53 protein-coding genes and 1 other annotated feature (1 of these 54 running past the window's edge) are annotated in these 57,671 nt (G+C 51.4%); of the genes, 29 read left to right on the top strand and 24 right to left on the bottom strand.

Features of this window, described 5'->3' with window-relative positions; translation table 11 throughout:
* Nucleotides 1-178: the 5' portion of a hypothetical protein gene (locus A10D4_RS10935; protein ID WP_008489555.1), read on the bottom strand. It extends 146 nt beyond the left edge of the window; the window shows 178 of its 324 coding nt (coding positions 1-178); its start codon is at nucleotides 176-178; the stop codon falls past the left edge of the window.
* Between the two features lie 305 nt (nucleotides 179-483).
* Here A10D4_RS10935 and typA point away from each other — a divergent pair, with 305 nt between their 5' ends.
* Nucleotides 484-2,307 carry a translational GTPase TypA gene (gene typA / locus A10D4_RS10930; RefSeq protein WP_008489553.1) on the top strand — a complete coding sequence of 608 codons (1,824 nt, stop codon included), beginning with the start codon at nucleotides 484-486 and terminating at the stop codon, nucleotides 2,305-2,307.
* A 36-nt stretch (nucleotides 2,308-2,343) separates the two neighbouring features.
* Here typA and A10D4_RS10925 read toward each other — a convergent pair whose 3' ends face one another.
* The 3 genes from A10D4_RS10925 to A10D4_RS10915 are packed head-to-tail and all read right to left on the bottom strand — an operon-like array spanning nucleotide 2,344 to nucleotide 5,049.
* Nucleotides 2,344-4,101: a sensor domain-containing diguanylate cyclase gene (locus tag A10D4_RS10925; RefSeq protein ID WP_008489552.1), complete on the bottom strand. Its 1,758-nt coding sequence runs from the start codon at nucleotides 4,099-4,101 to the stop codon at nucleotides 2,344-2,346.
* Nucleotides 4,102-4,110: 9 nt separating this feature from the next.
* Entirely contained in the window at nucleotides 4,111-4,767 is a 657-nt protein-coding gene (gene trhA / locus A10D4_RS10920) for a PAQR family membrane homeostasis protein TrhA (RefSeq protein ID WP_008489551.1), read from the bottom strand.
* Nucleotides 4,768-5,049, bottom strand: a complete 282-nt coding sequence (locus A10D4_RS10915; protein ID WP_008489550.1) for a DUF3081 domain-containing protein — start codon at nucleotides 5,047-5,049, stop codon at nucleotides 4,768-4,770.
* A gap of 276 nt (nucleotides 5,050-5,325) precedes the next feature.
* Between A10D4_RS10915 and A10D4_RS10910 the strand changes: the two genes are divergently transcribed.
* Nucleotides 5,326-5,940, top strand: coding sequence for a TetR family transcriptional regulator (locus A10D4_RS10910; RefSeq protein ID WP_008489549.1), 615 nt, complete (start codon nucleotides 5,326-5,328; stop codon nucleotides 5,938-5,940).
* 45 nt (nucleotides 5,941-5,985) lie between these two features.
* On the opposite strand, the gene A10D4_RS10905 is transcribed toward A10D4_RS10910, so the two are convergent.
* The 3 genes from A10D4_RS10905 to A10D4_RS10895 are packed head-to-tail and all read right to left on the bottom strand — an operon-like array spanning nucleotide 5,986 to nucleotide 7,387.
* A complete protein-coding gene (locus A10D4_RS10905; protein ID WP_008489548.1) occupies nucleotides 5,986-6,498 on the bottom strand; it encodes an NADPH-dependent FMN reductase in 513 nt (170 codons plus the stop codon).
* A 9-nt stretch (nucleotides 6,499-6,507) separates the two neighbouring features.
* Nucleotides 6,508-7,149, bottom strand: coding sequence for a DUF2959 domain-containing protein (locus A10D4_RS10900; RefSeq protein ID WP_008489547.1), 642 nt, complete (start codon nucleotides 7,147-7,149; stop codon nucleotides 6,508-6,510).
* Between the two features lies 1 nt (nucleotide 7,150).
* Nucleotides 7,151-7,387, bottom strand: a complete 237-nt coding sequence (locus A10D4_RS10895; RefSeq protein WP_008489545.1) for a hypothetical protein — start codon at nucleotides 7,385-7,387, stop codon at nucleotides 7,151-7,153.
* A gap of 164 nt (nucleotides 7,388-7,551) precedes the next feature.
* Here A10D4_RS10895 and A10D4_RS10890 point away from each other — a divergent pair, with 164 nt between their 5' ends.
* Both A10D4_RS10890 and dtd read left to right on the top strand, forming a co-directional pair.
* On the top strand, nucleotides 7,552-8,430 hold the full coding sequence (locus A10D4_RS10890) for a virulence factor BrkB family protein (protein ID WP_051002114.1): 879 nt from the start codon (nucleotides 7,552-7,554) through the stop codon (nucleotides 8,428-8,430).
* A gap of 8 nt (nucleotides 8,431-8,438) precedes the next feature.
* Entirely contained in the window at nucleotides 8,439-8,879 is a 441-nt protein-coding gene (gene dtd, locus A10D4_RS10885; protein ID WP_008489540.1) for a D-aminoacyl-tRNA deacylase, read from the top strand.
* Here the strand turns inward: dtd and A10D4_RS10880 are convergent.
* The gene (locus A10D4_RS10880) at nucleotides 8,876-9,583 is read right to left on the bottom strand and encodes a fused MFS/spermidine synthase (protein ID WP_008489539.1); all 708 of its coding nucleotides are present in this window, start codon (nucleotides 9,581-9,583) and stop codon (nucleotides 8,876-8,878) included. The two genes, dtd and A10D4_RS10880, sit on opposite strands and share 4 nt — an antisense overlap.
* Nucleotides 9,584-9,708: 125 nt before the next feature.
* Here A10D4_RS10880 and A10D4_RS10875 point away from each other — a divergent pair, with 125 nt between their 5' ends.
* Together A10D4_RS10875 and A10D4_RS10870 are read left to right on the top strand one after the other, a co-directional pair.
* Nucleotides 9,709-10,632, top strand: a complete 924-nt coding sequence (locus tag A10D4_RS10875; protein ID WP_008489538.1) for a bifunctional GNAT family N-acetyltransferase/hotdog fold thioesterase — start codon at nucleotides 9,709-9,711, stop codon at nucleotides 10,630-10,632.
* Complete coding sequence (locus tag A10D4_RS10870; RefSeq protein ID WP_008489537.1) at nucleotides 10,629-10,883, top strand: TraR/DksA C4-type zinc finger protein; 255 nt, start codon at nucleotides 10,629-10,631, stop codon at nucleotides 10,881-10,883. The genes A10D4_RS10875 and A10D4_RS10870 overlap by 4 nt, the downstream gene beginning before the upstream one ends.
* Before the next feature lie 61 nt (nucleotides 10,884-10,944).
* On the opposite strand, the gene hutH is transcribed toward A10D4_RS10870, so the two are convergent.
* From hutH to hutC, 3 genes are read right to left on the bottom strand one after another with little or no spacing between them, the layout of a single operon-like run.
* Complete coding sequence (gene hutH / locus A10D4_RS10865) at nucleotides 10,945-12,477, bottom strand: histidine ammonia-lyase (RefSeq protein WP_008489536.1); 1,533 nt, start codon at nucleotides 12,475-12,477, stop codon at nucleotides 10,945-10,947.
* The gene (hutU, locus tag A10D4_RS10860; RefSeq protein WP_008489535.1) at nucleotides 12,474-14,156 is read right to left on the bottom strand and encodes a urocanate hydratase; all 1,683 of its coding nucleotides are present in this window, start codon (nucleotides 14,154-14,156) and stop codon (nucleotides 12,474-12,476) included. The genes hutH and hutU overlap by 4 nt, the downstream gene beginning before the upstream one ends.
* A 9-nt stretch (nucleotides 14,157-14,165) precedes the next feature.
* A complete protein-coding gene (gene hutC / locus A10D4_RS10855; protein WP_008489534.1) occupies nucleotides 14,166-14,882 on the bottom strand; it encodes a histidine utilization repressor in 717 nt (238 codons plus the stop codon).
* Nucleotides 14,883-15,090: 208 nt separating this feature from the next.
* Here hutC and hutI point away from each other — a divergent pair, with 208 nt between their 5' ends.
* A complete protein-coding gene (hutI, locus tag A10D4_RS10850) occupies nucleotides 15,091-16,311 on the top strand; it encodes an imidazolonepropionase (RefSeq protein WP_008489533.1) in 1,221 nt (406 codons plus the stop codon).
* Here the strand turns inward: hutI and A10D4_RS10845 are convergent.
* Nucleotides 16,308-17,366, bottom strand: a complete 1,059-nt coding sequence (locus tag A10D4_RS10845; RefSeq protein ID WP_008489532.1) for a formimidoylglutamase — start codon at nucleotides 17,364-17,366, stop codon at nucleotides 16,308-16,310. The genes hutI and A10D4_RS10845 overlap by 4 nt on opposite strands.
* Before the next feature lie 3 nt (nucleotides 17,367-17,369).
* Entirely contained in the window at nucleotides 17,370-17,855 is a 486-nt protein-coding gene (gene rraA, locus A10D4_RS10840) for a ribonuclease E activity regulator RraA (RefSeq protein WP_008489531.1), read from the bottom strand.
* A 224-nt stretch (nucleotides 17,856-18,079) separates the two neighbouring features.
* On the opposite strand from rraA, the gene A10D4_RS10835 reads away from it, so the two are divergent.
* Nucleotides 18,080-20,134 (top strand): putative bifunctional diguanylate cyclase/phosphodiesterase, encoded by a 2,055-nt coding sequence (locus A10D4_RS10835; RefSeq protein WP_008489530.1) that lies wholly within the window; start codon nucleotides 18,080-18,082, stop codon nucleotides 20,132-20,134.
* Here A10D4_RS10835 and hslU read toward each other — a convergent pair.
* From hslU to priA, 5 genes are all read right to left on the bottom strand, one after another.
* Nucleotides 20,124-21,464 (bottom strand): HslU--HslV peptidase ATPase subunit, encoded by a 1,341-nt coding sequence (hslU, locus tag A10D4_RS10830; protein WP_008489529.1) that lies wholly within the window; start codon nucleotides 21,462-21,464, stop codon nucleotides 20,124-20,126. The genes A10D4_RS10835 and hslU overlap by 11 nt on opposite strands.
* 1 nt (nucleotide 21,465) lies before the next feature.
* Complete coding sequence (hslV, locus tag A10D4_RS10825; protein ID WP_040502892.1) at nucleotides 21,466-22,023, bottom strand: ATP-dependent protease subunit HslV; 558 nt, start codon at nucleotides 22,021-22,023, stop codon at nucleotides 21,466-21,468.
* 99 nt (nucleotides 22,024-22,122) lie between these two features.
* The gene (locus A10D4_RS10820; protein ID WP_008489526.1) at nucleotides 22,123-22,695 is read right to left on the bottom strand and encodes an SPOR domain-containing protein; all 573 of its coding nucleotides are present in this window, start codon (nucleotides 22,693-22,695) and stop codon (nucleotides 22,123-22,125) included.
* Between the two features lie 9 nt (nucleotides 22,696-22,704).
* The gene (argS, locus tag A10D4_RS10815; RefSeq protein WP_008489525.1) at nucleotides 22,705-24,447 is read right to left on the bottom strand and encodes an arginine--tRNA ligase; all 1,743 of its coding nucleotides are present in this window, start codon (nucleotides 24,445-24,447) and stop codon (nucleotides 22,705-22,707) included.
* Between the two features lie 123 nt (nucleotides 24,448-24,570).
* Nucleotides 24,571-26,763: a primosomal protein N' gene (gene priA / locus A10D4_RS10810; protein ID WP_040502891.1), complete on the bottom strand. Its 2,193-nt coding sequence runs from the start codon at nucleotides 26,761-26,763 to the stop codon at nucleotides 24,571-24,573.
* A gap of 262 nt (nucleotides 26,764-27,025) precedes the next feature.
* Between priA and rpmE the strand changes: the two genes are divergently transcribed.
* The 7 genes from rpmE to argH all read left to right on the top strand — a co-directional run bounded on the left by rpmE (nucleotide 27,026) and on the right by argH (nucleotide 34,730).
* The gene (gene rpmE / locus A10D4_RS10805) at nucleotides 27,026-27,238 is read left to right on the top strand and encodes a 50S ribosomal protein L31 (RefSeq protein WP_008489523.1); all 213 of its coding nucleotides are present in this window, start codon (nucleotides 27,026-27,028) and stop codon (nucleotides 27,236-27,238) included.
* Nucleotides 27,239-27,530: 292 nt separating this feature from the next.
* Nucleotides 27,531-28,775 (top strand): malic enzyme-like NAD(P)-binding protein, encoded by a 1,245-nt coding sequence (locus A10D4_RS10800; RefSeq protein ID WP_008489522.1) that lies wholly within the window; start codon nucleotides 27,531-27,533, stop codon nucleotides 28,773-28,775.
* Between the two features lie 163 nt (nucleotides 28,776-28,938).
* On the top strand, nucleotides 28,939-29,943 hold the full coding sequence (gene argC / locus A10D4_RS10795; protein ID WP_040502890.1) for an N-acetyl-gamma-glutamyl-phosphate reductase: 1,005 nt from the start codon (nucleotides 28,939-28,941) through the stop codon (nucleotides 29,941-29,943).
* Nucleotides 29,940-30,710 carry an acetylglutamate kinase gene (argB, locus tag A10D4_RS10790; RefSeq protein WP_008489520.1) on the top strand — a complete coding sequence of 257 codons (771 nt, stop codon included), beginning with the start codon at nucleotides 29,940-29,942 and terminating at the stop codon, nucleotides 30,708-30,710. The genes argC and argB overlap by 4 nt, the downstream gene beginning before the upstream one ends.
* Before the next feature lie 48 nt (nucleotides 30,711-30,758).
* Entirely contained in the window at nucleotides 30,759-31,676 is a 918-nt protein-coding gene (argF, locus tag A10D4_RS10785) for an ornithine carbamoyltransferase (protein WP_008489519.1), read from the top strand.
* Nucleotides 31,669-32,889: an argininosuccinate synthase gene (locus A10D4_RS10780; RefSeq protein WP_008489518.1), complete on the top strand. Its 1,221-nt coding sequence runs from the start codon at nucleotides 31,669-31,671 to the stop codon at nucleotides 32,887-32,889. The genes argF and A10D4_RS10780 overlap by 8 nt, the downstream gene beginning before the upstream one ends.
* Complete coding sequence (gene argH / locus A10D4_RS10775) at nucleotides 32,889-34,730, top strand: argininosuccinate lyase (protein ID WP_008489517.1); 1,842 nt, start codon at nucleotides 32,889-32,891, stop codon at nucleotides 34,728-34,730. The genes A10D4_RS10780 and argH overlap by 1 nt, the downstream gene beginning before the upstream one ends.
* Before the next feature lie 2 nt (nucleotides 34,731-34,732).
* Here the strand turns inward: argH and metJ are convergent, their stop codons facing one another.
* Complete coding sequence (gene metJ, locus A10D4_RS10770) at nucleotides 34,733-35,053, bottom strand: met regulon transcriptional regulator MetJ (RefSeq protein ID WP_008489514.1); 321 nt, start codon at nucleotides 35,051-35,053, stop codon at nucleotides 34,733-34,735.
* A gap of 257 nt (nucleotides 35,054-35,310) precedes the next feature.
* Here metJ and metL point away from each other — a divergent pair, with 257 nt between their 5' ends.
* Nucleotides 35,311-37,758 (top strand): bifunctional aspartate kinase/homoserine dehydrogenase II, encoded by a 2,448-nt coding sequence (gene metL, locus A10D4_RS10765; RefSeq protein WP_008489513.1) that lies wholly within the window; start codon nucleotides 35,311-35,313, stop codon nucleotides 37,756-37,758.
* 84 nt (nucleotides 37,759-37,842) lie between these two features.
* Here metL and A10D4_RS10760 read toward each other — a convergent pair whose 3' ends face one another.
* On the bottom strand, nucleotides 37,843-40,362 hold the full coding sequence (locus tag A10D4_RS10760; protein ID WP_008489512.1) for a penicillin-binding protein 1A: 2,520 nt from the start codon (nucleotides 40,360-40,362) through the stop codon (nucleotides 37,843-37,845).
* 202 nt (nucleotides 40,363-40,564) lie between these two features.
* Here A10D4_RS10760 and A10D4_RS10755 point away from each other — a divergent pair, with 202 nt between their 5' ends.
* The 12 genes from A10D4_RS10755 (at nucleotide 40,565) to A10D4_RS10700 (ending at nucleotide 51,640) form a co-directional block, all read left to right on the top strand.
* A complete protein-coding gene (locus A10D4_RS10755) occupies nucleotides 40,565-41,509 on the top strand; it encodes a hypothetical protein (protein WP_008489511.1) in 945 nt (314 codons plus the stop codon).
* Nucleotides 41,497-42,027 carry a hypothetical protein gene (locus tag A10D4_RS10750; RefSeq protein WP_008489510.1) on the top strand — a complete coding sequence of 177 codons (531 nt, stop codon included), beginning with the start codon at nucleotides 41,497-41,499 and terminating at the stop codon, nucleotides 42,025-42,027. Before A10D4_RS10755 ends, A10D4_RS10750 begins: the two co-directional genes overlap by 13 nt.
* Nucleotides 42,014-43,009, top strand: a complete 996-nt coding sequence (locus A10D4_RS10745; RefSeq protein WP_008489509.1) for a hypothetical protein — start codon at nucleotides 42,014-42,016, stop codon at nucleotides 43,007-43,009. Before A10D4_RS10750 ends, A10D4_RS10745 begins: the two co-directional genes overlap by 14 nt.
* The gene (locus A10D4_RS10740; protein ID WP_083849656.1) at nucleotides 42,961-44,421 is read left to right on the top strand and encodes a type IV pilus secretin PilQ; all 1,461 of its coding nucleotides are present in this window, start codon (nucleotides 42,961-42,963) and stop codon (nucleotides 44,419-44,421) included. Before A10D4_RS10745 ends, A10D4_RS10740 begins: the two co-directional genes overlap by 49 nt.
* 128 nt (nucleotides 44,422-44,549) lie before the next feature.
* Nucleotides 44,550-45,068 carry a shikimate kinase AroK gene (gene aroK / locus A10D4_RS10735; RefSeq protein ID WP_008489506.1) on the top strand — a complete coding sequence of 173 codons (519 nt, stop codon included), beginning with the start codon at nucleotides 44,550-44,552 and terminating at the stop codon, nucleotides 45,066-45,068.
* 12 nt (nucleotides 45,069-45,080) lie between these two features.
* Nucleotides 45,081-46,154: a 3-dehydroquinate synthase gene (aroB, locus tag A10D4_RS10730; RefSeq protein WP_008489505.1), complete on the top strand. Its 1,074-nt coding sequence runs from the start codon at nucleotides 45,081-45,083 to the stop codon at nucleotides 46,152-46,154.
* A 95-nt stretch (nucleotides 46,155-46,249) separates the two neighbouring features.
* A complete protein-coding gene (locus A10D4_RS10725) occupies nucleotides 46,250-47,758 on the top strand; it encodes an AAA family ATPase (protein ID WP_008489504.1) in 1,509 nt (502 codons plus the stop codon).
* A 63-nt stretch (nucleotides 47,759-47,821) separates the two neighbouring features.
* Entirely contained in the window at nucleotides 47,822-48,688 is an 867-nt protein-coding gene (locus tag A10D4_RS10720) for a Dam family site-specific DNA-(adenine-N6)-methyltransferase (RefSeq protein ID WP_008489503.1), read from the top strand.
* Entirely contained in the window at nucleotides 48,685-49,143 is a 459-nt protein-coding gene (locus tag A10D4_RS10715; protein WP_008489502.1) for a GNAT family N-acetyltransferase, read from the top strand. Before A10D4_RS10720 ends, A10D4_RS10715 begins: the two co-directional genes overlap by 4 nt.
* Nucleotides 49,140-49,895, top strand: coding sequence for a class I SAM-dependent methyltransferase (locus A10D4_RS10710; protein WP_008489501.1), 756 nt, complete (start codon nucleotides 49,140-49,142; stop codon nucleotides 49,893-49,895). The genes A10D4_RS10715 and A10D4_RS10710 overlap by 4 nt, the downstream gene beginning before the upstream one ends.
* Before the next feature lie 56 nt (nucleotides 49,896-49,951).
* Nucleotides 49,952-50,434 carry a peroxiredoxin gene (locus A10D4_RS10705; protein WP_008489500.1) on the top strand — a complete coding sequence of 161 codons (483 nt, stop codon included), beginning with the start codon at nucleotides 49,952-49,954 and terminating at the stop codon, nucleotides 50,432-50,434.
* 6 nt (nucleotides 50,435-50,440) lie between these two features.
* On the top strand, nucleotides 50,441-51,640 hold the full coding sequence (locus A10D4_RS10700) for a BaiN/RdsA family NAD(P)/FAD-dependent oxidoreductase (protein ID WP_008489499.1): 1,200 nt from the start codon (nucleotides 50,441-50,443) through the stop codon (nucleotides 51,638-51,640).
* A 181-nt stretch (nucleotides 51,641-51,821) separates the two neighbouring features.
* Here the strand turns inward: A10D4_RS10700 and A10D4_RS10695 are convergent, their stop codons facing one another.
* From A10D4_RS10695 to A10D4_RS10685, 4 genes are all read right to left on the bottom strand, one after another.
* On the bottom strand, nucleotides 51,822-52,880 hold the full coding sequence (locus A10D4_RS10695; RefSeq protein ID WP_202801440.1) for a hypothetical protein: 1,059 nt from the start codon (nucleotides 52,878-52,880) through the stop codon (nucleotides 51,822-51,824).
* Between the two features lie 354 nt (nucleotides 52,881-53,234).
* Nucleotides 53,235-53,477 (bottom strand): abortive infection family protein, encoded by a 243-nt coding sequence (locus A10D4_RS14560; RefSeq protein ID WP_420196198.1) that lies wholly within the window; start codon nucleotides 53,475-53,477, stop codon nucleotides 53,235-53,237.
* A gap of 78 nt (nucleotides 53,478-53,555) precedes the next feature.
* Complete coding sequence (locus A10D4_RS14265) at nucleotides 53,556-54,050, bottom strand: hypothetical protein (protein WP_008489497.1); 495 nt, start codon at nucleotides 54,048-54,050, stop codon at nucleotides 53,556-53,558.
* Between the two features lie 165 nt (nucleotides 54,051-54,215).
* Nucleotides 54,216-55,438, bottom strand: a protein-coding gene (locus A10D4_RS10685; protein ID WP_420196196.1) for an IS3 family transposase whose coding sequence is annotated in 2 segments (ribosomal slippage) — nucleotides 54,216-55,156 and nucleotides 55,156-55,438 — 1,224 coding nt in all. Because the reading frame shifts where the segments join, the coding sequence is not laid out codon by codon here.
* Nucleotides 55,038-55,160, bottom strand: a sequence feature (AL1L pseudoknot). Its footprint overlaps the gene before it by 123 nt.
* A 282-nt stretch (nucleotides 55,439-55,720) precedes the next feature.
* Here A10D4_RS10685 and A10D4_RS10675 point away from each other — a divergent pair.
* The coding region (locus A10D4_RS10675; RefSeq protein WP_008489494.1) for an AAA family ATPase at nucleotides 55,721-57,671 on the top strand (1,951 nt) is incomplete at its 3' end.

Below are 57,671 nucleotides of genomic sequence, written 5' to 3'. Positions count from 1 at the left end.
GCGGCGGATTTACCCATATCACACGGTTTGGCCCACCCCAATCGGCCGTTTTCTCGATATGGCGCATCAACTTCACGTCGTTAACCATACGTTCACCGTCCTCTTCTTGCATACCACTACAACCAGACATTAATCCGGTTGCTGCTAAAAGGCCTGCTGCTGTGATCATCGTTTTCATGGTGATTTCCTTCTTATTTTTTTCATGTTCACATCAAACATATGACCTATATCATATAAGCGCAAGCTGAATTGCATAAAAAATACGACAAACTGCATACCTAGACACCGCTATTGTGGCGGCAAACGCACGCACACATCAGTTCCTTTAAAAACTGTCGTAAAACTGTACAAGTTTTAATACCAGCGCAACGATGCTACGTGTATAATGCCGTCCCTTTCGTTCGGTGGCGTCTAAAAACTCATCTTTTTATTTCGGCCAATTCATCCTGCGGACGGTCATTCAAGTTAAGCGGAATTTAGTCAATGTCTAAAGATATCAGTAAGTTAAGAAACGTAGCCATCATCGCGCACGTTGACCATGGTAAAACCACGCTGGTCGACAAACTGCTACAGCAGTCGGGCACCTTAGAAAGCCGTGGTGAAATCGACGAGCGCATCATGGATTCTAACGATCTGGAAAAAGAGCGCGGCATCACCATTTTGGCAAAAAACACCGCCATCAATTGGCAGGACTACCACATTAACATTCTGGATACCCCAGGACACGCCGACTTCGGTGGTGAAGTTGAGCGCGTATTGTCGATGGCCGATTCGGTATTGCTGTTGGTTGATGCGGTTGATGGCCCGATGCCACAGACACGCTTTGTCACGCAAAAAGCCTTCGCGCACGGTCTTAATCCAATTCTGGTGGTTAACAAAATCGACCGCCCTGGCGCACGTCCTGATTGGGTTATCGACCAAGTTTTTGATTTGTTCGACAACTTAGGCGCAACCGACGAACAATTAGATTTCCCTATCGTTTACGCATCAGCCTTACAAGGTTGGGCGACCTTAGACGCCGAACAAACTGGCGACGATATGACGCCATTGTTCGAAACCATCGTCAATCAAGTCAGCGCGCCTGATGCCGATCCAGACGGCGAACTGCAAATGCAGATTTCACAGCTTGACTACTCAAGCTATGTAGGCGTTATTGGTATTGGTCGTGTTACTCGCGGCAGTATCAAAGTTAACCAGTCGGTTAGCATCATCGGTGCCGACGGCAAAACCCGTAATGGTAAAGTCGGTCAAATCTTCAGCTATTTAGGCCTTGAGCGCTTCGAAACCGACAGCGTTAGCGCTGGCGACATCTGCGCCATCACCGGTTTGGGTGAGCTAAAAATCTCTGACACCGTGTGTGCGGCCGGTAAAGCCGAAGCCTTGCCAGCATTGACCGTCGACGAACCCACGGTAACCATGACGTTCCAGGTCAACACCTCACCGTTCGCCGGTAAAGAAGGTAAGTTTGTGACCTCGCGCCAAATTTTGGAGCGTTTGCAACAAGAGTTGGTACACAACGTCGCGTTGCGCGTTGCCGAAACCGATAACCCTGACCGTTTCCGTGTCTCGGGTCGTGGTGAATTGCACTTGGGCGTATTGATCGAGAACATGCGTCGCGAGGGCTACGAGCTAGCGGTTTCACGTCCAGAGGTTATTTTACGTGAAGAAGACGGCGTCAAAATGGAGCCTATCGAAAACCTGACCGTTGATATTCAAGAAGAACATCAAGGTTCGGTGATGGAACAGCTCGGTTTGCGTAAAGCCGAAATGACCAACATGTCGCCTGACGGTAAAGGTCGCGTGCGTATTGACTTCCAAATCCCTAGCCGTGGTTTAATCGGCTTCCAAACCGATTTTATGACGCTAACCTCGGGTACCGGTTTGATGTATCACAGCTTCGACCATTATGGTCCGCACAAAGGTGGTCGCATCGGTCAGCGTATCAACGGCGTATTGATTTCTAACGCGCAAGGTAAAGCACTGGCGTACGCGCTGTATAATTTGCAAGAGCGCGGCAAGCTGATGGCGTCACACGGTGACGAAGTTTACGAAGGCCAAATCATCGGTGTTCATAACCGTTCTAACGACTTAACCGTTAACTGCTTGAAAGGTAAGCAATTGACTAACGTTCGTGCGGCCGGTACCGACGAAGCCTTAACGCTGTCACCGCCGATCAAGCTGACACTGGAGCAGGCGTTAGAGTTTATCGATGACGACGAACTGGTCGAAATCACGCCGAAGTCGATTCGTATCCGTAAACGCTTACTGACCGAGAACGAACGTAAGCGCGCTAGTCGTGGTGCATAACCCCGACAGATAAATTACGATAGTAAAACGGCTACCTCAGGTAGCCGTTTTTGTTTGGTCACGCCCTTGTTGCTTGGCGTCGTACAAGGCCTTATCTGAACGCGCCAGCAGATGGTCAAGACTTTCACCAACTTGCCACTGCGCAATACCAATACTCACCGTGACTTGCACATCGGTCATGCCCTGCTCGTTAAATAACTGCTCACTTAAACGTTGGTGAATACGCTCCGCTAATATTTTTGCACCAGCTTGGTCGGTATGCTCCAGCAGTAACACAAATTCCTCACCGCCGGTCCGCGCAACAATATCAATATCACGCGTCAGTTCACGTAATAGCTGAGCAAATACGGCCAAAATAGCGTCCCCGGCGGCATGTCCATAAGTGTCGTTAACCGCTTTAAAGTGGTCGATATCGATGGTCAGCAAATTAACCGCTACCGGATTGCGCTCGGCACGTTTGATGACCCGCTCGGCACGTTGAAAAAAGCGACGGCGGTTGGACAGCTTGGTCAGCGGATCAGTATTCGCTTGCAACTCCAGTTGCTCGATCAAGGTTTCACGCTCTTGTTGCACCAGCTTACGCTCGGCAATCTCGTTTTGCAGTGCTTTATTGAGTTGCTGTAATTCCTCGGTACGTAACCGCACTTTATGATCAAGCTCGCGATTTAATTGCGTCAGTTGCTCGCTTTTTGTCTGCAAGCGCATCACCATATGCTGTAAGGTCGCAGACAGGTCTCGCACTTCGGGATAATCGTCCTGCAACGGAATTTCGATATCTTTCGAGTCCTGCTGCTGTAACGCCCGCGCGGCAGCCGTCAAACGTAATAGTGGACGGCTAATGCGGCCAGCGTTTAACCATGCCAAAACAGTAATAAAAAAGGTAATTAACAGACCGATGATGAGCGCATCGCGACGAAACTGTTGTACCCCCGCTAAGGCTTCATTGACCGGTTGCCGGGCCAACACCACCCAAGGCAATCCCGGATAATCGCGATAACTGCCATGGCGCGCATAACCAACCACATAATCACGCCCATCCGGCCAACTTTCGATGACATAACCGCTGCGCGTTACACTGGCTAAGTCAGTACTGGGCGTGTTCAATGATTTACCGATTAATAGCGGCGGCCCACCAATCACTTGATTTTTAGCCGACACCAACACCAGATCTTGCGGTTGTAACAACCACTGGCCGGTGGTTAACGACTCGGCTAATTCGTCTACCCAGCGCCAATTTAAGTGTGCCGCCACAACCCCCACCACCCGCTGACTATCGGCATCACGAACCGGCGCCGAGATGTCGACAAAGCGCAGCGACTGACCGCTTGTCGGTGCTAGCAATTGTTTTAATAATTGAGCGTCATGCACGTCGCTAATATAAGGTTTTTGCAAACCTTGCTGAAACCAGGCTTGACGATCGACTCGGTTGCCCTCTAACAGGCCACCGGTGGCAGCAACAACGCGTCCCTCAATATCGGCATAACCAATCCAGGCATAGTCGCTATAAGTTTGCTGCAAACGCTGTATGGTTTCGCGCAGAACGTCATCTTGCTGATAAAGCTCGGTACGGCCAATCAGACTCGCCGCAACTTGCACGTCGCGGTAGCGTTCATACAGCCCACGCTCCAGCTTGTCCGCCATTTGCTCGGCAATGCGCTGCGTGGTTAAACCGACCTGACGACGTAATTGCTCACTGGCGCTATCGACTAACCACCAACCGATGGACGCCACTAAAACAACGGCGAGCCCCGCGAACGAGGCAAAAAAACGCAGCTTTAGATTTATCGATAACACAGGTTTCGCCTATAACAAGTCGGGCTGTGGTAACACGTAATAGAAGATGGAAAAGAAATGTAAGATACTGCCCGCGAGGACAAACAAATGCCAAATGGCATGATGGTAAGGCAACGATTTCCAGACATAGAACACCACGCCCAAGGTGTAGGCTAGGCCACCCGCCAGCAGCAGCCACAAGCCACCGCTATCGACGTTATCCAGCATCGGCTTAATGACCACCAAAGCCAACCATCCCAAGCCCAAATAAAGGCTCAAACTTAATACTTTCTTGCGGTCTTTGATGGCGAGTTCTAAGATCACACCGGTGATGGCAATCCCCCATACCGTGCCCAGCAAAGCCCACCCCCATGCGCCGCGCAAATTGATCAGGGCAAACGGGGTATAAGTACCGGCAATCAAGATAAAGATAGCGGCGTGATCCATCTGTTGAAAGAAGTGCTTGATACGCGGCCATGGAAAAGCGTGATAAAGCGTCGAGGCGGTATACAACAGAATCAAACTAGCGCCATAAATAGCTGCCGCTACGACGTGCCATGCGTCACCATAAGCCACCGACCAGACCAACATAACCACTAGACCGGCAATGCTTAAAGCCGCACCAACACCATGTGTTAATGCGTGCGCGACTTCCTCCATGACGGTGTACGCCGTACGCTTTGTCATCTATTTTCGCTCCAGACCCGGGGTCTCATAGTCTTTACTAATTTGTTTTAGTTTGCGAATAAAGGTATCAAATTCGCGTTCACTGTCGTAATCAAGCCGATATTTGTTATGGAATTCCAATGTCATCTTCACATTGTGTCCCTCTAAAAACACCGTATAGCCGTCATGGTCGGTGTAGGCTTGAATACCATCTAACTCATGTCGTCCCTGTTTGGCTTCGCCATGACGATGAATCTTCTCGTAAGCATCCAACACTAGCCGCTGATCGATTTCATTCTTCATACTGCCCTCCTAGCGATTTTACATCGGCCACCGAGTGGCCCAGCTAACATCTTGATTATACAGTTTAGTCTGTTCCGTTGATTAGCGACAATCCGATAAAATCGATACCTTATTGGCCGCCATCCATCCACCAATTGCACACAGCTGCCAAGCAATGTAAAGCACAATTATACATACAGCAGTGCATGTTTATAAAATATCCCGTATAATAACCCTATAGACAGTAAGCCAACGAGCAAAGTTGCAGCTTTGTTTGGGCTAATAGGAGTTTATCACTTGGTACGTAGAACCAAAGAAGACGCATTAGAAACGCGGTCAGAACTACTCGATGCCGCCGAGCGTTTATTCAGTGAAAAAGGCGTCACCAATACGTCGATGATGCAGGTTGCCGAAGCCGCCGGCGTTACCCGTGGTGCCATTTATCACCACTTTAAAAACAAACTGGACTTAATTGAATCATTAATGGAGCGGGTGCGCTTGCCGGTTGACGAAATGCGCGGCTGCGGCGAACAGGTAGACGATAACCCGTTACATGAAATTGTTTGCCGCAGTAAACAGTTTATCCATCAGGTCGAAAACGATCCAAACACGCAAGCGTTAGTCAGTATTTTGTTTCACAAGTGCGAATACATCGACGACGTACTGCCGATTAAAGTGCATCACTTACGCGGCCGTAACGAATGTATCGAAGAGGTACAGCAATTATTTGTCAAGGCCATTAAACAAGGTCGTTTACCCGACAGCGTCGATCCACGTAGTGCGGTTTTAGGCTTATTCGGACTCATCGATGGCTTAATGTATAACTGGCTGCTAGATCCCAGCTTTTTTTCACTCACCGGCGAAGCGAATATTGCCATTAAGCGCTATTTAACTGGTCTAGAGCAGGGCTAACCACGGCATGCAGGGGCCGGCGTTTGCCGACCCCGCTGTTAAGTATTAATCGCCTTGCTTTAAAAACTTCTGTAAGTAGTCGTCATCCATCGCCGCGATGGTTTCATCATTGGCGTTTTTGCAGCTTGCCATCAACGGCGCAATCCACGCCAGCACATTGGTTAAAATATCGCGCAAGTGACTTAAGCCGCGCATCCCACCCAGTGCCCCGGGCGAGGCCGCACCTAACAGCACCGTTTTACCCGCCCAAACACTGCCATCAACACGTGAACTCCAATCAATCGCGTTCTTTAATAGCGGCGGCACCGAGGCGTTATACTCGGGGCTAATGACCACCACTTTACTGGCGCCAGCTACCGCCTCAGCAAACCGCTGCATCGACGGAGGCACACCTTTTTCTTGTTCTAGGTCACCGTGATACAAGGGCGCATCTAATTCACTCGGTTCATATAAGCGATATGCGATGCCCAGTTGTTCCGCTACCTCGGCGATGCGGTGTTGTAACTTACGGTTGACTGAATCCTGACGGGCACTACCTGCAATAATCAATATGCTCATGCAAAGCTCCTACTGAGCGCGACGAATTTGGTCGATAAACTGTTGCGAGTCACTGATGGCTTTTTCCATATTGGCCATCAACGCATCAACATCGGCACGTAACTGCTGATACTCACCACGAATCGCATCGACCGCCGCAGCGTTTAAATTATGTTTTAAATACAATACGTTATCTTGTAACCGATCCAGCACTGGTTGCATCGTATCAGCCGCCCGCTGCATGGTCTGCAGCATCGAGGCGTAACGACGTTCAGTCTCACGTAAGCGGCGCTCGCTGTCACGTCTTAAATTATCGTTGCTGTACTCGCCTAACTCGTCATTCCATTCGTCAAACAAATCCTGTGCCACATCATCAATCGCGGCGATGCGGTCACGCACATCTTGTGCTGCGGCTTTGCTATCCTGATAGTCTTCATTTAGTGCATTATAACGCGCTTCCAGCTCGCCACCGTCAAAATCGAGTAACTCATCTAAGCGTTCCAACGCCGAACGAAACTGCTCTTGGGCCTCGGTTTGCGATTCGCGCGCGGCATCGACACGGTCGACTAAAATATCGCGCTTTTCAAAACCAAACTTCTCCATGGTGCTGTAATAGGCGCTCGAGCACGCCGTTAATGCACAGGCAAGTAACGCCATAGCCATTAATCGCATATTAATCTCCGCGTAAATGTTTAATGATGCGCTTGTCACGCTGATCTTGATGATAACTATGCACCGCAAATAATGCGTGAATGATGCAAATCAAATACAAGCCACCCAAACCACCTAGCGTAAAAATGGCTAAAATCAGCACGATGGCACACAAGATCAGGTTAAAAATTGCCTGAAATACCTTGCCGGTCGAAAGAATGGCAAGCGGCGGTAATAAAATTGCGAATAAATATCTCATCTGTCGAATTCCTTATCGGCAACGCTAGCTGAACAGCTATTTTATACGTTATGACCGAGCTCTTAAGATCAAAAGCTTAGATCTAAACGTCGCGCAAAAAGCTATGTATACTTAACGCTTAGGCTATTTAGGTAGACCGATAAGGACGTCGTATGTTCGATCGTATGCTCGATAACAATTGGCGACAGCTCGCCACCACTTCGTTGCAGTTTGGCAAGTACTTTGCCAAGCGCTGCCTGCAAGACCGCATTAATATTACCGCCGGTCATTTGGCTTATGTATCGATGCTTAGCTTGGTGCCTTTATTAGCGGTGGTTTTTGCCATTTTTGCGGCGTTCCCAATGTTCACCGACTTACGCGAGCAAATCGAGGGCTTACTATTTTCCAACCTGTTACCCACGTCGGGCGAAGTGATTCAAGAACATATCAATAACTTTGTCAGTAACGCCTCGCAAATGACCACCGTGGGCGTGATATTCTTGTTCGTTGTTGCGATTATGCTGGTATCTGCCATCGATAATGCCTTAAATCGGATTTGGCGTAACTACAAGCCAAGGCGCCTAACGGTGTCGATCGCTATTTATTGGATGGTGTTGACCTTGGGTCCAATTCTCATCGGTGGTGGTCTAGCCATTACCTCTTATATTTTGTCGTTAACGCGTTTTACCGACGATTATATTAGCGGTAGTCATACCGTACTACTGAGCTTGGTGCCCTTTGCGCTATCGGTGCTTACCTTCTTATTGCTGTATATGATGATCCCCAATCGGGTAGTTAAAGCACGCTTTGCCATTTGGGGTGCGTTGCTGGCAGCAAGCTTATTTGAGCTTTGTAAATCGCTATTTTCGCTCTACTTGGCTAACTTCCCCTCCTATCAAGCGATTTACGGTGCGTTAGCGACCATTCCGATTTTAATTGTCTGGATTTACTTATCTTGGAACGTGGTGTTACTCGGCGCCGAACTGACCGTCAGCTTAGAAGAGTTTACGCAACGTCAGCATAGCCGCTTACCACAACCCGATAACAGCACGGAATCATCTTAAGGATCTACATGAAAGCGTTACTACAGCGCGTTAGCCGCGCCAGTGTGCATGTCGCTGACCAACAAATTGCCGCCATTGAGCATGGCTTACTGATTTTACTCGGCGTCAGTCAAACCGATACTGAGGCTAGCAGTGCGCGGCTGGCAAAACGCGTCGCCAGTTACCGTTTATTTGCCGACGACGACGATAAAATGAATCTCGACGTCAGCGAGGTTGGCGGTAAAGTTATTGTGGTATCTCAGTTTACCCTAGCCGCGGACACACGTAGTGGTCGGCGACCAAGCTTTTCCAGTGCCGCAGCACCAGCGCAGGCCGAGCCTTTGTACCAGCATTTTTGTCAACAACTGCGACAGCAGGGCGTCGATGTGCAACAGGGCCAATTTGGCGCCGATATGCAGGTGGCGTTGGTCAATGATGGTCCGGTGACTTTTAGCTTAGAAGTCGATTAATGTTCATTATCGTCGACAAACGGCGCTAATGCTGAGGCTTCGGCACTGACCAATAACTGGCAGTTACGGTAACCGGGATTGCGCTTGCACAGCCAGTGCCAGCTACTGGGTAATAGCTTAAGCAAACGCTGGCTAGTGTCATCAGCGCTAGCAGTAGTTTCAATCAGGTTAAAGGCCAGCACACCGCCGACGCATAAGCGCTGAACAATGGCGTTGGTAAATTGGGGTAATAAAAGCCAGGCTGGCACCTCGGCCGCGGTAAACACATCGACATGAATAAAGTCATAACGTTGCTGCACAGGTTGCAGTAACCAAACCGCGGCATCGGTTTGCATAACGGTCAGTTGTTGCGGACAAGCAAAGTAATCTAATGCCGCTATAATTTGTGATTCGTTCTCGATACTCAACCACTTTAGCTGCGCCTGATGATGGCAGCCGTAGCGCGCCAGACTGGCGCCGCCAAGCCCCAGCTCAAGCACTTGCGCGGTCGCGCCTAATTGCCGTAAAAAGCGTTGGTAAAGCTGTTGATGAGGAAACAATAAACGTTGCGGATGGTGTCGGTCGAGTATGCTCTGCAGGGCACCATCCATGAGTAAAAAGCGATAGTCTTGATTTTCCAGTACGACTGCTCTAGCGTCTGGAGATTGTGTCAGTGGCAGCGCATAGGCGCGTGCGAGTTCGGTAAGCAGTTGCTGTTCGGTCATCAGGTCGTGCTATGGTAAAGGTTATTAAGATAGCGGCAAAAGGCTGCATCAGCTTAGCATGACGTTACCCACTGTGCTATCTAACCCGGCCTCGTTAGCCTGTCCGCAAACAAATAAAGGTCCCTATGTATCAAGTCATTACACCCAAAACAGACGCCGAGTTAGCAGCTTATTTTCATCTGCGCTGGCGGGTATTGCGTGAACCCTTCCAGCGACCGCTAGGCTCTGAGCAGGATGAGTACGATCAAGTCAGCGAACATCGCATGGTGGTGAATGATGCTGGCGACGCCATCGCCATTGGCCGCTTACATTTTAATAGTCCAGAAGAAGGACAAATTCGCTATATGGCAAGCGCCCCAGAATATCGTGGCGAGGGTCACGGTATCGCTATTATTTATGCGCTGGAACAAGAAGCACGGCGGCAGGGTGCACAGCATATCGTGATTAATTCGCGTGATAACACCTTGGGCTTTTATCAAAAGTGTGGGTACGAACTGGCCGAAGAGGGTGATACCGTTAAAAACCCGATGGCCGAACATCAATTGCGGAAAACGCTGACCGATATTAACCGTATTATTTATCGACCCAATTGGTGCGCCGAACTGCAAGCCACTTGGCAAGACGATATTCCGATTTCTGATGCCATGGGCATTCGCATTCATCAATATACCGGCCGTACTTTTGAGGCGCGCGCGCAATTAAACCGCAACATCAATGTACACGGCACCATGTTCGCGGGCAGCATTTATTCGTTGGCGACATTGACCTGCTGGGGGCTCTTGCATTTACAATTACGCGAGCGCCAATTGCCCGGTAGCATTGTCTTGGCCGACGCCAGCATGCAGTACCAACGTCCAGTTACCGATGAACCTCGTGCCGTTGCGCAATTAAGCGATGTCACCGGTGATTTATCGGCGCTACAACAACAACGCAACGCGCGTTTGACCATGAAAGCTCAGGTGTACAGTAACGATAAAGCCGTCGCCGAGTTTACTGGTCGTTTCGCGGTATTAGCCCCACGCAGCAAGAAGGACCCCGAATCATCATGAGTAGTTCACTGTCTGCGCAACAGTTAGCGCGGTTTCGGCAAAAGCTGGAAAGCCATATGGCAACAGCGGAAGCCGCCGGTGATAAACAGCAACAGCAACAGCTTCAGGCGGCGATGACGCGTCTGCGCGCCGGCGAATATGGTTGTTGCTTAAGCTGTGGAGAAGAAATTTCTGCGGCCAAATTAGCGCATAGCCCCGCCGCCGAACTCTGTAACGACTGCCAGTCGCTGGCCGACGATAGCGACGGTTAGCCCAGCAACATGCGTAGCACGATAGCGCCTTAAGCGACTATCGTGCCCAAGTGCACTATCGCTATTGACTCAACAGCTCAATATCGTTCATAACCGGGGCAAAAGCAGCCCCTTTGATCAATTGGCTGACTGCGGCAATATCCGGCGAAAAGTAGCGATCTTGATCATAAAACGCCACTTTCTCACGAATAATGCTCATGCTCTGCTCGACTCGTGGCGACGACTGCAACGGCCGTCTAAAGTCGATGCCTTGTGCCGCTTCCAACATCTCAATAGCGATAATATCGGCGACGTTATTGGCCATTTCGGTCAAACGGCGGGCGGCAAAGGTAGCCATCGACACATGATCTTCTTGGTTAGCCGAGGTCGGTAAGCTATCCACCGACGCCGGATGCGCCAGACTCTTGTTTTCCGACGCCAACGCCGCAGCGGTCACCTGCGCCAGCATAAAGCCCGAGTTCACCCCACCATCGTTAACCAAAAACGGCGGCAAACCACTTAAATGACTATCGATTAACAACGCCGAACGACGCTCAGATAAAGCGCCAATTTCGCTGACCGCAATAGCCAGGTTATCGGCCACCATCGCCACCGGTTCGGCGTGAAAGTTACCACCCGATAGAATGTCGTTGTGCTCGCTGAAGACTAATGGGTTGTCGGTAACACCGTTAGCTTCACGTACCAAAATAGTCGCCGCATGAGCGATTTGGTCAAATACCGCGCCCATGACCTGCGGCTGGCAACGCAACGAGTAAGGGTCCTGCACTTTTTCGCAGTTTTCATGCGAGTCGCCCAGTTCAGAGCGGTCGCCCAACAGCTCGCGTAAGGCCGCCGCAACCACGGTTTGCCCATGCTGCCCGCGAATGGCATGAATGCGTTGGTCAAACGGCACGCGCGAACCCAGTGCCGCTTCCACCGACATAGCGCCAGCGATCAGTCCCGCCGCGAATACCCGTTCGATGGCAAACAAACCGTGTAGCGCTAACGCCGTCGACGCCTGCGTCCCATTGAGCAGCGCCAAGCCTTCTTTTGGCGCCAGCGATAACGGCTCTAGGCCAGCGATGGCTAGACCTTCAGCGGCTTCCATGATTTGTCCTTGATGACGCACCTGCCCTTCGCCTAACAGCGGTAGTACCAAATGCGCCAACGGTGCCAAGTCGCCGGAAGCACCGACCGAACCTTTGGCCGGTACACAGGGATAAACTTGGTGATTTAACAGCGCTTGCAAGGCTTCTACCACCTGCAACCGTACACCGGAAAATCCTCGCGCCAACGAATTGATTTTTAGCAGTAGCATTAACCGCACCACCGCATCGTCCATTAACTCACCGGTACCAGCGGCATGCGACAACACGATACGACGTTGCAAGTCAGTCAGTTTTTCACGTGGAATGCGGGTGTTTGCCAGCAAACCAAAACCGGTGTTAATGCCATACACCACACGGCCTTCATCTAACACTCGCGCCACCGTCGCAGCGGCGGCTTCGACGTTCGCTTTGCTAGCTTCATCAAGCTGCAATTGGTGGGCTTGTTGCCAGTGACGTAGATCGTCTAAATCCAATTGTCCCGGCTGCAAAATAAAATGCTCGCTCATGCCTCATCTCCTTCTAACATCGGCAGATCCAGCTGCTGCGCTTTAGCGCAACGTTTGGCAATATCGTAACCAGCATCGGCATGACGCATCACACCGCTACCCGGATCGTTCCACAACACCCGCGCCAAGCGCTTATCGGCGGCCTCGCTGCCGTCGGCAACAATGACCACACCGGCATGCTGCGAATAACCCATACCCACGCCACCGCCATGATGCAGACTCACCCAAGTAGCCCCGCCAGCGGTATTCAACAAGGCGTTCAATAACGGCCAATCGGAAACCGCATCAGAACCATCTAGCATGCTTTCGGTTTCGCGGTTAGGGCTGGCAACCGAACCGGAATCCAAATGATCGCGGCCAATCACCACCGGCGCTTTCAGTTCGCCGTTTTTCACCATGTCGTTGAAGGCACGGGCAATGCGCGCCCGATCTTTCAGGCCGATCCAGCAAATGCGGGCAGGCAGACCTTGAAAACTAATGCGCTCGCGGGCCATGTCCAACCAATTGTGTAAGTGCTTATCGTCGGGAATCAGCTCTTTGACTTTGGCGTCGGTTTTATAAATATCCTCAGGGTCTCCGGATAGCGCTACCCAACGGAACGGACCCACTCCCTCGCAAAATAGCGGGCGAATATAAGCCGGCACAAAGCCAGGGAAATCAAACGCGTTATCGACCCCGACGTCTTGCGCCATCTGGCGAATATTATTGCCATAATCAAACACTTTGGCGCCGCGCTGCTGCATGGTTAACATTGCCTGCACCTGCTGTGCCATCGACTGTTTAGCCGCACTAACGGTCGCCTCGGCATTGCGCTCACGCTCACTGGCATAGCGCGCCAAGTCCCAACCCACCGGTAAATAACCGTGTAGCGGGTCGTGCGCCGAGGTTTGGTCGGTGACCACGTCGGGGGTAATATCGCGCTTAATCAATTCGGCATAAACCTCAGCGGCGTTGGCTAATAAGCCTACCGACACCGGCTGCCCTTGCTGCTCGGCCTCGGCCAGCATGGCTAATGCCTCGTCTAAGTTGGCCGCCTTTTTATCTAAATAACGGGTGCGCAAACGAAAATCGATACGTGATTCATCCACATCAACCGCTAGCATGGAAAAGCCAGCCATGGTCGCCGCCAGCGGCTGCGCGCCACCCATGCCACCAAGACCACCAGTAAGTACCCACTTACCACTCGCGTCGCCGTTAAAGTGTTGCTTGGCAACGGCACCAAAGGTTTCATAGGTGCCTTGTACAATGCCCTGCGAACCGATGTAAATCCACGACCCGGCAGTCATTTGCCCGTACATCATCAAACCGGCTTTATCGAGTTCGTTAAAGTGTTCCCAGTTGGCCCATTTAGGCACCAAATTGGAGTTAGCAATCAATACCCGCGGGGCGTCTTCGTGGGTCGGAAATACCCCCACCGGTTTACCCGACTGGATCAACAACGATTGGTCCGGCTGCAACCGCTCTAAGGTTTCGATGATCTTGTCATAACAAGCCCAGTTGCGTGCCGCGCGACCAATACCGCCGTACACCACCAAGGCTTGTGGATGTTCCGCCACTTCCTCATCTAAGTTATTCATTAACATCCGCTTGGCCGCTTCTACTTGCCAGTTGCAAGTCGTCAGCTGGCTACCTCGTGGGGCGCGGATCTGGCGTGATTTGTCTAAACGAGCATCAGACATAGGGTCTCCTTATACGGCTGTTGTTGGCGAACTAAAGGTTAAATGTCCGCCTAAACGAAAGCGTGAACCGGGGTGCGTCAGCGTGGCAAATGTCACTACGCCTTCGCCACACCAGGTGCGTCGAATAATACGTAAACAGGGTTCGGGTTTTTCTAGCTGTAACCATTGGCACACCGCTTGTTGCGGCGCTATCGCTTCGATTTGATGGCTCGCGGCGGTCAACGGTTGCACCGCACACAAATATTCATGCGGCGTGATCTGGGTGTAATCTTGGCGCAAATAGTCGGGCACCAAACGCGGATTGACGTAACGCTCTTCGGCCTGCACCGCCAGCGAATTTTCGTAATGCACCACCAACGAATGAAACACGCTGTCGCCCGCAATTAATTCAAGCGGCTCAGCCACCAGACCGGTCGCCGGCTCTTCACGTAAGACATGCACGCGCGCCTGATACTGGTGACCACGACTACGGATCTCATCGGCGATATTGCGGATCGCCATAAACGACGTTTGCGATTTAATCGGAGCCACGAAAGTGCCTGAGCCTTGGCTGCGGATCACCAAGCCTTCGTCGGTTAACTCTTGCAGCGCGCGACGTGCAGTCATACGACTGACACTGAATTGTTGCGCTAAGGCGTTTTCAGAACTAACCGGATGATTTTCCGGCCACTCTCCCGAGGCAATCTTTTTGTAAATGTGTTGTTTGATTTGCGCAAACTTAGCCATAAAATTGCCCGCATAATTAGTGTTAATTTTATGATTTTTATAAAATTAACGGATGTTTAGCGATAGTCTTTGAGGCTTCAATTCGATTCTCAATCGCTATTGTATATACAAGCATAACCGAGGATTGTTAGACTGTACACCAGTAACCCACGGCGACTATGCTGAGTTGCTGTAAACCCATTCATGCAAGCTGACGAGGCCAACCACCATGTCGAACACCACACCAACCTTCGCCACCCGTATTGAAAATGTGCACTTAGCGACCATGCGTAACGAAGGCTACGGCAGCGTCGAGAACGCTGTGGTGTTAATCGACGCGGACGGCGTCATTGGCTACGCCGGAGCTAGCCAGCAAGCGCCCACACATCAAGCGGAGCAGGTTATTGATGGCGCACAGGGCTGGCTAACGCCGGGCTTGATCGACTGCCATACCCACTTAGTTTGGGCCGGTTCACGCGCAAATGAATTTGCGCAACGCTTGCATGGCGTCAGCTATCAGCAAATCGCCGAACAGGGGGGTGGCATTAACGCCACCGTACAAGCCACTCGCGCCGCCACTCGCGAACAATTACTAACGTTAGCGCGTCAGCGCGCTCAAGCCTTGATGGCCGAGGGTGTCACCACTATCGAAATCAAATCCGGGTACGGTTTAGATTTAGCGAATGAGCGCAAACAACTGCAAGTGGCACGACAGTTGGGCGAAGAGCTAGCGTTGACGGTAACAACCACCTTGCTTGCCGCCCATGCGCTACCACAAGAGTATCAGCACGATGCCGATGCCTATATTGAGTTAATTTGCGACACCATCATACCCACGTTAAACGACGAGGGGCTGGTGGATGCGGTCGATGCATTCTGCGAGTCTATCGGCTTTGATTTAGCACAAACCGAGCGAGTTTTTGCGGCGGCGGCGGCGCACCAGCTACCGATCAAGTTGCATGCCGAACAAATCACCAACATGCGCGGTGCCGAGCTAGCGGCCAAACATCGGGCGCTGTCGGCCGACCATTTGGAGCAACTGGACGAGAGTGGTGTCAAAGCCATGGCTGCCAGCGGTACGGTTGCGGTGTTGCTACCCGGTGCTTTTTATTTTCTACGCGACACTCAACAGCCACCGATCGCGTTGTTACGACAACATGGCGTGCCAATCGCATTAGCCACCGATGCCAACCCCGGCTCGTCACCCATTCATAGCTTGTTATTGATGTTGCAGATGGCTGCTACGCTGTTTCGTTTAACACCCGAGGAGTGCTTACGCGGGGTCACCTGCCATGCGGCGCAAGCGCTGGGCTTTAGCGATCGCGGTGAAATCGCCGCCGGTAAACGCGCCGATTTAGTGCTGTGGGACATTCAAGATCCGGCCGAACTGACCTATCAATATGGGGTCAACCCACTACGCCGAGTTTGGGTAGCGGGTCAACAACGTTAAGCGCGGCGGTTACGGCCGCGTAAATAGGCGATAATCAACTCACTCAACAACTGACCGACCGCGCGCTGGCCCTCGGCCAATCCGGCCGGGTGCAGACCCGGCGCAGCTTCGGCCAAGTGCAAATAGCGACTGTGGCTCAACTCGGCCAATTGCGACACATAGCGATAGGCTTGCGCCACGGTCACACCGACATGGTTGATGGCGCTAGCAGGAGCATGCTGAATAGCATCGACATCGACCTCAATGGCCAGCGGTAACTGCCAACTCTCGGCCTTAGCAGCAACATCGGTTAAGGCCTCGGTAAAGGTCATATCATACAAACGGTGAATACTGTGATAACGCATCTGGGCATCAGCAAGTTGCTTTAAACTCAACGCCGAGTTTTTACCCTCATGCAAGCCCATCACATGATACTGCTGCAACGCGCCTTCGACATACGCATAACTGAAACCATTGCCGCTGTGGCGTCCTTCGCGTGGCCTAAAATCGGCGTGCGGATCAAGGTTAACAGCACCACAAGGGCTAGCGCTGGCCTGCGCCAAACTACGTAATAAGGGTAACGCGTTATTATGCCCGCCACCGACCGCTATGACGTCAAAACCGGCGGCAAATAACGGCGTGACGATTTGCGTCACGCGCTGGTCGAGCATTTCACAAAGCTCGCGCACACGTTGCAGTTGATGCGCTTGTTTAACGTCCAGCGAGTCGGCTTGCTGCTGTAAATCATCGCAGTCGACACTGCCAACCAACAGCAGCTCGTTGGCACCAATATGCGGTGTCGCTTGTAGATTGAGTAAAGCGGGTAACAGCGCCGACCAAGCTAACTCGGCGCCCGGACGTCCTAAATTACCTTTAACGCCGATGCTTTCCGGAATACCAATCAGGGCAACTCGTTGACCGGCCTGATAAGCCGCTTGTAGGGCATCAGCGTAGCTCTCGCCATCACGCAACGCCTCAGCACTCAACGTCGCCACCGCTTGGCCCAAGCGGGTTTCTTGCGGACGCGGTTGTAACCAACGCTGTGGATCAACCGCTTGCAGGTAATGCACTGCCATCAATTATTCGATATCAAGCGGTTCAGCTGACAGCACAATACCGGTGCTATCGGCATAGACATGATCTTCGGGTAAAAAGGTAACACCGGCAAAGTTAACCGCAATGTCAGCCTCGCCCACACCCGCGTTATCAGCACCGACCGGAATCGCCGCTAACGCCATGATGCCTAGGTCAAGCTCATCCAAGGCGTCGACGTCACGTACGGCGCCATAACAAATGATGCCTTCCCAGTCGTTATCTAAGGCTTGCTCAGCAATGCCAATGTCGATCAACGCGCGACGACTAGAGCCGCCACCGTCGATCAACAGGACTTTACCCGTGCCGGCTTGCTGCACCAGCTCTTCGATCAGGCCTTTATCTTCAAAGCACTTAATAGTGACCAACTGGCCGCCGAACGACGAGCGACCGCCGTAGTGAACGAACATCGGTTCCACCACATCAACCATATCGGGATATAAGTCACAAAGTTCAGAGGTATTGTATTCCATAAGTGCACATCCTAATCAGCTACCAGCCGCTAAAGAGCTTAACAGAGTTTGGTAGTATAACCCTTGGCTAGTCAAGTCAACAGCGCAAACATCGACACAAATCAAATTAAACGTAAATGTCGCTTGAAGTTCCCCGCAAAAACTCGTTTAATCGAAGCAGTTCTGCTCACAAGTAACTATAATAATAATCTTAACCAGACCATCGTCAGAATAGAGTCGGCCGCATGCCCTTTGTAGATATTCAGACAATCAGTTTTACCCTAGTCGCTGAGAGCATCTTATCGCTTGGGTTAGCGTTGCTGCTGTTTCATTATTATCGCGTCTATGATCGACCCTATTTACGTTACTGGGCGTTAACAACTGCCTTTTTTGGCATTTCGCAAGCGTTGCGCTTCTCACTACCCGACTTATTACTCGCTGAATTTCCCCTATCGCTGCATCATCAACTGGGTTACACCGTACTCATTACGGCGCAATATTTTGCGCTGTCATGCCTAGTTATCGGCGCCTTTGATGCGATTCGAGTCGAATTACCACCGCTACCGATCCGGCGCCTGATCTACCTAGGTTCAATCATGGCCGGTTTATGCACCTATGCGGTGTTTGTGATGCCGCTGCCGCCGCAATGGGTCGTTTTACTCGGCATTTTATTACAGTACTTTGTCAGCGGTGTGGCGTTGCTGGGTTTCACCTTAATGTTATATCGGCAAGCGCGCACCGGTATGGGGCCGCGCCTAATCGTTATGTCATTAACCTTTTTAGCGCTTAAAAACATCGCTTTCGTCGGCCTATATTTACTCCACCCCGCGGCCACGGTGATACAAATTGCATTAGAGTTAGATACGCTATTTAACCTGATCACGCTGGCCATGTCGGCCATCGGCGTGGTCATTTGGTTATTAGAATCGGAACGTGGGCATGCCATTAGCGCTATTCAAAAAGCCGAGTACTTGCACTCGCATGATGTGTTAACCGGCGTACTCAACCGCGAGTCGTTAGTGTCGCGTATTCCGATGATGTTGGAACACTGCCGCAGTAATAATCGTCATCTGACGCTAATGCTGGTGGGTATGAATCGCTTTAAGGCCATTAACGATAACATCGGTATTCGCGGCGGTGACCAGGTACTGATGGCCGTCGCCGAGCGGTTACAAAACCTGCCGTCACAACCGTTAGCGGTATCACGTATTAGCGGTGATGTGTTTGCGGTGGTGTTTAATCATCTCAAACGACGTAGCTTTTTACTGGATCTAGCCAATGACATTAAACAAGCGGTAGAGCGTCCGTTAGCACTAGAAAAAGTGACCATTAACTTAAGTTGTAGCATCGGTATCGCACGCTACCCCCAACATGGTAACTGTGCTGAAGTGCTGCTCAATAAGTCAACCATTGCGCTAGCCAACACGAAACAGCTCGATGCCGAAGCGGTGGTCTTTTATGTCCGCGGTATGGATGAGCCATACAGCCAATTGGTGCATATGGAGCCGGATTTACGTCGTGCCTTGGCTAACGACGAATTTGTGCTGTATTTGCAGCCACAATGGCGAACTGCCGACCAACAGTTAATCAGCTTCGAAGCATTGATCCGCTGGCAACATCCACAACGCGGCTTGCTCGGTCCGGGTGAGTTTTTACCCTTCATCGAACAGCTCGGCATGGCCAGCGAACTAGACGATTGGGTTATCCGTCACGCCGCTAAATGTATTCATGACTGGCGCCAACAATTAGGTTTCAGTGTCCCCTTAGCGGTTAACTTATCGGCTAAGCATTTCCAACAACCGCAGCTGGCCGATAAGCTGCGTCAGCTATTAGATAGTTATCAGCTCGACAGCAACGATTTGGAATTAGAAATCACCGAAAACGTTGCCATGTCCGACTTAAAAACCGGCACCAATGTCATTAGCTCGTTAAAGCAACAAGGTATTAAAGTCGCTATCGATGATTTTGGTACGGGTTATTCGTCGCTCACTTATTTGCGTCGCCTACCCATCGATAAAATCAAAATTGATCGCAGCTTTATTGCCGAATTACAAGAAAGCCAAGCCGACATTACCATTGTGCGAGCCTTGATTCGTTTAGCACACGGCCTCGGTAAGCAGGTTGTGGCCGAGGGTGTAGAGACCCCGCAACAGCTGAAATTACTGCAAGAACTGGATTGCGATGTGATACAGGGTTACCTGTTGTCGCCGCCGTTGGCAGAACGCCACGCCAGCCAACTACTAGCAGAAAGAGGTCAGCGTCCGCAAGCGAACGCCGACCAAAACAGTTTTACAGGATAAAGCGGCTCAAATCCTCGTCGGCCGCTAACTCACCTAAGTACTTATCAACATAAGCGGCATCGATAGTAATGGCCTCGCCATCACGCTCGCTAGCGTCAAACGACAACTCTTCCATCAAACGTTCTAATACCGTATGCAAACGGCGTGCGCCGATGTTTTCGGTACTTTCGTTGACCTGAAAAGCGGTTTCGGCGATACGCTGAATACCATCGTCGGTAAAGCTGATATCGACGCCTTCGGTTTTCATCAGGGCGATATATTGCGCTGTTAAAGAGGCCTTGGGCTCGGTCAAAATGCGCACAAAGTCAGCGGTCGTTAACGCATCTAATTCCACCCGAATCGGCAAACGCCCCTGTAATTCCGGGATCAAGTCCGACGGCTTGCTCATCTGAAACGCACCCGATGCAATAAACAAAATATGGTCGGTTTTTACCATACCGTGTTTGGTATTAACGGTAGTGCCCTCAACCAATGGCAGTAAGTCACGTTGCACGCCTTCACGCGAGACATCGGGGCCGCTGCTATCGCCGCGCTTACAAATTTTATCGACTTCATCTAAAAACACGATGCCGTTTTGCTCGACCGACTCAATCGCCGCTTCTTTGACTTCTTCGGGGTTCAGCAACTTGGCCGCTTCTTCTTCAATCAACAGCTTCATCGCGTCTTTAATTTTCAATTTACGCGACTTGGTTTTATCGCTGCCGAGATTCTGGAACATACTCTGCAGCTGATTCGTCATTTCTTCCATGCCCGGCGGCGCCATGATCTCCACCCCCATTTGCGGCATGGCGACGTCGATTTCGATTTCTTTTTCGTTTAACTGACCTTCACGCAGTTTTTTTCGAAACACTTGGCGGCTATGCTTCTGCTCGTCGCTATCCGACTCGCTGTCGCCGTTGCCCCAACCGCGTTTTGCCGGTGGTAACAGCACATCTAAAATGCGCTCTTCGGCAGCTTCTTCGGCGCGAAAGCGAACTTTCTCCATCATTTGCTCGCGGGTTTGTTTAACCGCCGCGTCCATCAAATCACGAATGATCGACTCAACTTCCTTACCGACATAACCCACTTCGGTAAACTTAGTCGCTTCCACCTTAATAAACGGCGCGCGCGCCAGTTTTGCTAAACGTCGCGCGATCTCGGTTTTACCGACACCGGTAGGGCCGATCATCAAAATATTCTTAGGCGTAACTTCCGGTCTGAGTTCATCATCTAACTGCATCCGCCGCCAGCGGTTACGCAACGCCACCGCGACCGAACGCTTAGCCTTATCTTGGCCAACAATGTGACGATTTAGTTCGTGAACAATTTCTTTTGGGGTCATGTTCGACATCTTAGGACTCCCGTTTACTGAGCGGATCGGCGGCAACCGACTCGGTCGTTTCAATGGTTTGATAGCCGTTGGTGTATACGCAAATATCACCAGCGATGGTCAGCGCTTTTTGGGTAATTTCGGCGGCACCCAAATCGGTGTTTTCTAACAGCGCACGTGCGGCGGATTGCGCATACGGACCGCCGGAACCAATGGCAATTAAGTCCATTTCCGGCTGTACCACATCGCCGTTACCGGTAATGATCAGTGAGGTGTGTTTGTCGGCAACTGCAAGCAGCGCTTCTAGACGCCGTAATGCGCGGTCGGTACGCCAATCTTTAGCCAGCTCCACCGCCGCCTTCATCAGATGGCCTTGGTGCTGTTCCAGTTTGGCTTCAAAACGTTCAAACAACGTGAATGCGTCGGCAGTGCCACCGGCAAATCCAGCTAGCACACGGTCGCCATATAAACGACGCACCTTGCGCGCATTGCCTTTCATCACGGTGTTACCGAGCGAGACTTGACCGTCACCGCCAATGGCAACGGTATCGCCGCGGCGTACAGATACTATCGTAGTCAAAATGCTATCCTCACCGCCAAAGGCGGCTGCTTTACTCTCAACATGAGGATGCGTTAGTGCTTTTTCAACGGTCAATCACGTTAACCGCCGTAAAAGCGCTTAATCCAGATTCCAGTTCCAGATAGCACAACCGAAGACTTGCGAGCGCTGTAGCTTATGCCGGTCACGCTCGGCCGCACGTTTAGTCTCGTAGGGGCCTAAAATCACCCGATACCAACGGCCATTGCTGCCCTCCGAGGCGCGCACCTGTGACTCTAGCCCGACCATAGCAATGCGCGCACGCAAAGACTCAGCGTCAGATTGACTACGAAACGAGCCACATTGCATCAGTTTCGGTGGCCCCGCTTGCAACTCAGGAACATCAACCTGTACTTCTTTATTTTCCAGCTCTTCAATGTACTGCCAACGTTCTTCTGGCAGCTCGGGCAACTGGTCAATCGCTTGTTTGCTGGTATCCAGCTTTTGCGCAGCGGCTTTTTCTTCACCCTTACCGTTAATCTGATACAGCAGGTAGGCAAACCCTCCGATCAACACCAACGCTAAGATAACAATCAGCCAAGGCACCGGCTTAGCGACTTTCTGCGTGTTCGCTTTTGCGGCAGCACCGCGTTTGCCTTTGCCCTTGCCAGCTCCCTTTTTCGGTTGCGGCCGCTTGCGATTGACGTAATCCATAAACTTCCTTTACATCTTCTCTAGCGTATCGATACCCAGCAACGCTAAGCCCTGCTGCAACGTACGGGCGGTCAACGCCGACAATTTTAAGCGGCTATTACGCAACGCCGCGTCATCTTGGTTCAGGATCGGGCAATGCTCGTAAAAGCTAGAAAAGGCGCCGGCTAAGTCAAATAAGTAGCCGCATAAAAAGTGCGGCATACACTTATTAGCGACGCTTTGCAGCGTCTCATTAAACTTCACCAACTGGTTAGCCAACGCCTGTTCTTTTTCATGCTCAAGGATGATTTCACCCGGCACTTCAGCCATATCAATACCCGCTTTTTCGAACACACTGCGTACCCGGGTAAAGGCGTACAGCAAATACGGTGCAGTATTACCCTCAAAACTGAGCATGGTGTCCCAATCAAACATGTAGTCGCTGGTGCGGTTTTTTGATAAATCGGCGTACTTCACCGAGCTAATACCCACCACTTCGGCCACATGTTGCTGCTGCGCGGGGCTGAGCTCGTTGTCTTTTTGCTGCAACAGAGTTAACGCGCGGCGCTGCGCTTCGTCCAACAAGTCGGCTAACTTGGTGACGCCGCCATCACGGCTTTTGAATGGCTTGCCATCTTTGCCCAACACCATGCCAAAGGCTAAATGTTCAATATCCAGTTCGCCCTCAACAAAGCCAGCTTTACGCGCTAAGGTGAAAATTTGCTGGAAATGCAAACTTTGGCGTTGGTCGACAAAATACAATAGACGCGTACCGCCCAATTGTTTTTGACGATATTCGATGGCCGCTAAGTCGGTGGTGGCATACAAGTAACCACCGCCCTTTTTCTGCACGATAACCGGCAGCGGCTCGCCGTCTTTACCTTTGAACTCGTCTAAAAATACACATTGCGCGCCTTGGTCTTCGACCAATAAGCCGCGCTCGCGTAAATGTTCAATCACCCCCGCCAGCTTATCGTTATAAGCGCTTTCCGCCATCACGTCGGCGCGAGTCAGCTTAACGCCCAGACGGTCATAGACCTCTTGGCAGTGACTCAGCGAGATGTCGATAAACTGCTGCCATAGCTGATTGCAATATTGGTCGCCGGATTGCAACGATACCACCAACTGCCGCGCACGGTCGGCAAAGGTTTCGCTTTCATCAAAACGCTTTTTCGCTGCTTTGTAAAAGGTCTCTAGGTTACTTAACTGCCACTGGCTATCGCTGGCATCTAATTCCTCCATATGCGCCAGCAACATGCCAAACTGGGTGCCCCAATCGCCAACGTGATTCTGGCGAATGACCTGATGGCCCAGAAACTCCAACGTACGCGACACCGCATCGCCGATGATGGTCGAGCGCAAATGACCAACGTGCATTTCTTTAGCTAAGTTTGGTGACGAGTAATCAATCACCACGCAATCCGGTTCAGCGCTCAATTCGACGTTCAAGCGTTGACTGGCATAGGCCGCCTGCAATTGCCCCAATAGCTGTTGTTGACTAATGGTGAAGTTAATAAAACCGGGACCGGCAATGTCGGCTTTAGCGATCAAGTCATTGGCCGGTAAGGCGGCGATCAATTGCTCGGCTAACGCGCGCGGATTCATTTTCGCCGTTTTTGCCAACATCAACGCTAAATTGCTGGCAAAATCGCCGTGGCTTTTGTCGCGTGGTCGGTCTAGCTGGATCCGCGGTTGACTATCGGCGGGGATCACTTGCGAGACTTTTAACTGCTCAACGGCTTGAGTCAGCAACTGTTGTAATGCTTCTTTCATGGACGCGACTACCTAATTAAAAACGATGAATAACGTTAACAACGGCGAAAAAACACTGCGGGCGCAGTCAATTTGGGTAAGGCTATAGTGTAATCGCTCGGCTCAATAAAAAAAACCGTGACGTTAACTGAAATCTTGCGGGTCAATATCCAGTGACCAGCGCACTTTGCGTAATTCCGGTAAACGCGCCAACGTGGGTAGTACGTGTTGCAGTAACTGTTGTCGAATCGCGCGCTGCTCGCATTGCAATAATAGTTGATAACGGTAACGTCCGGCTTTCCGTTCCATCAATGCCGGTAACGGCCCCAGCACTTGCACTTGCGGGTGCGTGGGTAACTGCGCACTGAGCGCGTCTAACGCCGCAATCACTTGTTCGCGCTGCATGCCTTCGGCGCGAAACAAGGCCAAATGACTGCAGGGCGGCAACGCCGCTTGCTGACGCTCTTGCAGGCTAGTCAGGGCAAAATGGCCATAACCGTTATTAATCAGATCTTGAATTAAATCGTGTTCTGGATGGTGGGTTTGCAACACCACCATACCGGCTTTCTCAGCACGCCCGGCGCGCCCCGCAACCTGGGTATATAATTGTCCGAGCCGCTCCGGTGCGCGGAAGTCGGCGCTGTATAAGGCAGCATCAACATCCAACAAGGCCACCAAGGTGACTTGTGGAAAATGGTGTCCCTTCGCTAGCATCTGTGTACCCAGCAAGATCGGGTAGCGAGCCTCGGTGGCGGCTTGTAAATGTTTGTCTAACTCGCCTTTGCGGCGAGTGCTGTCGCGGTCAATGCGTAACACCGGATGGTCGGGAAAGCGTTTGCTCAACACCTGTTCTAATTGCTCGGTGCCAACACCGCGGCCGACCAATTGCGTCGAACCACAATCATGGCACTGGCGCGGTAACGGTCGTTGGGTGCCGCAATGGTGGCATTGCAACAGGCCCAGTTGTTGGTGCACGGTAAAGTAGGCATCACAACGTGGGCATTGCGCCAACCAACCACATTCGTGACACATCAACGCCGGTGCATAGCCACGACGATTTAAGAACAGCAGTACTTGCTCGCCCTTATCAAGGGTGGTTTGCATCAGCGTTAATAGTGGCGTCGACAAACCCGCCTCTAACGGTTGCTGCTTTAGATCGATAACACGGTGCTTAACCGCCTTGGCACCACCAGCGCGTTGCTTCAATTGCAACCAGTGATAGCGCTGCTGACGCGCGTTTTCTAAACTTTCTAGCGACGGCGTGGCCGACCCCAACAGCAACGGCACTTGCTCTAATTGAGCGCGTTTTACGGCTAAATCGCGGGCGTTGTAGCGAAAACCATCTTGCTGTTTAAACGACGCATCGTGTTCTTCGTCGATGATGATCATGCCCAAGCGCTGACACGGCGTAAAAATCGCCGAACGAGTACCAACCACGATGGCCGCACCACCATCGCGAGCGTCCAACCAAGCATCTAAGCGCTCACGGTCGGTTAGCCCCGAATGCAACATCACGATCGGTACCGCAAAGCGTGCTTGCATGCGCGCCAAAGTTTGTGGCGTTAAGCCGATTTCGGGCACCAACAACAGCACCTGCTGACCGCGCGCCAAAACCTCGGCCATGGCTTGCAAGTACACTTCAGTTTTACCGCTACCGGTCACACCCTCAAGCAAATAGGTGGCGGCGCCGCTAGCACGATTGATCGCCGCCACCGCAATCGCCTGTTCTTTATTGAGTGGTAACGGCGCTTCGGCCTGCTGCAGCTGCCAGCTCGGCGCACGTCGGCTGCGTTGCTCGGCATGCACCCAGCCTTTTTCTTGTAACGCGCGCAGAGCCGCGGCACTAAAGCCCTCGTCAGTAGCATTGATTTGCGCGCTACTCAATGGCCCTTGACGTAGCGCATTGAGCAAACGCTGTTGCTGTGGCGCGCGCTTAAGCGCATTAATGTCAATGTCTTCACCGGCTTCGCTCAAACGGTAATAACGCTGACTTTGATAGGCGGCGGCTTCGCCCTTACGCAGCAGCACCGGCATGGCGTGCGCCAAGGCATCGCCCAACGCATGACAATAGTAGCCCGCGGCCCAATTGAGCAACTGCCAAATCGGTTGCGGCCACAAGGGCTGGTCGTCGATGACCGCCAACGCGGGCTTACGCTGAAACTCGCCCTCGGCATCGACCTGGTCGGCCATACAGATGCCAACCAGCTGTCGCTGCCCGAAAGGCACACGCAGCCGTGCACCGACCACGATATCCTGCGCCAGTGGCAAGTCGTAGTCATACAGTTGTGCAAGTGGGACGGGCAACGCCACCCGTATAATGCGAGTATCAGCAGTCATAGCGGCTATTTTGCGGTGCATTAGCGCTGCGTGCAAGCAAACAGCGTCAAGCGGTGAACACGGCACCACATCGGCGACAGCAAGGCGCTTGATCATTAGCGCTTGATCGAGTATGATGCGCCGCTCTTAAATGCCGCTGCTTTTTTAAGCTGATACTGTCATGCTTAGTCATTTAGCCCGGTGTTTGTTATTGATACTTTTACGTATGGTGTCTGGCGTTCAGCGACCAGATAGCGATGCGGCCTAACTTGAGGTTACCCCTATGAAACAAGGTATTCATCCTAAGTACGAAGCCATCCAAGTGACCTGCTCTTGTGGCCACAGCTTCGAAACACGTTCAACGCGTACCGAAGACCTGCACGTCGACGTATGCTCTGAGTGTCACCCATTCTACACCGGTAAACAGCGTGTTATGGACACCGGCGGTCGTGTGGACAAATTTAAGAAACGTTTCGGCGCTATCAAATCAAAATAAGTTAGCTCCGCAGCGAGCAGCAAAATATGCTGTTGCTCAGTTTTCTGTAAAAAAGGCGCCAAAAGGCGCCTTTTTTATTGCCTCTTATTAGTCTAACCCCTATGGTTTAAGCATCTTGTCATGGTGTTATTTTACACACCCTAACAATTTATTCGATCTCGCGAGGCCTTTTTAAGGCAGGTAAGATGTGTTAAATCAAATCAAACAGTTACAATTACGGGTTAAGTAACAAATATCGTTGTCAGTGACTAACATTTAAGCACTGCCGACCCGCAGTGAAGGTGAACCTATTATGACCGACTTCCGCCAGCAGGCACTGGATTACCACGCTCACCCCAAACCTGGAAAAATTACCGTCGAAATCAGTAAGCCAGCCGAAACCAGTAAAGATCTGGCCTTGGCTTACAGCCCCGGGGTTGCTGAACCCGTCCGTGCTATCGCCCAAAACGCCGACGATGTTTATAAATATACCGCCAAGGGCAATTTGGTCGCGGTGATCAGCAATGGCACCGCCATTTTGGGCTTGGGTAACCTAGGTCCGATGCCGTCTAAGCCGGTTATGGAGGGTAAAGCGCTACTGTTTAAACGTTTTGCCGGGCTCGACGCCATTGATATTGAGGTTAGCCACCGCACCACTCAGGACTTTATTAATACCGTCAGCAACATCGCCGACACCTTTGGCGGCATCAATTTGGAAGACATCAAAGCACCGGAATGCTTCGAAATCGAAAAAGCGCTGATTGAACGTTGTGACATTCCGGTGTTTCACGATGACCAACATGGCACCGCCATTGTCACCGCTGCCGGCATGCTCAACGCGTTAGAGATTCAGGGTAAAGACCTAAATAGCGCAAAAATTGTCTGTATGGGTGCTGGCGCAGCGGCAATTGCCTGTATGGAGTTACTCATAAAGTGTGGGGCGCAGCGCGAAAATATTTACATGCTGGATTCTAAAGGCGTTATTCACACCCGTCGCGACGACTTGAACGAATACAAAGCCTTGTTTGCCAATAACACCGACAAACGCACCTTAGAAGAAGTCATTCAGGGTGCCGATGTGTTTGTTGGCGTCTCAGGCCCAGACTTACTGCCGCCGTCGGCGTTAAAACTGATGGCCGACAAGCCGGTGGTGTTTGCCTGCTCTAACCCTGACCCCGAGATCAAACCCGAATTGGCGGCCGCCACGCGTGACGATTTGATCATGGCGACTGGCCGCTCGGACTATCCCAATCAGGTCAATAACGTACTGTGCTTTCCGTTTATTTTCCGTGGCGCTCTCGACGTGCGGGCGAAGGCCATCAACGACGAAATGAAAATAGCAGCGGTGGAAGCGATTCGCGAATTAGCCAAAGAGTCGGTTCCCGACAGTGTTTTGAAAGCCGCTGGCGTCGAACAACTGAACTTTGGTAAAGACTACATTATTCCAAAACCGTTAGACCCGCGCCTATGTCAACGGGTTGCTAAAGCGGTCGCGGTGGCGGCGGTTGAATCGGGTGCCGCACGCATCGATTTGCCGAAAAACTACATGGCCGACTAGAAAAAAGAATACTTATCTACATTTTTTGCATTTTTATTGTTGAATTATGCAAAAGCATCACGCACAATAGCAGCATCTTTAGCTGTTATTGTGCGATTTCATGGTGTTTTCTTCGACTCAAACTGCGTTAAACCAAGCCAAATCAAGCGCTACTGACGTTACCATTAGAGCTGCGGTATTCGGTGCGGCCGGCTATGCCGGTGCCGAGCTATTACAGATATTGCATAAAAACCCATATTTTCGCACTTCTCATGCGTTTGTTTCTGAACGTACCGAAGCTAGCCATCTCGGTCAGCTTTACCCTCGTCTACAGCCATTATCACAACCGTTAACGGTATGGCAGGACGAACAACTCTCTGCGGTAGCAAAAGACACGGATGTCGCTTTTCTCGCGCTGCCGCACGAGGTCAGCCTGACGCTGGCCCCAAAATTACTTGCCGCAGGTCTGAAGGTATTTGATTTATCCGGTGCCTTCCGTTTACAGGATGCTTCGCAGTACCCGTCTTACTATGGTTTTGCGCACCAGCATCCTGATTTATTAACGCAAGCGCTGTACGCGTTAAGCGAGTGGACCACCATCACCACCGAGCAGCGTTTGTTTGCCATTCCCGGTTGTTATCCGACCGCCTCGGCACTGGCCTTACTGCCACTAACCCGGGCGGACTATTTGGCGCCCCAGAGCACACCCGTGATCAACGCCGTTAGCGGTGTTTCCGGCGCCGGTCGGAAAGCCAGCGCAGACACCAGTTTTTGCGAAGTGAGTTTAAAGCCCTATGGCATTTTTACCCATCGCCACCGTCCCGAAATCGAGCAAACCCTAGCCCATGAAGTGGTTTTTACCCCACATTTGGGCGCCTTTAAACGCGGCATTCTAACTACCGTCAGTGTCAGCCTGCGTGCAGGCGTGAGTGCCGACCAGGTTGCGCAAGCATTCCAGCAGGCCTATGCCGACAAACCGCTGATCCGCCTGTTTCAACACCCGCCGTGTATCGACGACGTAGCCGGTACCCCTTATGCCGATGTGTTTTGGCAACAACAAGGCCAACAACTGATCGTGGTTGTCGCCATCGACAACTTGCTCAAAGGTGCTGCCGCGCAGGCCATGCAAATCGCTAATCGTAGCTACGCTTTAGCAGAAACCGCCGGTTTACTGGAGCCGTTGTTATGACCTCGTCCGTGTTAGTACTAAAAGTCGGTGGCCGGCTGTTGCAGCAAAGCGAGGCTCTATCGGCATTGCTACAGGTATGCCAACGCATTCAACAGCAACGGCCTCTGCTATTGGTGCATGGTGGTGGTGAACAGATCGAACACTGGCTGCAACAATTTCAGTTCAGTAGCACTAAAGTCGACGGACAACGGGTGACACCAGCGGCACATATACCGGTGATTGCCGGGGCGCTGGCAGGCGACCTGAATAGTCAGTTAGTCGCGGTTGCGCAACAAGCCGGCCTTAATGCGGTTGGCCTGACGCTCGCTGCCGGCGCCAGTATTCGCTGCCAAATCGACCACAGCCGTGGTTGTGTCGGCATTCCCGAGGCTGCTGATAAGCACCTACTTGAAACCTTATTAGCACAGGGCTTTACCCCCATTATGGCGTCGTTGGCGCAAGCCGCCGATGGTCAGCGCCTGAACGTTAACGCCGATTTAGCCGCGGCGGCGGTGGCACGCTTGGTCGACGGTGATTTGGTGCTGTTAACCGACGTTGACGGCATTCTCGATAAACAAGGTCGGCTCATCGACACCATCAATAGCCAACAAGCGCAACAACTGATTGCCGATGGCACCGTCGTTGGCGGCATGCGGGTAAAACTCGATGCCGCGCTCAGTGCTGCGCAACATTCGCGACGAAGTATCGCGGTAGCCGGCTGGCAGCACGCCAGCAACCTGCTGCGTTTGGCAAACGGCGAGCAGTCCGGCACCCGCATCCAGTTTTAATAACCTGCCTTTTTATTAATGACATTCTTGTTTGCAGTTAGGTGACTTATGAACGATTTATTGGCCATCGCCGATTTGTCAGCGCCGCAGTTACAACAGTTGTTGCAGCTTGCCGGCACCATTAAAAATAACCCTAAGGCTTATCAACAGGCGCTGCAGGGTAAAAGTATTGCGTTACTGTTCGAAAAGCCGTCGCTACGCACCCGCGCCAGTTTTGCCGCCGGTATTAATCGGCTTGGCGGCCACAGTATTTACTTGGACGCAGCCAGCTTGATTGGCGAGCGCGAGAGCGCCGCCGATGTTGGCGCTAACTTAGCCTGCTGGCACGACGCCATCGTCGCCCGCGTGTTTTCGCAACAGACCTTAACGGAACTGGCCGAAGCCGCCGACAAGCCGGTTATCAATGCCTTGAGCGACCTTTGTCACCCTTGTCAGGCACTCGCCGATTTACTCACGCTAGAAGAAAACCTAGGGCCTTTAGCACAACTAAACGTGGTTTGGATCGGAGACGGCAACAATGTCTGCCATGCCTTAATGGGCGCAGCAGCCTTAGCCGGGATGACCCTGCAAATCGCCACACCCGATGGTTATGCACCCGACCCAGAGTTACTTGCCGCGGCGCAACAACAAGCCGCTGCTCATGGTGGCAGCATTAGCGTGGTGCATAGTTTAGCGCAGCTACAACCCTGCGATGCCATTTATACCGATACGTGGTTCTCGATGGGGCAACAACGCGATGCCAACCAAGTGATGCAAGATTTTGCACCGTTCCAAGTTAACACCGCATTAATGCAACAATTATCGGCTAAAGCTTTTTTACATTGCCTGCCGGCACAGCGCGGCCGCGAAGTGACCGCCAACGTACTGGATGGCGAACAATCGCTGGTACTGAAGCAAGCTGAGAATCGTTTACACGCACAAAACGCCATTTTAGTCACCTTATTAGGAGCCAACGCCGATGACTAACTCTGTAAACCATGTGGTTTTAGCCTATTCTGGCGGGCTGGATACCTCGGCCATCATTCCATGGCTAAAAGAGCACTATCGGTGCAAAGTCACCGCTTTTGTCGCCGATGTCGGTCAAGGTGAAGACGAATTAATCGGTGTCGAAGAAAAAGCCTTGGCCTCAGGCGCGAGCGATTGTTACGTGGTGGATTTAAAAGACCAACTGGTCGATCAGGTGATCAAGCCTTATTTAAAAACCGCCGCCGTTTACGAAGGCCAATACTTGTTGGGCACCGCCTTAGCACGTCCGGTTATTGCGCAAGCGCAGGTAGAGCTGGCGCTGAAACTGGGCGCCGATGCCGTCGCCCACGGTTGCACCGGTAAGGGCAACGATCAGGTGCGGTTTGAATCGACCTATGCGGCGTTAGCACCGCAACTGAGTGTGATTGCGCCATGGCGCGAATGGCAACTGCGTTCACGGCAAGAGTTATTAGATTATCTAGCCGAGCGCAACATTCCCTGTAGTGCCTCGGCGACTAAAATTTATAGCCGCGACGCCAACTTGTGGCACATTTCACACGAAGGTGGCGAGCTAGAAGATCCGTGGTGCGAACCCAGCGAGCAAGTGTGGACGTGGAGTCAATCGCCAGAGCAAGCCCCCGATAAAGCCGCCTATGTCAGCTTAAGCTTTAACGCCGGCGAGGTTAGCGCGCTGGATGGTCAGCCGTGCGATACCCTCAGCGCCATTACCACGCTCAACTCACTCGCCGCCGAACACAGTGTCGGCCGTATCGACATCGTTGAAAATCGCTTAGTCGGCATGAAATCACGCGGTTGTTACGAAACCCCTGCTGGCACCGTGTTAGTGAAAGCGCTCCAAGGGCTGGAGTCACTGGTATTGGATCGCACTTCGCTACGCTATCGCGAACAAATCGGCCAAGACTTTGCCCAGTTACTGTATGACGGACGCTGGTTCACACCGCTACGTGAGGCCTTAGTCGCCGCCGCCGACAGCTTGGCTAAGAACATGACCGGTGAGGTAGTGGTTAAACTGTACAAGGGTCAGGCCACGGTGACTCAACGGCGTTCGCCGCACAGTCTGTATTCCAATGCCTTTGCCACGTTTGACGAGGATAACGTCTATCAGCAAAGCGATGCCGCCGGCTTTATTCGCCTATACAGCTTATCGAGCCGTATTCGGGCATTGCACCAGCAACAAGCCGGGGGTAACTGATGAGTTTATGGGGTGGACGTTTTAGCAGCGCTAACGCTGACGCTTTTCGTCAATTCAACGACTCGCTGGCGTTCGACTATGTGTTAGCGCCCTATGACATTCAAGCTTCACGCGCGTGGACAGCGGCGTTGGCTGAAGCCGGCTTGATCAGCGCCAACGAAGCGGCGCAATTGCAACAGGCGCTGGCTGAGTTAGGCGATGCCGTAGCGGCCGAGCCACGCTTACCGTTAGCCACGCCAGCCGAAGATATCCATAGCTGGGTGGAAAGCCAGCTGATCGAGAAAATCGGCGATGTCGCTAAAAAGCTACATACTGGCCGCAGCCGTAATGATTTGATTGCCACCGACTTAAGGTTATGGGGTAAACAGCGCATTCACGAGCTACAAGAAGCTTGCTTACAGGCTATTCAGGCCTTGTTAGCTTTTGCCGAACGCTACGCCGACGCCATCATTCCCGGCTATACCCATTTACAGCGGGCACAACCGATTGTCGCCGGTCACTGGGCTGGCGCTTACGTGCAAATGCTACAACGCGACGTTACCCGTCTGCGCGAGGCGGCTAAGCGTATCGACAGTTGCCCATTGGGCAGTGGTGCGCTAGCGGGCACCACCGCCGCTATTGATCGCCATTGGCTAGCGCAACAATTGGGTTTCCGCCAAGCCTGCGAAAACAGCCTAGATGCCGTCTCCGACCGTGACTTCGTATTGGACTTATTAAACACCGCCAGCAACGGCATGATGCATCTATCGCGCTTAGCCGAGGATGTGATTTTTTACTGCTCGGGTGAGTCGGCGTGTTTTGCCATGAGCGACGCCATCAGTACCGGCTCGTCACTGATGCCACAAAAGAAAAATCCCGATTTGTTCGAGTTGTTACGGGGCAAATGTGGACGCGTTTTTGGTCATCAACAAGCGTTGCTGGTCACCCTGAAAGGCTTACCGCTGGCTTATAACAAAGACATGCAAGAAGACAAAGAGGGTGTGTTCGAGGCGTTAGCACAGTGGCAGCAATGTTTGGCCATGTTAGCGTTGGCCATGCCCGAGCTGAGCGTCAACGTCGAGCACGCTCAACAGCAGGCACAGTTAGGCTATAGCAATGCCACCGAAATGGCAGATTATTTGGTCAGCAAAGGCGTGCCCTTCCGCGACGCTCACCACCTGACCGGTAGCTTGGTGGTACTGGCGCAACAGCAAGGTAAGGCGTTGGAACAACTCGACCTGAGCGATATGCAACAAATCAGTGCTCTGATCGACGACGATGTCTATCCGGCACTCGCATTAACTTACGGTTTGCACAAACGCCAAGCATTGGGTGGCACCGCGCCAGCACAAGTGCACTATGCCATTAAACGCGCGCAAGACTGGCTACATGCGGCACAAGCGGCGACTCGTCATGTCCGTCAAGCGCGTCTAGACGACGTCAATAAAATCTGCGAGTTGATCGGTTACTGGGCACAGCAAGGTGAGAATTTACCGCGTTCAAAAACCGACGTGATGCAGGCCATTCACACCTTTGCGGTGGCCGAATTAAACGATCAAGTGGTCGGCTGTGCAGCCTTATATGTGTACGGCACTGGGCTGGCAGAAATTCGTTCGCTGGGGCTTTTTGAGCAAGCGCAAGGGCATGGTTTGGGTGCAGAACTGGTCGCTTGGTTAATGGGTAAGGCGCGTGAGTTGGGTATTCAGCGCGTGATCGTATTAACCCGGGTGCCTGAGTTTTTTAAACGCATGAACTTTAGCCTAACGCACAAAGACAAGTTGCCAGAAAAAGTCATGAAAGATTGCGAACTGTGCCCGCGGCGCGAGCACTGTGACGAAACCGCGCTGGAATATTGGCTGTAACGTTATTCTAGCTCGTCATCGCTGGGGATCGGCAGGCCACGCGCCTGCAGTTCCTCACGCACCGCTAACGGGATCTTTTGTTCGTTGTCTTTGCGCAAGTCGTCATCGGTGGGTAACGGCTGCCCGGTAAAGGCGTGCAAAAAAGCTTCGCAAAGCAATTCGCTGTTAGTTGCATGACGCAGATTTTTGACCTGCCGCCGGGTACGTTCGTCGGTCAGCACTTTTAATACACGGGTGGGGATCGAAACGGTAATTTTTTTTACCTGCTCGCTCTTTTTACCATGTTCCGCATACGGGTATATATACTCACCATTCCACTTCATATAGCACCTGCTTATAACCTATAACCCCACGAGCTTTGTTGAATTGTACCTGAGCCACGATAGCAGTCAACTTACACGCATAGATGGCTAAATCAATTTGTCGGTTTTTGCTATTTATCGGTCCGGAACCTTTGCGCTATGCCGTTGCCAACGTATAATCTAGTAACATCAGTCAGAGGCGCGGTCAGCGCCTTTTGCGTTCGCGCCTGAGCCCGCGAAACGCGCTAACACGTTGCAACAAGGACAGCTCACATATCATGACCGCAGTCAGTTCTGTAAGTGCCACGCAGGCACAGGCCGTAGCCGACAACGTACAAGTACATAAATTTGGTGGTAGCAGCTTAGCCGACGCCTTTTGTTACCGGCGGGTTGCCCGAATTGTTACCGAATACGCCGGTGCCAGCGATTTGGTGGTGGTGTCTGCCGCTGGCGACACCACCAACCGTATCTTGGCGATCATCGCCGCACGCCAACAACCGGGCGATGCCGCCGCCATCTTGTTGCAGCAATTACGCCAGTATCAGCAAGGGCTGATTGAAGAATTGCTCAGCGGTGACTTATTAGCACAGTTAATGGCGCTATCGGAGCAAGATTTTAATCGCTGGCAACGTTGGCTGGACGGCGAAGAAGAAATTTCACGTAACGCCGAGTTGTTGGCTTACGGCGAATTATGGTCGGCGCGATTATTGGCCTGTTTGCTTAAAAAACAAGGTATCCGTGCCGATTGGATCGACGCTCGTACTTTCTTGACCGCCGACGATGCCCCTGAGCCCTTAATTCGGGTAGAAATGTCACGCCAAGCATTATTACAGCGTGTAGCGCCGCATACCGGCACGCGCTTTATTGTGACCGGTTTTATTGCCCGCGACGCCGAGGGTAACTCACTGATTTTGGGCCGTAACGGTAGCGATTATTCAGCCACGTTAGTGGGCAGTTTATTAGATGTGCGCCAAGTCACTATCTGGAAAGATGTAGCCGGCGTCTATTCAGCCGATCCACGCAAAGTGGAACGCGTGGTTAGCCTGCCAACACTAGATTGGCGCGAAGCCGAAGAACTGGCGCGTTTAGGTAGCCCGGTGCTCCACCCGCGCACATTCCAGCCGGTCGACCGTGAACGCATGGTGATCTCGGTGCGCTCCAGCTTGAAAGTCGAAAACCAACAAACACGCATCGGCATGTATCAACATACCGAACCGCGTGGCAAGGTACTGACCTCGTTAGCTGATATCGCCTTATATCGCGTTGAGTTAAGCGATAAAGCCTTAGTCGATGCCTTTGAATCCCTAGATTTAACGCCGCTGGTAAGCTGGACCGAAGCCGATAAACAGCAAAGCTACTATGCTTTTCACCAAAACCACCAAGACTATGTGCAAAGCTGGTTAGATCGCGTCGATAAACAACATCATGTGACGCAGATTAACGGCTATAGCATGGTCGCGTTGGTCGGTAACCGTATTCAAGAAAGCGATGAATATGCCGAGTTTAAACGTCAGCTAGGTGAGCAACAGTTACGTAAGCTAGTGGTCAGCGAGCGCGGTGATTCGGTATTGGGTTTATTAGAGCAAAAACTCGATAACCGTACGCTCAACCGCCTGCATAGCCAATTATTTAGTTATCGCCGTAGCCTCGGCGTGTTGGTGGTCGGTCGCGGTAACATCGGTAGTGCTTGGCTGCAGTTGTTTAATCAGCAACGCGAACGCATCAGTCAGATGATGGACGTGCGTATTATCGGTATCACCAACTCGAAACGCTTGTGGTTGGACTATAACGGTATTGAACTACACGATTGGCAGCAAGACTTTGACCGACTGGCACGGCCTTATGTGTTAAGCGAGCTTATTCGCGAATTACCCAACGCCCCTTATGACGAACTGGTGATGATGGATATGACCGATGCTACTGCGGTGGCGCAACTGTATCCGAGCTTTTTCGCCAACGGTTTACATATCATCGCCGCCAATAAACGGGCTGGCGCATCTAGCGAAGCCCAGTATCGCGAGATTCGCACCATTCAGCGCGAGTACAAACGCGAATGGCTGTACAACACCACGGTCGGTGCGGGCTTGCCGCTAAATTACGCAATTAACGATTTACGCAACGCTGGCGATGAAATTCGCAGCATTTCGGGCATTTTTTCCGGCACGATGTCGTGGCTGTTCGAAAACTTTAATCACGATGTTAAATTCAGTGATTTAGTGCTGGAAGCCAAGCAGCGTGGCTATACCGAGCCCGATCCGCGAGAAGACTTATCGTGCCAAGACATCGTTCGTAAGTTGCTGATTCTAGCCCGAGAAATCGGCTTACGTTTGGACTGGCAAGACATTGACGTCACCAGTTTAGTGCCAGAAGCATTACGCGATGTGCCGCTTCAGGAGTTTATGCAACGCTTACCCGAAATGGATGATGCGATGCTGCAAATGTATAAAAAAGCTCGCTTAGATTCGCGTGTGCCGCGCTTAATGGCCAGCTTTACCGTGGACAAACAGGATCATGTTAAAGCGCAAGTGGGTATTGAATACATTCGCGACGACGATATGTTGTCGAACCTGATCCCAGGCGAGAACATTTTTGTTATTTACACCGATTGGTACTCAGAAATGCCATTAGTGATCAGCGGCCCCGGCGCCGGAAAACATGTCACAGCCGGTGGTGTGCAATCCGACTTGAATCAACTGTTGGGTAAGTTGGCAGCCAGTAACCAATAACGCCGACAGAGTCTTCTCTGCGCCAATAAAAAACTCAGCCAGTTGGCTGAGTTTTTTTGTCTAAGCTGCTAGTGGTCAAGCCGACTAAAAGATAGAGCCATCTTCTTCGTCGTCAAACACCACCGGTGCGCTGTTGCTTTCGGCAAACTCTTTCGGCTCGGTGCCGATCAAAAAGTACTCAAAACGACTGCTGTAATCGTTATTTTTGCTCAGTTTGCCGGTGTCTAAATCGATTCGCACCGACGACACTCCCGGCGGTACATCAAAGCCGTTGTTTTCAGTATAAGCAGTGGCCTCAGCCATAAAGTCTATCCACGCTGGTAAAGCGGTTTTTGCACCCGCCTCGCCGCCGCTGATGGGTTGTTCGTCACGGTCTAAATCAGGATGCATCGAACTGTGACCTAACTGTCGTTCGACGTTATCAAAACCCACCCATACCGAGGTTACGATACCGGTGGTAAAGCCCGAGAACCAAGTATCTTTGACGTCATTGGTGGTACCGGTTTTACCGGCGATATTACGCCCGACATTATTGATCAGTGGCTTAGAACGCTGGATGCGCCACGCGGTGCCGTTCCAACCGGTTTTATGAGCCCAACTACCGCCGCCCCAAACCGCCGAATTCATGGCCTGCTTCACCAAGAACGCGTTTTGCTCGGAAATCACCTGAGGTGCTTGCGTGACCCGGCTAGGGTCGTCGGCACAGCTGGCACAAGCGACCGCTGGCTGAGCCTCATAAATGACCTCACCATCACTATTTTCGACCCGTTCAATAAAGTAAGGGTTAACTAAGTGACCACCGTTAGCCAATACCGCGTAACCGCGCGCCACTTGCATCGGCGTCATCGACATCGAACCCAACGATAACGATTCGTTGTGCGGGATCGCATCAGGCGATAACCCGAACTTTTGCAAATGTTCGGCGACCGTATCCACCCCCACGGCACGGATCAAACGCACCGACACCACGTTCTTTGATTTCGCTAAGGCTTTGCGCAAACGCATCGGCCCTTCGTACACATCGGGCGAGTTCTTTGGACGCCAAGCAACACCGGTGCCGGGATTCCATTGGTTTATCGGCGCATCGTTGACCAACGAGGCCAAGGTAAAGCCGTTATCGAAGGCGGCCGAATATAAAAACGGTTTAATGTTAGAGCCGACCTGTCGTTCAGCTTGTACAGCGCGGTTATATTGGCTCAAAGCAAAACTATAACCACCGACAATGGCATCCACGGCACCGTCTTTCGGGTTCAGCGACACCAGCGCCGAACTCGGTTCGGGCACTTGTGCTAAGCGCCAGCCGTTATCGGTTTTACGCACCAAAATGTGCTGACCAGCCTGTAATACATCAGCAATGGTTTGCGGCGCGGCACCCTGCCGATCTTCATTTAAGTATTCCCGCGCCCATCTGACGTTGGCAAAACTCAACGCGGCTTGTTCACCGCCCTTGATGATCAGTTGCGCGGAGTCTTCACCCAGCTTGGTCACCACCGCCGGTACGGTCATACCGATGACCGGTTGATTGGCTAGATAGTCATTGATTTGTTGAGGCTGCCAAGCTTGATTCTCGCTGGTTAAGGCCAGTGTAGCAGGTTGCTGCTGCGGTTTTTTGCCATCTTTCGGCTTACCCCATAACCACGCCACCGGGCCTCGATAACCGTGCCGTTCGTCGTACAAGTGCAAGTTGTTCATCACCGCTTGTTGCGCGGCAATCTGCATGTGTGCGTTGACGGTGGTGTAAACGCGATAACCACCATTATAGGCTTCGTCTTCGCCAAAACGATCGACCATTTCTTGGCGTACCATTTCGGCCAAATACGGCGCACTCATAGCAATTTGAGCGCCGTGGTAGCGCGCCGTTACCGGTGCGTTGGCTGCCTCTTCAAACTGCTCGCGACTGATTTTCTTCTCGTCTAACATGCGCAATAACACCACCCGACGGCGTTCTTTTGAGCGTGCAGGGTTACTGATCGGGTTCAAGGTGGACGGCGCTTTGGGTAAGCCAGCAATGGTGGCAATTTGCGCCAGTGTCAGATCTTTTAATGGTTTGCCATAATAGACTTGCGCCGCGGCACCAACCCCGTAAGCGCGCTGGCCGAAGGCGATTTTGTTGAGGTACAGCTCAAGGATCTCATCTTTGCTTAACTCTTGCTCGATACGCAACGTAATAAAGGCTTCTTTAACTTTACGAATAAAGCGCTGCTCAAAGCTTAGGTAAACGTTGCGTGCGAGCTGCATGGTAATGGTACTACCACCACCTTGGATTTCACCGGTCGTGACCAAGCCAAAAAACGCTCGCGCAACACCAATGGGGTCAATACCAAAGTGCTCGTAAAAACGGTTATCCTCGGTAGCCAGAATGGCATCGATCATTTGTTGCGGCATTTCGTCCAGAGTCAACGGGATACGCCGCATTTCGCCAAACTGAGAAATCAACTCGCCGCTTTTTGCATAGACCTGCATGGGGGTTTGTAACCGCACGTCGCGAATATCGGCAACGCTGGGTAAATCGTCTTTAACAGCCCAATAAAATCCTGCAATAACCAGAATCCCTACTAGTCCTAGCGCTAATATCGCCAGCAGAATACGCTTAAAAATCCTCAACGACCGACCCCATTACTGATTTGATTTTAGATTACATTGATAACTTACAGAACAATACGTTCCATAGAATACCCTATATTATGGCTGATTTTTGTACTTTACACTACGCTTGCATGACCGTCGTCACAAGGATCTGTGATCGACCCTGATTGGCGTCTTGAGCGCCAGCTTACATTTGCTCATGTTGTCGAAGGATCGACTTATGACCGCTCTCGCTCGAGTTTTATCAACGTCGGTGGCGCAGCCGCTGGCCTCTAGTCAACCGCTGTCCGGCAAGCACCCGGCACTGGCATTGCTGTATCAACAGCAGCACTTGTACGCACTGTGGTTAAGTGCCGCGAAGCAAGGCTATAGCTGTCGCTTTTATCAACACCTCAGTGCCGACGCCGGGCAAGGCGAGCAACCGTTCGCCTCTTTATTGCTACGTATGGCAAGCTTGTTAAAACGTCAGTTTGGCCGCTTACCACCGGCCATGATTGGCTTAGACGAACAACATTACCAGCAACAACAACTGGCCCTGCAAACTCGTCCGGCGCTGGCACAGCAAGTGCAAGAACATCTGCAGCAACAACTGACTGCGCCAGCCAACGCAGCAATAGGCTCGGCAGCCATGCCACCAGCGGCGCAACACTACCGTGTCGACTTTCAAGCACAGCAGCAGCAATGTCGGTTAGCGGTGGCGCACGAGCAACCGCTACAGCAATTAGAGCAGCAGTTTCGCCAGTTACATTGGCCGTTGGCGGTGATTGAACCTCGCCAACAAAGTCGCTTGCGCGGGCTATGTCACTATTTGCCGCAGTGCTGGGCACAACTCGCCGAGCAACAACTACCGGCTGACTGGTGTTTACTCTGTAATGCGGGCTTTGGATTACTACAGTGTTATCGCGGTAAGGCGGCGCAATGGCAACAGCAGCAGATACTGCCAGTTGCCGATGTGATTGCCGAGTTACATGCGCAGCCTGCGAGTCTTTGTCTGCTGGATGTGGGCGTTGACGAGCGCGAGCAGCTACAGCAGGCGCTGACCGCTAAGCTGCCGTTGATTGCCTTAGACGAGGTACAGGTAGCCGACATCTGCGGCCTACCCGCCGCCATCGACTGCCAGTTGCTGGGCCTAGCATTACGAGGCTTTTATTCGTGTCATATCTAAACTTTATTGATTGGCGACCACGTCGTCGTTGGCGCCGAGCGCGTGCTTGTGTACTGAGCGCGCTGCTGTTGGTGGCGCTGACCACCGTAGTGTCGTTGCTCTGGCACTGGCACACCCTGCAAGCGTGGCAACAGCAACAGCCACTCTGGCAGGCCTATCAACGACAACAGCAGCAACTGGCGACGGCACGATTAAAACAGCAACAACGACAACAACAGCGGCAATTGCAACAGCATTGGCGCCAGCAACAATTGTCGTTACTACGGCTATTAGCCAGCGTTAATCGCGCTGCCGGTGACAGCGGCGCTAAACTGGTAAAGTTAGCGTGGCAACAGCAATTAAGCGTGACTGCGCAGGTCGATAGCCCGGCGCGCGGCGCCGCCATGCAACAACAACTGCAACGCTTGCCGTTAAGCGTCACCCTGCAACATAGCCAACGACAAGCAAACGCCGCCGGTAACGCCGACTACCGCTTACACTTTCAACTCGATAAACCGTTGGCACATGGCGCTGGGTAGATTGAGTGGTCATTTACCCGCGGGCTTGTTCAGCGGTTTAGCGCTAAAGTTTGCCGTCTTCTGGTTACTCGGGGCTCTGCTGTGGCTAAACCTGCAGCGCGTACAACAGCATTGGCTTGATGAGTTAGTTCGGCGCCAACAACTACTCACCCATGCACGGCCGACCAGCGCCCATGACATTGTTGAGCCAACGACTGTTAACAGCGACCAGACAACGCCTCAACAAAGCCTACAACAGCCGGTCGAAGACGGTCGCTGGCTACTTGAGCGCTGGCAATTTAGCGCCGACGAACAACTAGAGCTGCAGGCGCTGGCTGATTGGCCGGGGTTGTTGCAATGGCTACAGCAATGGGCTCAGCAACAACCGCTATGGCCGGTCGCCGACGCGCAAATCAGCGTTGCTGCGGCAACCGCCGAAGCACCACTGAAGGTACGCTTGCGTTTGCAGCAGCAGAGGCCAATCGCGGACGCTAACGCGACGTTGACGAGCAAGCCAACACGTCAACTGCCACTGATCACGGCAACCGCTGGCACACTGACCGCTCCTGGCTATTTCGTCGCGGCGTCGGTAGCGCCGTCATTCGTTGCCGACAACGAGCCGGCTGTGACAGCGAGTACGTATAACGAGCAGCAACCAACACGGCCGTTACCGCAGCTACTAGCGATTATCGGTAACCCACAAGAACGGCGCGCGCGACTACTGCTTGAGTCACCTAGCGGCGCGGTACAGTTATTTACAGTGAGCGCGCAGCAGCCGTTTGCGGGCGGTCGCTTACGTTTAAGCGAGATTGGTCCACGTCACGTGCAGCTAGTTTGCATAAAAGGCTGTGCGTCCTTTTTTGCATCTGCGACACCCGCGCAAAGCCTTCGTTTACCGTTGCGGCCCCCCCTGCCGCAACACCACAACCACCAACTGAGTGATGGGTTTACTTTATGCGCCACCTTGTTAGCCACGCGACTCGCATCACCCTACTGCTGGTAATTGTCTTATGCGGCCAAACGCTAGTCAGCCCAACCCTATTCAAACGGGCAATGGCTGAGCAAACTCTGGTTATGCCCGAGTGGCTTCCCAGCAGTCATTGGCAGCGCGCACAACAACGGCTTGATCTGCAAACCCGCGAACTGCCGCTGGCCGAATTATTAACGCTATTGGCCGAGCATATTGGTCTTAATCTCATGTTAGCCGACGGCCTCACCGCACCGGCTCGCATTAGCCTGCAACACGTCAGTTGGTTAGCGGCAATGCAAGGCTTGCTCGACACTTATCAGCTCCAAGCTCGGCAGCAGCAGGGGCTGGTAGTGATCAGCCGAGCAGCCAACACCAGCGCTAATCAAGCTAATGACAACAACGCGCCGGTTTTGCCGCTGCAAAATCGTGTGTTAGCGATAAACTTTGCTAACGCCTCGGCACTTGCCGAACTGATCCGCGATAACGATCAGCATTGGCTATCGGCACAGGGTTCGGTGAGCGTTGACCAACGCAGCAATAGTTTATTGTTACGCGATCATGCGCAGGCCTTGCAGGATATCGTCGAGTTGATTAAGCAGCTCGATAAGCCGGTACGCCAAGTCACCATTACCGCACGTATGGTGACCATTCGCGATAATGTCGCCGAAGAACTTGGTATTCGTTGGGGCAGCCCACACTTGACTGGCGCTAACTCGAGCCAGTCGCAACAAGACAGTAGCGACACCAGCGATGACGGCCAAGTAGCCTCCCGACAACACCTCAACATCAACCTGCCAGTTAGTCAGCCAGCAGCTAGCCTCGGCTTGCGCGTTGCTAAATTCGGTCAGGGTCGCTTGCTCGATTTAGAATTAACCGCGTTAGAGCGCGAGAGCAAGGGCGAGATCATCGCCAGTCCACGTATCACCACCGCCAATCAACAAGCAGCTTATATCGAACAGGGCACCGAAATTCCCTACGTTGAGAGCGCGGCCTCGGGTGCCACCTCGGTGCAGTTTAAAAAAGCGGTGATGGGTCTTACGGTGACACCGCACATTACCCCCGACGATCATGTGATTCTTGATCTGGTTATTACCCAAAACACCCGCGGCGATACCGTCAGTACCCCGACCGGTCCAGCGGTCGCCATCGAGACACAAGAAATGGGCACGCAGGTGCTGGTAAAAAACGGCGAAACATTGGTACTCGGCGGTATTTATCAGCAACAACAGTTGGATGACCGCAGCCAAGTGCCGATTTTGGCCGATTTACCGCTGATCGGGCGCTTTTTTCGGCATACCAATCAGATTGTCGAAAAACGTGAGTTGCTGATTTTTGTCACGCCTCAATTAGTGGATAAAGCCACTAAAGATCAGCAACCTATGAACATAAAAACGTCGTCGAATGAGCTTGATCAGGGTCATTTTGAGCGGCTTTTGACGCAATAAATCTGACATCTATTGCCTCGACGGGCTTAAATTGCGATAATCCTGCCTCTTTTTCGTAGGGTTGAGGAAGGTCTCTAGACACTCCGGATTCGTGAGTCACAGCTATCAAACGGTGATGTAACAGGAATATGGCTGAAAAACGTAATATTTTCCTTGTTGGCCCCATGGGGGCAGGCAAAAGCACTATCGGTCGCCAAATCGCAAGACAACTCCACCTGGAATTTTTTGATTCTGATACCGAAATCGAACGCCGTACCGGCGCCGAGATCAGTTGGGTATTTGAACTTGAGGGTGAAGAAGGTTTTCGTGCCCGTGAAGAGAAAGTGATAGAAGAACTCACTGAAAAAACGGGTATCGTGCTGGCTACCGGTGGCGGCTCTATTTTAAGTAAAGAAAGCCGCAATCGCTTATCGGCGCGCGGTATCGTGGTTTATTTGCAAACCACGATCGACAAACAACTGGCACGCACCCAACGCGACAAGCGTCGGCCGTTAATTGCCGAGGCCGATGACCCGCGTCAAGTATTAGAAGACTTGGCCGATGAACGCGAAGCGCTGTACGAAGAAATTGCGGATATTACCGTACGTACCGATGAACAAAGCGCAAAAATCGTCGTTAACGAAATCATCGACCAACTCGGCGTGTAGACAGGTACGCTCATGCAGACACTAACGGTGCAACTGGATGAGCGTAGCTATCCCATCTTTATCGGTCCACAACTGTTGGACCAAGCGGCTGAGTTATTACCCGAGCTTGCCCAGCGACAATTGCTCATCGTCACTAATCACACCGTCGGCGACTTATATTTAGTACGTCTACAACAGCAATTTAGTGCTGCTCGGGTGTTGGTGCATTACATTGGTGACGGCGAACAATTCAAATCGCTAGACAGTTACGCCGCGATCATGAGCGACTTGATCGGCGCCGGTTTTAATCGCGACTGCGCAGTGCTGGCCTTGGGTGGCGGTGTGGTCGGTGATATCGCGGGCTTTGTCGCGGCCACCTACCAACGCGGCGTCGACTTTTATCAAATTCCCACCACCTTATTGGCTCAGGTCGATTCATCGGTCGGTGGCAAAACCGCGGTTAACCATCCTGGTGGCAAAAACCTGATCGGTGCGTTTTATCAACCGCGAGCGGTCCTGATCGATTGCGACGTGCTCAATAGCTTGGCGCCACGAGATTTTTATTGCGGTCTAGCCGAAGTGGTGAAATACGGCATCATCCACGACGCCGACTTTTTCGGCTGGTTAGAGCAACAACAGCAAGCCCTGTTAGCGCGTGATAGCGCCACCTTACAATACGCCATCGCTAGCAGTTGTCGCATTAAAGCCGACATCGTCGCCGCCGACGAGCGCGAGCAAGACGTCCGCGCGTTGCTAAATTTAGGCCACACCTTTGGCCATGCCATCGAAGCCGCCAACGACTATAACCAATGGCGTCATGGCGAGGCCGTTGCTGCTGGCACTGTTATTGCATCACGCTTAGCCGTGGCAATGCAGTTGCTATCAGCGTCAGATTTCCGTCGCATTGTCGCGCTATTACAGGCACTCCAGCTTCCCGTTAAGGCGCCCGCCATGCCTTGGGAAACTTGGTTGCAGTATATGCAGCGTGACAAAAAGGTAAAGGCAGGCAAATTGCGGTTTGTCCTACCCACAGCGATAGGCAAATCAAAACTTCTGACTGACTGTGACGAGGAACTGGTAGCAGCTGCTATTGCCGACGCGAGTTAACAAGCCTTTTGTTAACCACGTAGCCAGGCTGATTTAGTCCTGCCGTATAGATGCGGTGCTAAATCAACGTTAACAGTTAAGTCGGACATACAGCTATGCAAGCGGTGACAGAACAGACCGCGTTATTGGCCGCCCCGGTGAAAAACACCGCCAGCCAGCAACGTGTATTAGAACGCCTACATTATCTCAGTAACTTCAGCCAACAGCTGTTGATTTTGCACGGCCCACAAGGTGCCGGAAAATCGACGTTGCTAGAATTGTATTTAGAACAAGCGTCTGAATATGCCGAAGTCGCTTACGTCATCGCCAATGCCCGTAGCAAAGTCAGCCATTTACGCACCCAACTGTTAACCCAACTGTATGGCACCGTGGCGGTATCCGACGCGCCACTGGCGACACAGTTACAGCGGCAGCGTAGCCTTAACCATGCTGCCATTGTCATCGACGATGCCGAGTTATTACCGACTAACTTTATCGCCGAACTGCAACAAGCGTTGCAGACCATGCGTGTACAGCGTCAGCAAAAATTCACCATTATCATCGCCGCCAGTAGTCAGTGGGCACGTCAGCAGCGCGCGCCTAACGGTAACGCCAGCAGCGCCGAACTGGTGCAAGTGGAACCCTTTGATCGGCAAGAACAGGTACTATTCGCCAACTCGCTGCTACCGGATAAATTACGACGCCGATTTAACGCCGAACGCATTCTGCAACAACTGCAAGGTAGCGACGGTTATCCCGGCGACATTCAACAGCGCATGGCCTACGCCATCGTCGCCGCACAAGCGCGTGCCAGCCGTGATGAGGCTGAGCAGCCTAGCGCCGAGTCCACCACCGCTAGCGCTAGTAGCGCTGCGAGCGAGGCAGCGCCAGCACGCCGCATCGCGCTGCGTTGGGTGTTGCTGAGCGCGGCGCTGTTAGCACTCGCCATGGCCGCTTATGTAACCCGTGACTTGTGGGGTATGGCCAGTACGTCGACCACTACGTTAAAAAATACTCGCAACGAGACACCCAGCGCAGCAACCACGGCGGCTGAAAACCACAGCAACGACGCTAACGCCGCCGATACCGAGAGCAACCGCGTAGCCAGTTTGGCCGAACCGTTATTGACCGAGCAGCAACTAGAACTATTGCCGGAAGATCTTAGCATCAGCTATAACAGCGCCTTGGGCGACCTGCAAAGTGCGGCCGAACGTTACCAAAATGACGGTAAATTCGCGCTAAGCTGGGTTAAGCAACGCGACGCCAGCAACGCCGATAGCGCACAAACGACCACGCACAACGATGATTTTGCCGACTTACCGCTGTTACCCAGCGCGATCGTGGACAACGCTTGGGTGGCCGCCCAAGCGCCCCAGCACTATGCGGTACAGCTAATGATCACCAGCGACCAGGCCAGCGCCGAAGCCTTTGTCGGCGACAGCCAGCTAGCGCCGTTCACGCGTATTTATCGCAAAGGCCAAGGCCCACATCAGTACGTGATCATTTATGGTCGCTACGATAATGTCGATGCCGCTCGCCAAGCCGCCAACGCCTTACCCGCGGCGATACAACGATTATCGCCGTGGCCAAAATCGTTTGCCGCCATGCAGGCCGAAATGCACTGATGTGTTTAGCCTTGAATCAGGTTACAATCGTGACAACGATTCAACGGTAACGCGTCGGGGCGCATGAAAAAGAACCGGGCATTTTTAAAATGGGCTGGCGGCAAATACGGCCTCATCGACCCTATCGCGGACTTATTACCCGAGGGTAACAAGCTAATCGAGCCGTTTGTGGGTGCCGGATCGGTGTTTTTGAACACCGATTACGACAAATACCTGCTAAACGACATCAACGCCGACTTGATCACCCTATACAAGTTCTTAAAGCGCCGTCCGAAAACCTTTATCGACGATGCGCGACGACTATTCGTGCCGCGCAACAATCATAACGACGCCTACTACGCGCTGCGCAAACGCTTTAATCGCAGCAGCGACGCCTACGAACGTTCCTTACTGTTTTTGTATATGAACCGTCACGGCTACAACGGCTTATGTCGTTACAACGGCTCGGGACAATTTAATGTCCCGTTCGGACAGTACGCAAAACCCTATTTTCCGCAAGCGGAGCTGGAATTTTTTGCCGAAAAAGCCAAGCGCGCGACCTTTATTTGCAGCTCATTTGAAAGCGTATTTCGCCGCGCCCGCAGCGGCAATGTGATTTACTGCGACCCGCCTTATGCGCCACTAACCAAAACCGCTAACTTTACCGGTTACGCCACCGGCGGCTTTAGTTTGGCCCATCAACACGAGCTGGCACGGCGTGCGGTACACACCGCGTTAAAACGAAAAATTCCAGTACTGATCAGCAACCACGACACCGACCTGACCCGTTTGCTTTATCAACAAGCACAAATCACGTCGTTGTCGGTCGCACGCAGTATCAGCCAAAAGGGGGACGCTCGCCATCGTGTCGCCGAGTTGTTGGCGCTGTATCTACATGAACACAGTAATGTGATCGATTTGTCACGAAAATTCGGTAAAGTTGCCACATGATCTGGGAAATAAAGTCATTTTCTGAACTGGATACCGACACCCTATACGCCATTTTGCAACTGCGGGTGGCGGTTTTTGTGGTCGAGCAAAACTGTCCATATCAAGAGGCTGACGGCGCCGACCGCGACGCCCTACACTTATATGCTCGCAACGAGCACGGTGATATTTGCGCTTACGCACGCTTGTTTTTGGCATCGGCGCAACAGCCTCAACAGCGCATTGGCCGGGTGATTTGTGCGCCACAAGCACGCGGCAGCGGCTTAGGCCGCGAACTCATGCGCCGCGCTATCGACTGGTTAGCCGCGCAGCAAGCCGGGCAGGCTATTATTATCGGGGCGCAAGTCTATCTGCACGACTTTTATCGCTCGTTAGGATTTGTCGATGTCAGCGCTGAGTATTTAGAAGACGGCATTCCGCACATCGATATGCAATTGCCGGCGGATGGCGCTGCATGACGCCAACGGTTGCTCTGTTAGCGGCTACGCCCGCTTTTGCCGACGCCGCCAAGCGCTTAGCCGAGCAGTATCAGCTGGCCGACAGCCCGCAGCCGGATGCCGAGTTTGTGCTGTATCTGGATGACGACGGCTTGGCGCTACATTGGCTCAGCATGCCCAAAATGACACCACTACGGATTAATTTGGGTGAGGGAAAAAGCGGCTTTCGCGCCCGCCAAGCCAGCATTAAAGACGAAGCCATTGCCCGTGCGGTCGGTTTAGGCAAGGGCCAACGCCCACGCGTTTTAGACGCCACCGCCGGTTTAGGCCGCGACGCCTTTTTACTCGCCAGCATGGGCTGTCAGGTGGCGTTAAGCGAGCGCCATGCGGTGGTCGCGGCATTGCTACAAGACGGCTTAGCACGTGCCGCCCGCCGTGTAGACTGGTTACCGGAAAGACTGTATTTTGCCGCCAGCGATAGCCTGTTTAGCGGCGCCGGATTGCGTAGCGACATTGATGTGGTGTATTTAGACCCCATGTATCCTAAAGCGGCGGGCAACAAACAGCGCGCAGCGGTTAAGAAAGACATGCAAATGTTTCAGCAATTGGTGGGCGCCGACAGCGACGCCGATGCCTTGCTGGAACCGGCGTTAGCAATGGCGCAACAGCGCGTGGTGGTAAAACGTCCGCAGCATGCGGATTGGCTGGCTGGGCTCAAACCCAACAGCCAAATCATCAGCAAAAAACACCGTTTTGATGTATATCAGCGCTAATTTATCGCGCGTTAACAAGCCCTCGTGCTTGCCAACTGACTCAATAAGGAACTCACATGATTGCAGAAAACCAACCCCTACCCAGCGGCACCGTGACCGAAAAAGGCGTGTTAGGTGTTCAATCGTATAATCCGGCCGAGCTGTTTGCCAGTGGCACCCATGTGCTGTTTGCCGTACCCGGCGCGTTTACGCCGACTTGTTCCGAGCAACACCTGCCCGGTTATGTCAATTTGGCCGATAAACTGGCCGCTGCCGGTGTCGATTCGATTAACTGCTTAGCGGTCAACGACGCCTTTGTCATGCGCGCTTGGGCAGAGCAATTACAAGTCGGCGATGCGGTACGCATGTTGTCAGACGGCGACGCCAGCTACAGCGAAAAGCTGGGTTTAGCAAAAGACATGGGCAGCTTTGGCGGTGTGCGGTCACAACGCTATGCCATGGTCATCAAAGACGGCGTGGTCAGCCACCTGTTTGTTGAGGGCGAGAAGCAATTCGAGCTAAGCAAAGCCGAGCATGTATTAGCCGCCTTACAGGGCTAAGCGTGGATGGCTGACTACGATGTAGTGATCATCGGTGCCGGTGCCGCCGGTCTGCATTGTGCCGCGCACGCGGCACGCCGTGGGCGGCGAGTGCTGGTGCTGGATCATGCCAAGCAAGCGGGCAAGAAGATCCTGATTTCTGGCGGTGGCCGCTGTAATTTTACTAATCTGTACGCCAGCCCGGAAAATTATCTGTCAGCCAACCCACACTTTTGTAAGTCGGCACTGAGCCGCTACAGCCAGTGGGATTTCATTGGTTTAGTCAGCGACTACGGCATTGCCTATCACGAGAAAACTCTCGGCCAGTTGTTTTGTGACGACTCGGCCAAGGATATCGTGCGTATGCTATTAGCCGAGTGCGACAAATATGGCGCCCGAGTACAACTGCGCACCGAGGTGACAGCGGTGACGCACGACGCCACTAACGGTTATACCATCGAGACTCAGCGCGGCGACACCAGACAAACGCTTTATAGCGACAAACTGGTGGTCGCTTGCGGCGGCTTGTCGATGCCAAAACTGGGCGCCACCCCGCTCGGCTATCAACTGGCCGAACAGTTTGGCCATCGCATTCAGCCGGTATCGGCGGCGTTGGTGCCGCTCACCTTGCAGCCCCACGATAAGCAAGCATTAGAAGAACTGAGCGGGGTATCACTACCGATCACCGCCAGTGCCAACGACGGCTTTTTCCGCGAAGCCATGTTGTTTACCCATCGTGGCGTTAGCGGACCGGCGATTTTGCAGATTTCATCCTATTGGCGACCGGGCGAGAGCGTCGAACTGAATCTGTGCCCCGATACCGATGTAGCCGAATGGCTTAAACAGCAACAGCAGCAATCGCCCAAAGCACAGTTAGCTACCGTCTTACAGCAGTTGCTACCCAAGCGCGTCGCGCAGCGACTACAAGCCTGGCAAGGCTGGCCGCAACAAGGCAACCTGGCCGACCTATCCCACAGCCAGATAGAACGCATCGCCAGCTTCTTAAACCGCTGGCCGCTCAAACCCAACGGCAGCGAAGGCTACCGCACCGCCGAAGTCACCCTCGGCGGCGTCGACGTTAACCAAATCAGCTCAAAAACCATGGAAAGCCAACTACAACCCGGCCTCTACTTTATCGGCGAAGTGCTCGACGTCACCGGCTGGCTCGGCGGCTACAACTTCCAATGGGCCTGGAGCTCTGGGTATGCTTGTGGGGAAGGGGTTTAGGAGCAGCAAATCGAATATCAAAGCGCTTAGCGACTTCTGGACTTTCCCAGTGTCACCGACGATTAATGTCGGTTATGTGCCAACAGCGGACGTTAACGGCTTGCCTGCCAGTGAATTATGAGCGCAGCAATTGACGTATCGGCGCGCAGCAACTTGTTAATCCGCAGCGATTTGGCAGATATTATTTTGCCGCTCCTCTATCATGTATCAAGTATTTGTAATAAAAGAGACTTTTTATCACATGATGGAGACTATGCATCTCACGAAAAGCGACAAGTAGCAGGCGCATGAACTCGAGTAATGTCATGGCTTTATCCGTGCCTAGCTCAAGGCGCCCACCGCCTGGGGTATAGGTGATAACCTGATCCACCCCGCTGTAGTTCACGTTATTGTGGGCAATCGCATTTCGCATATCTAGGTTGTAGGCGTCCATATCTACTTTAAACCAGCAGTCGTCAAGATACTTAAACTTTTCTGATAGAGCCTTTTCGGAGTATTTTATCAGTCCGCGTAGCGTGCCTCCATCAATTGCTTTAAAGCTATTTGCATCGCCTCTATGCAGTAGATTGTTTACGCCGGCTACAAGCACAAGTTGTCGGCTTAGTATTTCAACCACATCTTTGTACAAGTCTTTAAGACTCAAAAAGTCCTTCGCAGATACACGGGTTGCTGCCTTTTCAGCTTCGGTGTTGCCAATAAGATCAAGAAATAGTGCTGGCCTTAAAGGCAGTTCAGCGTCAAAAATCCTAGGGTAAATTTTTAGACAGTCACGCTGGAGCCCGCTCAGAAATTCTGATGAGTCGAGATCGTTTATGAATTCTCTCAATTTTTCTCGATTCATGACCTGCATCAGCTTTGGCATCCCCTCTGAAATCTCTTCGTTGTGAGCAAATACAGTGAACGGGAAAAATGCCTTTGCAATAACACAATAGAGCGTTGCATTGACGTCCTGAGGAAGCAGAGATTTTTCTACAGGCCTTTCTAGAGAGGCGGCCGCTCGTTTCTGAAAAAGCTGCTTATTTTTTCCATGGTAAAGATTGATTAACCTTTTGATTTCACCTGCTTTCTCAGCCATTTCGTTGAGCGCATTGAGGTGAAAACTATGAAATTGCAGCACTTCATGTGCCTTTTCTTGATCTCCACTTGTAGCTACTTTCAAGTCATCCATTGCCATGAAAAACGGCGTTTTCCCCATCTCGTACTTGCCTGAACGTACTGGAAAATCGAGATGTAAGTCCAAAAACGGATTAACTCCCTTGAACGGCCCAGAGGGTTGGGTCTCGGAGGGCCTACAACCATCAAATTGAAATTCGGAACGTGGCGCATGTGAGATATCGAGAGTAATTCCAAGCTGAGAATCGCAATGCGGGCACGAGAGAATCAAAGGCTGTATACGCCTGTTCGAGTACCCGATGCGACAGTCAATTTCCTGTTCACAAGTCTCGCATTTAATCGCCATACAGGTATTCACTATTACACACTCCTAAATTTCATAACGTCTACAGTCCCGCGCATGCTGGCAGACTTGTGAACGTTACTAGGCTCAAAGACCTTTGACCTTTCCCCTTAATAACGGGGTAGAACCCCTTGTTTCTTATGCTTTGGTATTGGCATGAGTTGAGATTAGGAAAAGTGTCATTGAGCCTGCAAGGTTAACAGCCAGCTCCGCATGTCTGGCTTGAGGTTTAACAGGTAGCTTTCCTTTCCCATGCGCATCTCCTAGTTTATTTCTCAAAGTTCCCAACCCGTTCACAATACCAGAGCAGCCACCAAGAATTTGTTTAAAAATCTGCTCATTATGTTGGTCTGGTGAAAGGTTGAGCTCTTTTGCGGTTATTTTATAAAGTTCTGATAATTCAATATTGCTGAAATTCTACTGAATGCCTTTATCATCAAGTATGTGTTTACATACACTTTAAAGGATTGTCCTTGATATTGTTATTGCACCTTCCGGATCTGAAAGCTTTCGCTCAAGTGCTTTAGACCAAGCAAAATTAATACTATCTGAATCGAAATCACTTAACACTTCATCGATAGTTTTCTGGGCAGGATGTGGTAGTCCACTCTCTAAAAACTGTAAAATAGGATTAGCCTCAGTCCAAATGAAGCGTCTACGCTCTTCATAAGTAGAAAATTTGGACTTTATAAATTGCCAGAACTGATCAAGATTTCTTTTTGTTTTTATCCATCTTGGTAGCATTTCTGATATTACAGTTGAATTAAGTAACTCGTGACGAATAAGTTGATAATGTCCGTCGTCAGCTTCACCTCCTGTAGCCGTGGCTATCAAGAGGCTTTGGAAGTACTCGGCTCTTTCGAATTGATTGTCAAGATGTTCAAGTCCCTGCAATTTCAAAATTCCTATGAAAATAAAAAGCTTGGCTTTTCGACCAGTGGATATCTCTTGCAATATTTAACTCACATTAAACAACTTAAATACACAGCACAATAATAAAACGCACAACATTGTACGGATTAGCGCACTGTTCCTGATTCGCACTATTAATAGTGTAGGTTGCTACGGCGTTAAGCTGAATGAATCGAACCGGTAAATTCGGAGGCGTATTTGTTTGAGTCATGCTGCCTCAACTTCTGCTAGTTGTCGATAGTAATTATCTTCATACTCAGCAGGTGAAATATCCCCGATAGGACTCAACAGGCGCTTATTGTTGAACCAGTCGACCCAATCCAGTGTTGCCAGTTCGGCTTGCTCAAGCCCTCTCCAGGGACCGTCTTTGTAGATGACCTCCGCTTTATACAGGCCGTTAATCGTCTCAGCTAACGCGTTGCCATACGAGTCGCCGACGCTACCAACTGACGCACTAAAACCAGCCTCTGACAGTCGCTCTGAATAACGGATGGACACATACTGACTGCCTCGGTCACTGTGGTGAATAACGCCTTTCGGCTTTCCACGCGACCATAGTGCTTGCTCTAAGGCGTCCAGAATTAATTGTGTCTGCATCGATTTCATCACTCGCCAGCCAACAATCTTGCGCGAGAAAACATCCTTCACGAAGGCGACATACACAAAACCTGACCATGTCGCGACGTATGTGATATCGGCGACCCACAGCTGGTTAGGACGCTGCGCGGTAAACTCACGATTAACTAAATCTAACTGTTTATCCGCACTGTCATCGGGAATTGTCGTGACACAGCCGCGACCTCGGCGCACACCGAGAAGTCCCTGAACGGCCATGAGTCTGGCGACCGTGCAACGGGCAACCGTAAAGCCTTCTCGCTTCATCTGTTTCCACACTTTTCTAACGCCATAGCAACGGCTGCTTTCCTGCCATACCCGCAGAATTTCTGGTTTTAGTGCTTCATCCTCATGAAACCGCTGGCAGCGACGCTCAGGCTCCGCTTCAAGTGCTTTGCAGCGATAATGCGTTGATGGTGCAATCTTCAATACCCGACAGATTGGCTCGATACCATACACATACAACGCCCGGTGAGCATCAATAAACTGGACTATTTCTTCGGTTTGCGGTCGAGCTCCGCCTGCGCAAAAAGTGCAGCAGCTTTTTTCAGGATCTCGTTAGCTTGTTTGAGCGCTTTGTTCTCTCGTTCGAGCTCTTTCATTCTGACTGCAGCATCACTGGTGACCCCGGGCTTCTTGCCTGAGTCGACTTCCATTTTGTTGACCCAGGCTCTTAATGTCTCTGGAGTACAACCAATTTTGGATGCAATCGATACCAAAGCAGCCCACCTCGATGAGTGCTCATGCTCTGATGTCAAAACCATGCGAACAGCACGTTCGCGGACTTCTGGTGAATAGGTGATTCTTTTGTTCATTGGCTAATTCTCTCAAGATTATTGGCCTCCGACAAACCCGGTTTGATTCAAAATGTCCGGTTCTCGCTCAAAGCAGACTGGCTGTTTAGTTCGAATAGCAGATGTTAACGTCTTAAGGGCGCTGCGGATAGGGCAATCCCGCCTGCTTAATTTGTTATGTGCGATATTTTATGCACATAGAAGGTGATTATAAAAATCAGGCCTCACCAGTTTTATGTGCTTTTAAAACATAGAGAACTGTGCTCAGATGAGGTGAGACAATGGAAAAATGTAGCTTATAAGATGGAAACAAAACTCACTCCGAGAGAAAGGGCGCACTCTCGGTTAAAAGCGCTCATCAAAAAATATCAAGATCAAAAGGATGCTCTTCAAGATGGAAATGAAGCCAAAACTCGCCTTCTCCTAATAGATGAAGTTTTGAAGGCGTTGGGGTGGGATGAAAGCGAGTTTAACCCTGAAGCAAAATCTGGTACCGCTGGATATATTGACTACTTGCTTGAATATGATGGTAAACCTTGCTTAGTCGTCGAAGCTAAAAAATATGGGACAACATTCTCGAGTAATAATAAAAAAACTATCACTAAACACGAATACCCGGTCTCTTATTTTAAGCAAGCCTTTAATGCTTCTTTAACTGATGCCATAAAGCAGTCTGCAGCTTATTGTTGGTCTACAGGCGTATCGTTTGCTCTGATTACAAATGGAGCTGAATGGATGCTATTCCAACTTATCCCTAGCATGGGATCTAGCATTGAAAAAATGCAAGGTGTTTATTTTGGTAATCTTTTTAGTGAATCCTTTTACTTTGATCAACTATGGGAGCTTGTTTCGAAAGATGGAGTTTCTCAAGGACAACCACATTCTTATCTTTATGAAATTAATTACTCACCATCACCAGTATGCAAGCTTTTACAGTCAGAGATAGGTCCCTTGCGATGGTGGGAATCACCTTCACCAGCCTTCCTCAATGAATTTTATTCAGAGTTTTTCGGTGAGATTATCCATGGGAAAAGGCAAAAGATGCTTGAGCACTGCTTTGTCGGTGACTCAAAGTTAGAGCAATACAAACGTGAATTAAAAAGCATACTAAAAGACTCAAAACCCAACTTTTTACCTCCCGAAAGTGAGGATTTTGATCCTATGGGTGGAAAAGAGGAAATTTTTAAGGAAGTCGGTTCTGGTAGAGTTGTTATTATCACAGGGGCTGTTGGTTGTGGAAAGACGACTTTAGTGAATAAAGCGTTATATGAAGCTAGACGATATAAAAAAGGAACTACTCTTCCTCTTCTTGTCGATTTAATAAACGATGTTCATAAAAGAGCCTCTAATGCAAAAGAAATCATTCTTAAAAGAGCACGAGAAGCCATTTCTGACAAAGAGCCTGAATTAAGAAAAAATGCAGCTCTTTTAAAGGCTTTTAAAAGCGAAATTAAGGAGATAAGGGAAGGACCTTATGCTGAAATATACGATAATAATGAGGAGAGGTTTATTGAAGACAGAGCTGCTGCTCTATCCAGATTAATTGACGATGATGAGCTATATATTAAGAGAATTCTAAAGAGCAAAACAAGTGATAACGTCAATGTTGTATTAATACTTGATAACGCCGATAAAGCTTCTGAGGATTTTCAAGAAGAGCTATATGTTACGGCACATTCCTTGGCTGAAGCAACCGGTGCAACCGTAATAATAACGATGAGGGAGTTTACCTTTTTTAACAACATGAATGGATTCTTAGATGTAAGGCCTGACGATAAAGTTATACACTTGAAGACTCCTGACTTCGTAAAGTTAATTTCCAAGAGATTAAGCTACATTGAAAAACACTTTGATGAGGACTATAGATGTTCAGACTGGAGACGATTATACGACATAAATACTTTTAAGCAGGCATCTCAAACGTATTCAAGTCAGCTTCGGGAGAACCTTCTTAAGAATTCTGACGGATCCAAGATAATAGAGGTTATTTCGTGTGCTGCTTGGCATAATGTAAGAAGCTTTTACTCTTATTTGGGACGTATTCACAAAGATCTTGGCGCAGACGCAAGCTATTGGAACATTAGTCACTTGATCGCTTCGTTTTCTGTCATCAAAGAATTAGAAAAAAAGCCTGTGATTCCTAATATTTTTATTCCCTACGGAAATGATAACTACTGTTACTTCTTAAAACTTAGAATACTCCACTACTTAAATGATGGATTGTGTAAATATCCCATTTATAACACAGTCATCT

The sequence above is a fragment of the Idiomarina xiamenensis 10-D-4 genome, from assembly GCF_000299895.1.
GTDB classification, from domain to species: Bacteria; Pseudomonadota; Gammaproteobacteria; order Enterobacterales; family Alteromonadaceae; genus Idiomarina; species Idiomarina xiamenensis.
The sequence above is the reverse complement of the archived record's forward strand: the minus strand, read 5'-3'. Positions and strand labels throughout refer to the sequence as shown.

Excerpts from the sequence above, each read along its gene's own strand:
- A10D4_RS10710 (WP_008489501.1), top strand. The coding sequence starts at position 49,140 with ATGACGCCAACGGTTGCTCTGTTAGCGGCTACGCCCGCTTTTGCCGAC.
- aroK (WP_008489506.1), top strand. The coding sequence starts at position 44,550 with ATGGCTGAAAAACGTAATATTTTCCTTGTTGGCCCCATGGGGGCAGGC.
- A10D4_RS10820 (WP_008489526.1), bottom strand. The coding sequence starts at position 22,695 with ATGGATTACGTCAATCGCAAGCGGCCGCAACCGAAAAAGGGAGCTGGC.
- A10D4_RS10715 (WP_008489502.1), top strand. The coding sequence starts at position 48,685 with ATGATCTGGGAAATAAAGTCATTTTCTGAACTGGATACCGACACCCTA.
- A10D4_RS10755 (WP_008489511.1), top strand. The coding sequence starts at position 40,565 with ATGACCGCTCTCGCTCGAGTTTTATCAACGTCGGTGGCGCAGCCGCTG.
- hslU (WP_008489529.1), bottom strand. The coding sequence starts at position 21,464 with ATGTCGAACATGACCCCAAAAGAAATTGTTCACGAACTAAATCGTCAC.
- A10D4_RS10800 (WP_008489522.1), top strand. The coding sequence starts at position 27,531 with ATGACCGACTTCCGCCAGCAGGCACTGGATTACCACGCTCACCCCAAA.
- A10D4_RS10845 (WP_008489532.1), bottom strand. The coding sequence starts at position 17,366 with ATGGCAGTGCATTACCTGCAAGCGGTTGATCCACAGCGTTGGTTACAA.
- typA (WP_008489553.1), top strand. The coding sequence starts at position 484 with ATGTCTAAAGATATCAGTAAGTTAAGAAACGTAGCCATCATCGCGCAC.
- argS (WP_008489525.1), bottom strand. The coding sequence starts at position 24,447 with ATGAAAGAAGCATTACAACAGTTGCTGACTCAAGCCGTTGAGCAGTTA.
- aroB (WP_008489505.1), top strand. The coding sequence starts at position 45,081 with ATGCAGACACTAACGGTGCAACTGGATGAGCGTAGCTATCCCATCTTT.
- rraA (WP_008489531.1), bottom strand. The coding sequence starts at position 17,855 with ATGGAATACAATACCTCTGAACTTTGTGACTTATATCCCGATATGGTT.
- A10D4_RS10835 (WP_008489530.1), top strand. The coding sequence starts at position 18,080 with ATGCCCTTTGTAGATATTCAGACAATCAGTTTTACCCTAGTCGCTGAG.
- A10D4_RS10725 (WP_008489504.1), top strand. The coding sequence starts at position 46,250 with ATGCAAGCGGTGACAGAACAGACCGCGTTATTGGCCGCCCCGGTGAAA.
- hutI (WP_008489533.1), top strand. The coding sequence starts at position 15,091 with ATGTCGAACACCACACCAACCTTCGCCACCCGTATTGAAAATGTGCAC.
- A10D4_RS10705 (WP_008489500.1), top strand. The coding sequence starts at position 49,952 with ATGATTGCAGAAAACCAACCCCTACCCAGCGGCACCGTGACCGAAAAA.
- A10D4_RS10890 (WP_051002114.1), top strand. The coding sequence starts at position 7,552 with ATGCTCGATAACAATTGGCGACAGCTCGCCACCACTTCGTTGCAGTTT.
- A10D4_RS10895 (WP_008489545.1), bottom strand. The coding sequence starts at position 7,387 with ATGAGATATTTATTCGCAATTTTATTACCGCCGCTTGCCATTCTTTCG.
- hutH (WP_008489536.1), bottom strand. The coding sequence starts at position 12,477 with ATGAGCGAGCATTTTATTTTGCAGCCGGGACAATTGGATTTAGACGAT.
- A10D4_RS10780 (WP_008489518.1), top strand. The coding sequence starts at position 31,669 with ATGACTAACTCTGTAAACCATGTGGTTTTAGCCTATTCTGGCGGGCTG.
- A10D4_RS10915 (WP_008489550.1), bottom strand. The coding sequence starts at position 5,049 with ATGAAGAATGAAATCGATCAGCGGCTAGTGTTGGATGCTTACGAGAAG.
- metL (WP_008489513.1), top strand. The coding sequence starts at position 35,311 with ATGACCGCAGTCAGTTCTGTAAGTGCCACGCAGGCACAGGCCGTAGCC.
- A10D4_RS10875 (WP_008489538.1), top strand. The coding sequence starts at position 9,709 with ATGTATCAAGTCATTACACCCAAAACAGACGCCGAGTTAGCAGCTTAT.
- argB (WP_008489520.1), top strand. The coding sequence starts at position 29,940 with ATGACCTCGTCCGTGTTAGTACTAAAAGTCGGTGGCCGGCTGTTGCAG.
- A10D4_RS10740 (WP_083849656.1), top strand. The coding sequence starts at position 42,961 with ATGCGCCACCTTGTTAGCCACGCGACTCGCATCACCCTACTGCTGGTA.
- argF (WP_008489519.1), top strand. The coding sequence starts at position 30,759 with ATGAACGATTTATTGGCCATCGCCGATTTGTCAGCGCCGCAGTTACAA.
- trhA (WP_008489551.1), bottom strand. The coding sequence starts at position 4,767 with ATGACAAAGCGTACGGCGTACACCGTCATGGAGGAAGTCGCGCACGCA.
- priA (WP_040502891.1), bottom strand. The coding sequence starts at position 26,763 with ATGACTGCTGATACTCGCATTATACGGGTGGCGTTGCCCGTCCCACTT.
- hutC (WP_008489534.1), bottom strand. The coding sequence starts at position 14,882 with ATGGCTAAGTTTGCGCAAATCAAACAACACATTTACAAAAAGATTGCC.
- A10D4_RS10720 (WP_008489503.1), top strand. The coding sequence starts at position 47,822 with ATGAAAAAGAACCGGGCATTTTTAAAATGGGCTGGCGGCAAATACGGC.
- hutU (WP_008489535.1), bottom strand. The coding sequence starts at position 14,156 with ATGTCTGATGCTCGTTTAGACAAATCACGCCAGATCCGCGCCCCACGA.
- metJ (WP_008489514.1), bottom strand. The coding sequence starts at position 35,053 with ATGAAGTGGAATGGTGAGTATATATACCCGTATGCGGAACATGGTAAA.
- A10D4_RS10870 (WP_008489537.1), top strand. The coding sequence starts at position 10,629 with ATGAGTAGTTCACTGTCTGCGCAACAGTTAGCGCGGTTTCGGCAAAAG.
- argH (WP_008489517.1), top strand. The coding sequence starts at position 32,889 with ATGAGTTTATGGGGTGGACGTTTTAGCAGCGCTAACGCTGACGCTTTT.
- dtd (WP_008489540.1), top strand. The coding sequence starts at position 8,439 with ATGAAAGCGTTACTACAGCGCGTTAGCCGCGCCAGTGTGCATGTCGCT.
- A10D4_RS10700 (WP_008489499.1), top strand. The coding sequence starts at position 50,441 with ATGGCTGACTACGATGTAGTGATCATCGGTGCCGGTGCCGCCGGTCTG.
- A10D4_RS10880 (WP_008489539.1), bottom strand. The coding sequence starts at position 9,583 with ATGACCGAACAGCAACTGCTTACCGAACTCGCACGCGCCTATGCGCTG.
- A10D4_RS10745 (WP_008489509.1), top strand. The coding sequence starts at position 42,014 with ATGGCGCTGGGTAGATTGAGTGGTCATTTACCCGCGGGCTTGTTCAGC.
- A10D4_RS10905 (WP_008489548.1), bottom strand. The coding sequence starts at position 6,498 with ATGAGCATATTGATTATTGCAGGTAGTGCCCGTCAGGATTCAGTCAAC.
- rpmE (WP_008489523.1), top strand. The coding sequence starts at position 27,026 with ATGAAACAAGGTATTCATCCTAAGTACGAAGCCATCCAAGTGACCTGC.
- A10D4_RS10900 (WP_008489547.1), bottom strand. The coding sequence starts at position 7,149 with ATGCGATTAATGGCTATGGCGTTACTTGCCTGTGCATTAACGGCGTGC.